Origin of the sequence: Vibrio injensis (assembly GCF_001895205.1) — a bacterium.
Taxonomy (GTDB): domain Bacteria; phylum Pseudomonadota; class Gammaproteobacteria; order Enterobacterales; family Vibrionaceae; genus Vibrio; species Vibrio injensis.
This window is the reverse complement of sequence record NZ_BDJF01000025.1, coordinates 202,031-259,701: the sequence shown is the minus strand read 5'-3', so window position 1 is coordinate 259,701 and position 57,671 is coordinate 202,031. Positions and strand designations below refer to the sequence as shown.

52 protein-coding genes and 1 pseudogene (2 of these 53 running past the window's edge) are annotated in these 57,671 nt (G+C 48.6%); 14 read left to right on the top strand and 39 right to left on the bottom strand.

The genetic code is table 11. The features are described 5' to 3' along the window. The 4 genes in view from gspK to BSR11_RS12000 are tightly spaced (at most 1 nt apart) and all read left to right on the top strand, a layout consistent with a single transcriptional unit that may run on beyond the window. A protein-coding gene (gene gspK / locus BSR11_RS12015; RefSeq protein WP_072670591.1) for a type II secretion system minor pseudopilin GspK crosses the window boundary here: on the top strand, window positions 1-279 show its end. Its footprint begins 735 nt before the window's first position; only the last 279 of its 1,014 coding nucleotides appear in the window; its start codon lies beyond the left edge, outside the window; the stop codon is at window positions 277-279. Beyond that, entirely contained in the window at window positions 248-1,477 is a 1,230-nt protein-coding gene (gene gspL / locus BSR11_RS12010) for a type II secretion system protein GspL (RefSeq protein WP_072670590.1), read from the top strand. Before gspK ends, gspL begins: the two co-directional genes overlap by 32 nt. After that, the gene (locus tag BSR11_RS12005; RefSeq protein WP_072670589.1) at window positions 1,474-1,968 is read left to right on the top strand and encodes a type II secretion system protein M; all 495 of its coding nucleotides are present in this window, start codon (window positions 1,474-1,476) and stop codon (window positions 1,966-1,968) included. Before gspL ends, BSR11_RS12005 begins: the two co-directional genes overlap by 4 nt. Window position 1,969: 1 nt before the next feature. Further along, window positions 1,970-2,728 carry a type II secretion system protein N gene (locus tag BSR11_RS12000; protein WP_072670588.1) on the top strand — a complete coding sequence of 253 codons (759 nt, stop codon included), beginning with the start codon at window positions 1,970-1,972 and terminating at the stop codon, window positions 2,726-2,728. Window positions 2,729-2,778: 50 nt separating this feature from the next. Here the strand turns inward: BSR11_RS12000 and cysQ are convergent, their stop codons facing one another. The 4 genes from cysQ to BSR11_RS11980 form a co-directional block, all read right to left on the bottom strand. Then, on the bottom strand, window positions 2,779-3,606 hold the full coding sequence (gene cysQ, locus BSR11_RS11995) for a 3'(2'),5'-bisphosphate nucleotidase CysQ (protein WP_004394385.1): 828 nt from the start codon (window positions 3,604-3,606) through the stop codon (window positions 2,779-2,781). A gap of 9 nt (window positions 3,607-3,615) precedes the next feature. After that, window positions 3,616-4,176: an ADP compounds hydrolase NudE gene (gene nudE, locus BSR11_RS11990; RefSeq protein ID WP_072670587.1), complete on the bottom strand. Its 561-nt coding sequence runs from the start codon at window positions 4,174-4,176 to the stop codon at window positions 3,616-3,618. A gap of 190 nt (window positions 4,177-4,366) precedes the next feature. Beyond that, window positions 4,367-4,957, bottom strand: coding sequence for a Fe-S biogenesis protein NfuA (nfuA, locus tag BSR11_RS11985; RefSeq protein WP_072670586.1), 591 nt, complete (start codon window positions 4,955-4,957; stop codon window positions 4,367-4,369). Window positions 4,958-5,040: 83 nt separating this feature from the next. Continuing rightward, complete coding sequence (locus tag BSR11_RS11980) at window positions 5,041-5,760, bottom strand: ComF family protein (RefSeq protein WP_072670585.1); 720 nt, start codon at window positions 5,758-5,760, stop codon at window positions 5,041-5,043. A gap of 93 nt (window positions 5,761-5,853) precedes the next feature. Between BSR11_RS11980 and bioH the strand changes: the two genes are divergently transcribed. Both bioH and BSR11_RS11970 read left to right on the top strand, forming a co-directional pair. Then, on the top strand, window positions 5,854-6,630 hold the full coding sequence (gene bioH, locus BSR11_RS11975) for a pimeloyl-ACP methyl ester esterase BioH (RefSeq protein WP_072670584.1): 777 nt from the start codon (window positions 5,854-5,856) through the stop codon (window positions 6,628-6,630). Between the two features lie 121 nt (window positions 6,631-6,751). Continuing rightward, the gene (locus BSR11_RS11970; protein ID WP_072670583.1) at window positions 6,752-7,222 is read left to right on the top strand and encodes an ATP-dependent Lon protease; all 471 of its coding nucleotides are present in this window, start codon (window positions 6,752-6,754) and stop codon (window positions 7,220-7,222) included. Window positions 7,223-7,446: 224 nt separating this feature from the next. Here the strand turns inward: BSR11_RS11970 and BSR11_RS11965 are convergent, their stop codons facing one another. Then, the gene (locus BSR11_RS11965; RefSeq protein WP_072670582.1) at window positions 7,447-9,774 is read right to left on the bottom strand and encodes a Tex family protein; all 2,328 of its coding nucleotides are present in this window, start codon (window positions 9,772-9,774) and stop codon (window positions 7,447-7,449) included. A 229-nt stretch (window positions 9,775-10,003) separates the two neighbouring features. Between BSR11_RS11965 and greB the strand changes: the two genes are divergently transcribed. After that, entirely contained in the window at window positions 10,004-10,480 is a 477-nt protein-coding gene (greB, locus tag BSR11_RS11960; RefSeq protein ID WP_072670581.1) for a transcription elongation factor GreB, read from the top strand. 32 nt (window positions 10,481-10,512) lie between these two features. Then, window positions 10,513-11,511 carry a LacI family DNA-binding transcriptional regulator gene (locus BSR11_RS11955; protein WP_072670580.1) on the top strand — a complete coding sequence of 333 codons (999 nt, stop codon included), beginning with the start codon at window positions 10,513-10,515 and terminating at the stop codon, window positions 11,509-11,511. 20 nt (window positions 11,512-11,531) lie between these two features. On the opposite strand, the gene edd is transcribed toward BSR11_RS11955, so the two are convergent. Further along, the gene (gene edd / locus BSR11_RS11950; RefSeq protein ID WP_072670579.1) at window positions 11,532-13,334 is read right to left on the bottom strand and encodes a phosphogluconate dehydratase; all 1,803 of its coding nucleotides are present in this window, start codon (window positions 13,332-13,334) and stop codon (window positions 11,532-11,534) included. Between the two features lie 2 nt (window positions 13,335-13,336). Beyond that, a complete protein-coding gene (locus tag BSR11_RS11945) occupies window positions 13,337-13,852 on the bottom strand; it encodes a gluconokinase (protein WP_072670578.1) in 516 nt (171 codons plus the stop codon). A gap of 158 nt (window positions 13,853-14,010) precedes the next feature. Here BSR11_RS11945 and BSR11_RS11940 point away from each other — a divergent pair, with 158 nt between their 5' ends. From BSR11_RS11940 to envZ, 4 genes are all read left to right on the top strand, one after another. Continuing rightward, the gene (locus BSR11_RS11940; protein ID WP_072670577.1) at window positions 14,011-15,384 is read left to right on the top strand and encodes a GntP family permease; all 1,374 of its coding nucleotides are present in this window, start codon (window positions 14,011-14,013) and stop codon (window positions 15,382-15,384) included. A 12-nt stretch (window positions 15,385-15,396) separates the two neighbouring features. Further along, window positions 15,397-16,002, top strand: a complete 606-nt coding sequence (locus BSR11_RS11935; RefSeq protein WP_187026955.1) for a bifunctional 4-hydroxy-2-oxoglutarate aldolase/2-dehydro-3-deoxy-phosphogluconate aldolase — start codon at window positions 15,397-15,399, stop codon at window positions 16,000-16,002. A 263-nt stretch (window positions 16,003-16,265) separates the two neighbouring features. Then, entirely contained in the window at window positions 16,266-16,988 is a 723-nt protein-coding gene (gene ompR / locus BSR11_RS11930) for an osmolarity response regulator transcription factor OmpR (protein ID WP_072670575.1), read from the top strand. Between the two features lie 84 nt (window positions 16,989-17,072). Next, complete coding sequence (gene envZ, locus BSR11_RS11925; RefSeq protein WP_072670574.1) at window positions 17,073-18,374, top strand: two-component system sensor histidine kinase EnvZ; 1,302 nt, start codon at window positions 17,073-17,075, stop codon at window positions 18,372-18,374. Window positions 18,375-18,444: 70 nt separating this feature from the next. Here envZ and BSR11_RS11920 read toward each other — a convergent pair whose 3' ends face one another. From BSR11_RS11920 to gmk, 6 genes are all read right to left on the bottom strand, one after another. After that, window positions 18,445-19,839, bottom strand: a complete 1,395-nt coding sequence (locus BSR11_RS11920) for a uracil-xanthine permease family protein (RefSeq protein WP_072670573.1) — start codon at window positions 19,837-19,839, stop codon at window positions 18,445-18,447. 288 nt (window positions 19,840-20,127) lie between these two features. Continuing rightward, window positions 20,128-22,209 carry an ATP-dependent DNA helicase RecG gene (recG, locus tag BSR11_RS11915; protein WP_072670572.1) on the bottom strand — a complete coding sequence of 694 codons (2,082 nt, stop codon included), beginning with the start codon at window positions 22,207-22,209 and terminating at the stop codon, window positions 20,128-20,130. Between the two features lie 69 nt (window positions 22,210-22,278). Then, window positions 22,279-22,965: a tRNA (guanosine(18)-2'-O)-methyltransferase TrmH gene (trmH, locus tag BSR11_RS11910; protein ID WP_072670571.1), complete on the bottom strand. Its 687-nt coding sequence runs from the start codon at window positions 22,963-22,965 to the stop codon at window positions 22,279-22,281. Window positions 22,966-23,065: 100 nt separating this feature from the next. Next, complete coding sequence (gene spoT / locus BSR11_RS11905; RefSeq protein WP_072670570.1) at window positions 23,066-25,186, bottom strand: bifunctional GTP diphosphokinase/guanosine-3',5'-bis pyrophosphate 3'-pyrophosphohydrolase; 2,121 nt, start codon at window positions 25,184-25,186, stop codon at window positions 23,066-23,068. A gap of 38 nt (window positions 25,187-25,224) precedes the next feature. Next, a complete protein-coding gene (gene rpoZ, locus BSR11_RS11900) occupies window positions 25,225-25,497 on the bottom strand; it encodes a DNA-directed RNA polymerase subunit omega (protein WP_004394406.1) in 273 nt (90 codons plus the stop codon). Window positions 25,498-25,654: 157 nt separating this feature from the next. Further along, a complete protein-coding gene (gene gmk, locus BSR11_RS11895) occupies window positions 25,655-26,278 on the bottom strand; it encodes a guanylate kinase (protein WP_072670569.1) in 624 nt (207 codons plus the stop codon). A gap of 395 nt (window positions 26,279-26,673) precedes the next feature. Between gmk and BSR11_RS11890 the strand changes: the two genes are divergently transcribed. Beyond that, window positions 26,674-27,345 (top strand): 7-cyano-7-deazaguanine/7-aminomethyl-7-deazaguanine transporter, encoded by a 672-nt coding sequence (locus BSR11_RS11890; protein WP_072670568.1) that lies wholly within the window; start codon window positions 26,674-26,676, stop codon window positions 27,343-27,345. Window positions 27,346-27,472: 127 nt separating this feature from the next. Here BSR11_RS11890 and BSR11_RS11885 read toward each other — a convergent pair whose 3' ends face one another. The 3 genes from BSR11_RS11885 to BSR11_RS11875 all read right to left on the bottom strand — a co-directional run bounded on the left by BSR11_RS11885 (window position 27,473) and on the right by BSR11_RS11875 (window position 30,153). Further along, window positions 27,473-27,994: a hypothetical protein gene (locus BSR11_RS11885; RefSeq protein ID WP_072670567.1), complete on the bottom strand. Its 522-nt coding sequence runs from the start codon at window positions 27,992-27,994 to the stop codon at window positions 27,473-27,475. Window positions 27,995-28,105: 111 nt separating this feature from the next. After that, on the bottom strand, window positions 28,106-29,887 hold the full coding sequence (locus BSR11_RS11880; protein WP_072670566.1) for a sodium:solute symporter family protein: 1,782 nt from the start codon (window positions 29,885-29,887) through the stop codon (window positions 28,106-28,108). A gap of 5 nt (window positions 29,888-29,892) precedes the next feature. Next, a complete protein-coding gene (locus tag BSR11_RS11875) occupies window positions 29,893-30,153 on the bottom strand; it encodes a DUF4212 domain-containing protein (protein ID WP_072670565.1) in 261 nt (86 codons plus the stop codon). A 567-nt stretch (window positions 30,154-30,720) separates the two neighbouring features. On the opposite strand from BSR11_RS11875, the gene BSR11_RS11870 reads away from it, so the two are divergent. Continuing rightward, window positions 30,721-32,460, top strand: coding sequence for a potassium/proton antiporter (locus tag BSR11_RS11870; protein ID WP_072670564.1), 1,740 nt, complete (start codon window positions 30,721-30,723; stop codon window positions 32,458-32,460). A gap of 62 nt (window positions 32,461-32,522) precedes the next feature. On the opposite strand, the gene BSR11_RS11865 is transcribed toward BSR11_RS11870, so the two are convergent. The 23 genes and pseudogenes from BSR11_RS11865 to BSR11_RS11755 all read right to left on the bottom strand — a co-directional run. Continuing rightward, a complete protein-coding gene (locus BSR11_RS11865) occupies window positions 32,523-33,152 on the bottom strand; it encodes a response regulator transcription factor (RefSeq protein ID WP_072670563.1) in 630 nt (209 codons plus the stop codon). A 185-nt stretch (window positions 33,153-33,337) separates the two neighbouring features. After that, complete coding sequence (pulA, locus tag BSR11_RS11860) at window positions 33,338-36,898, bottom strand: pullulanase-type alpha-1,6-glucosidase (RefSeq protein ID WP_208604788.1); 3,561 nt, start codon at window positions 36,896-36,898, stop codon at window positions 33,338-33,340. 415 nt (window positions 36,899-37,313) lie between these two features. Further along, window positions 37,314-39,119: a protein-disulfide reductase DsbD gene (locus BSR11_RS11855; RefSeq protein ID WP_422636406.1), complete on the bottom strand. Its 1,806-nt coding sequence runs from the start codon at window positions 39,117-39,119 to the stop codon at window positions 37,314-37,316. 76 nt (window positions 39,120-39,195) lie between these two features. Next, window positions 39,196-39,675 carry an arginine repressor gene (locus tag BSR11_RS11850; protein WP_072670561.1) on the bottom strand — a complete coding sequence of 160 codons (480 nt, stop codon included), beginning with the start codon at window positions 39,673-39,675 and terminating at the stop codon, window positions 39,196-39,198. A gap of 202 nt (window positions 39,676-39,877) precedes the next feature. After that, on the bottom strand, window positions 39,878-40,888 hold the full coding sequence (locus BSR11_RS11845) for an ornithine carbamoyltransferase (protein WP_072670560.1): 1,011 nt from the start codon (window positions 40,886-40,888) through the stop codon (window positions 39,878-39,880). Window positions 40,889-41,019: 131 nt separating this feature from the next. Beyond that, window positions 41,020-41,934 carry a carbamate kinase gene (gene arcC / locus BSR11_RS11840; protein WP_072670559.1) on the bottom strand — a complete coding sequence of 305 codons (915 nt, stop codon included), beginning with the start codon at window positions 41,932-41,934 and terminating at the stop codon, window positions 41,020-41,022. A gap of 60 nt (window positions 41,935-41,994) precedes the next feature. Next, the gene (arcA, locus tag BSR11_RS11835) at window positions 41,995-43,215 is read right to left on the bottom strand and encodes an arginine deiminase (RefSeq protein ID WP_072670558.1); all 1,221 of its coding nucleotides are present in this window, start codon (window positions 43,213-43,215) and stop codon (window positions 41,995-41,997) included. 705 nt (window positions 43,216-43,920) lie between these two features. Further along, complete coding sequence (locus BSR11_RS11830; protein ID WP_072670557.1) at window positions 43,921-45,366, bottom strand: YfcC family protein; 1,446 nt, start codon at window positions 45,364-45,366, stop codon at window positions 43,921-43,923. 517 nt (window positions 45,367-45,883) lie between these two features. Next, window positions 45,884-47,197: an anaerobic C4-dicarboxylate transporter family protein gene (locus tag BSR11_RS11825; protein ID WP_072670556.1), complete on the bottom strand. Its 1,314-nt coding sequence runs from the start codon at window positions 47,195-47,197 to the stop codon at window positions 45,884-45,886. A gap of 219 nt (window positions 47,198-47,416) precedes the next feature. Then, a pseudogene (locus BSR11_RS11820) lies at window positions 47,417-48,271 on the bottom strand (lyase family protein); the annotation flags it as partial. Window positions 48,272-48,305: 34 nt separating this feature from the next. Further along, on the bottom strand, window positions 48,306-49,358 hold the full coding sequence (locus tag BSR11_RS11815; RefSeq protein ID WP_072670555.1) for a reverse transcriptase domain-containing protein: 1,053 nt from the start codon (window positions 49,356-49,358) through the stop codon (window positions 48,306-48,308). Between the two features lie 295 nt (window positions 49,359-49,653). Further along, window positions 49,654-49,986, bottom strand: a complete 333-nt coding sequence (gene avd / locus BSR11_RS11810; RefSeq protein WP_072670554.1) for a diversity-generating retroelement protein Avd — start codon at window positions 49,984-49,986, stop codon at window positions 49,654-49,656. A 54-nt stretch (window positions 49,987-50,040) separates the two neighbouring features. Next, window positions 50,041-51,042, bottom strand: coding sequence for a hypothetical protein (locus BSR11_RS11805; protein ID WP_072670553.1), 1,002 nt, complete (start codon window positions 51,040-51,042; stop codon window positions 50,041-50,043). Window positions 51,043-51,054: 12 nt separating this feature from the next. Beyond that, entirely contained in the window at window positions 51,055-51,375 is a 321-nt protein-coding gene (locus BSR11_RS11800; RefSeq protein WP_072670552.1) for a hypothetical protein, read from the bottom strand. 10 nt (window positions 51,376-51,385) lie between these two features. Next, window positions 51,386-52,264: a hypothetical protein gene (locus BSR11_RS11795; protein WP_072670551.1), complete on the bottom strand. Its 879-nt coding sequence runs from the start codon at window positions 52,262-52,264 to the stop codon at window positions 51,386-51,388. A 12-nt stretch (window positions 52,265-52,276) separates the two neighbouring features. Next, on the bottom strand, window positions 52,277-52,717 hold the full coding sequence (locus tag BSR11_RS11790) for a hypothetical protein (RefSeq protein ID WP_072670550.1): 441 nt from the start codon (window positions 52,715-52,717) through the stop codon (window positions 52,277-52,279). Window positions 52,718-52,727: 10 nt separating this feature from the next. After that, window positions 52,728-53,711 carry a phage tail protein I gene (locus BSR11_RS11785; RefSeq protein WP_072670549.1) on the bottom strand — a complete coding sequence of 328 codons (984 nt, stop codon included), beginning with the start codon at window positions 53,709-53,711 and terminating at the stop codon, window positions 52,728-52,730. Beyond that, window positions 53,711-54,571, bottom strand: a complete 861-nt coding sequence (locus BSR11_RS11780) for a baseplate assembly protein (protein ID WP_072670548.1) — start codon at window positions 54,569-54,571, stop codon at window positions 53,711-53,713. Before BSR11_RS11780 ends, BSR11_RS11785 begins: the two co-directional genes overlap by 1 nt. After that, on the bottom strand, window positions 54,568-54,903 hold the full coding sequence (locus tag BSR11_RS11775) for a GPW/gp25 family protein (RefSeq protein WP_072670547.1): 336 nt from the start codon (window positions 54,901-54,903) through the stop codon (window positions 54,568-54,570). The genes BSR11_RS11780 and BSR11_RS11775 overlap by 4 nt, the downstream gene beginning before the upstream one ends. Continuing rightward, window positions 54,887-55,891 (bottom strand): contractile injection system protein, VgrG/Pvc8 family, encoded by a 1,005-nt coding sequence (locus tag BSR11_RS11770; RefSeq protein ID WP_072670546.1) that lies wholly within the window; start codon window positions 55,889-55,891, stop codon window positions 54,887-54,889. The genes BSR11_RS11775 and BSR11_RS11770 overlap by 17 nt, the downstream gene beginning before the upstream one ends. Next, complete coding sequence (locus BSR11_RS11765; protein ID WP_072670545.1) at window positions 55,891-56,094, bottom strand: tail protein X; 204 nt, start codon at window positions 56,092-56,094, stop codon at window positions 55,891-55,893. Before BSR11_RS11765 ends, BSR11_RS11770 begins: the two co-directional genes overlap by 1 nt. Then, window positions 56,094-56,477: a phage tail protein gene (locus BSR11_RS11760; RefSeq protein WP_072670544.1), complete on the bottom strand. Its 384-nt coding sequence runs from the start codon at window positions 56,475-56,477 to the stop codon at window positions 56,094-56,096. Before BSR11_RS11760 ends, BSR11_RS11765 begins: the two co-directional genes overlap by 1 nt. A gap of 1 nt (window position 56,478) precedes the next feature. After that, a protein-coding gene (locus tag BSR11_RS11755; RefSeq protein ID WP_439951151.1) for a phage tail tape measure protein crosses the window boundary here: on the bottom strand, window positions 56,479-57,671 show its end. Its footprint extends 1,948 nt past the window's final position; 1,193 of the gene's 3,141 nt are visible here — the last part of the coding sequence; the start codon falls outside the window, past its right edge; it ends in the stop codon at window positions 56,479-56,481.

Sequence of the window (57,671 nt, the reverse complement as noted above, 5' to 3'; positions counted from 1 at the left end):
TCTGTGCTAGAATCTCGCCCTTTTGATGGCTGGGATAGCGTGGCGAGTTTTCTCGCCGAGCCAGCGATTGCCGCTGTCGATAATGCACGTCGTGAAGAAGCAAGAGCGTATTTAAGTGTCGATAGTCACTATTTTGAATTGGATGCACAGGTGATGGTAGATACGTCTCGAGTGCGTGTTCGTAGTCTGTTTTATAGCAGTAATAAAAAGGATGCGACGGTGGTGAGCCGGCGCTATGGAGGAGTCAGTGAGCGAAAGCTTGATCGTTCGGCTGAGTAGTCAACAAAATACAGTTATCCCTTGGTTAGTCTGGTCATCGACTCAGCAACAAGTGCTTGCCTGTGGGGAGTTAAGTGATTGGCAACAACTTGAACAACTGGCTCCGCACGCAGTTCAGCGTTCAACGGTTGTTTTGTTATCAACCAGTGACTTACTGTTAACTCAAGTAACGATTCCAGCAGGTGGCAGTCGGCAGTTTAACGCCATGCTTCCGTATCTCTTGGAAGAGGAGATCGCACAAGATGTTGATGAACTGCATTTTAGTGTATTAGACAAACAAGGTGATCAAGCCTTTGTCGCTGGCGTTGATCGTACTTGGTTACAAGCCATGTTGGAGCAGTTACATACGCTAGGACTCGATGTTAAGCGCGTGGTCCCCGATGTGTTAGCTTTGCCAGTGCATGATGAGGGATTAAGCGCCGGTCAAATGGGTGATCAATGGCTGGTACGTAAAGGCGAATACAGCGGATTATCGATTGATAAGGATTGGTTAACTTGGTTTTGTACTACCGACTGGGTTAAAAATCAGACCGATTATTTACCACTCACGGCTTATACTCCGTTACCCGATCTCCCTTTGGATGAGCAGCAATCCTGGCAGTCGATGGCTTGTCCATCGTTATTAGTACTGCTTACTGAGCAAGTACTTACTCATAAAATAAATCTACTGACTGGACCTTTTAAACCCAAATCCTCTTGGAATAAATATTGGTTGATTTGGCGTAAGGCCGTTATCGCCAGTTTGTTTTTGCTGGTGGTCTTGATGACCAGTTATGGTTTACAAGTTCATAAAGATACACAGCTTGCACAAAGCTATCGTGATGAAAGTGAACGTATTTTTAGAATCATTTTTCCTGATAAGCAGCGTATTCCGACCGTCAGCTATTTGAGACGACAGATGACGGATGAATTAAATGCGCTTTCTGGTTCAGCGCAAGGTGAAGATGTCCTAACTTGGTTCAGTCGATTACCAGAGACGATTGGTAGCGTGACTGATATGCAAGTGCAAAGTTTGCGTTTTGACGGTAATCGCAGTGAAGTGCGTCTTGATGTTACTAGCAGCGATTTTCAATCGTTTGAACAAGCGAGAGTGAAGTTAGCGGAGTACTTTTCTGTTGAGCAAGGTCAACTCAGCCGTAATGAGCAACGGGTATCGGGATCGTTTGTTTTGAGACCTAAGGAAGGGGGTGGGCAATGAAAGACAAATTAACGCCGCTTTATCTTTGGTGGCAAAGCATTAGTCAGCGTGAGCAACGCTTATTATTGGTCGCTGTGCTTTGTTTGGTGCTTGGGTTAGTCTATTGGGGAGGAATTGCACCGCTCAATCAACGCAGTCAGGATGCCAAAACTCGCATTCAAAGTGAACGCCAATTATTACAATGGGTTGAAAATACAGCTGATCAAATTAGCGCTCTACGTCAGCAAGGCGGTGTGGTTCGTTCATCTCAGCCGCTAAACCAAGTGATTGCGGCATCGACCGGTCAATTTAATATTGAGTTGGTTCGAGTGCAGCCGCGTGCTGATCGCATGCAAGTATGGATTCAACCTGTGCCATTCACTCAGCTGGTTGCTTGGCTAGCGCACTTAAAAGAGCGACAAGGGATTGAAGTTGAGTTTATGGATCTCGAACGCGGTAAAGTCTCAGGCATGGTAGAAGTCAGACGTCTACAGTTTAAGCGAGTCGGATAACATGAAGCGTATTATTGGGTATTTGAGTCTATTTCTCTCGGTTGCTTTTGTGAGTGCGTTACTTCACCTGCCAGCTCATTTCGTCATCAAGCACCTTCCATTACCCTCAGGGTTAGTATTGCAAGGTATTCAAGGAACGATTTGGAACGGTAGTGCGAGTCAAGTTCGTTGGCAACAACAGAATGCGGGGGCGATTCAATGGCAGTGGCAATGGTCGGCGCTGTTAAAAGCCCAAGCACGGCTAGCGGTGCGTTTTGGACGGGGTAGTGATGTACAGTGGCAAGGACGCGGCGTGGTCGGTTATGGTTGGTCCGGTCCATTTGCCGAGCGTCTGGTGATCTCCTTACCAGCTAAGCAGCTCCAGCCTTATTTAACTTTACCTATTCCTCTGACCCTTGAAGGACAAGTGGAGCTGACTTTACGTGATTATCGCTACCGTGCTCCTTGGTGTGATACAGCGCAAGGTGCGGTAACTTGGGATCAAGGTCAAGTTGGCTCGCCACTTGGTGAGCTAGCGTTAGGATCGATAGTTGCGGATTTTACTTGTCAGCAGAGTGTGTTTGAAATAACCGGTGGGCAACAGACGGAGCAAGTAAGCAGTGCGTTTTCGCTACAGTTACAAGCGGATCGACGTTTTGCAGCTCAAGCTTGGTTTAAGCCGGGCGCACAATTTCCAGCATCACTGGCTCAGCAGCTAGATTATTTACCCAGTCCAGATAGCCAAGGTCGTTACTCATTTAATCAACAGGGACGTCTGTAGAGTGGTTATGAAGGGGTAAGATGGACGTGCAGGGGATGCCCTGCACGTTGCTAATCTTTTATCTTTAATATTTCATCCCAAGGCAAATCGGCATCGCCTAATACGATGAAATTGGGATTCTCTAAAGTATCTCGCTCATTATAAGACAAGGGGTCGAGTTGAGTATTTAAGATCCGACCTCCCGCTTCTTCGACAATGCATTGTGTCGCGGCGGTATCCCACTCTCCGGTTGGCCCTAAACGTAGATAGCAATCAACCGCCCCTTCGGCGACTAAACATGCTTTGAGCGCCGCGGAACCCAGTGGGATTAAATCGTAATTCCATTGATGGCTTAAACGCTGAGTGATGCGATTAATATCCTGTCGGCGACTGATAGCAATAGCTATGGATTGACCAGCTAACTCATGTTTATGGCTATAAATACGTAGACTTTCTGACATATCGGGAATTTTCCAAGCCCCTTTACCTTGATAGGCATAATAGGTGACGCCAGAAACCGGCCCATACACTACGCCCATTACTGGTCGGTTATGTTCAACTAAGGCAATCACCGTCGCGAAATCTCCACTGCGCGCAATAAACTCTTGGGTACCATCGAGAGGGTCAACCAGCCAGTAGCGTTGCCACGTTTCGCGAGTTTCTAAACCAATATTCGCCGCTTCTTCGGAAAGAACCGGAATGTCTGGAGTGAGTTCCATTAACCGTTCAGTGACTAATTTGTGGGCGGCGAGATCGGCGCTGGTGACCGGGGTTTCATCACTTTTTACAAACGATTCGTAAGATTTATTCTCGTAAATATCAAGAATCAGTTGGCCTGCAGAGCGGGCAATGCTGATCACATCAGGTAAAAGATGAGAGAGATCTTTGGCTGTAGGCATGAATACTTCCTATTCGTTCGCGGCAATAGACAAGTGACGAAGAGCCAGCAATAAAGCGGTAATACTGCGAGCTTCACTAAAATCAAGATGGGTTAATAACTCTTCGGCTTGTGCTAAAGGCCAGCGTATGACTTCGAGTGGCTCCGGTTCATCTCCGATTAACTGATCTGAGTATAGATCTTGTGCGATAAAAAGTGTCATTCGACTGGAAAAGTAAGAGGGGGCAAGTACGACTTCTTTAAGTGCTATTAAACGATCAGCCCCCATACCAATCTCTTCTTTTAATTCGCGAACGGCAGCTTGCTCTGCTGATTCTCCAGCATCGATCAAACCTTTGGGAAAGCCGAGTTCATAGCGTTCAGTGCCTGCCGCGTATTCCCGAACCAGCAATAAATCCCCTTGTGAGGTGATCGGCACCATCATAACCGCATTGCGTCCACTCGGTTTCATTCGCTCATAAGTACGCTGTTCGCCATTCGAGAAACGGAGGTCGAGAGCTTCAATCGTAAACAGTTTTGATTGGGCGACGGCGCGTTGCGCTAAAATTTCTGGTGCTGTTTTCGAGGGCATCCGCTAACTCCTTGGCAGGAAAACTATTCTTACTATATAAGAAAATGAGAGGTGGGGAAATATCTCCCTTTGGACTTCACTACTCAGCGCATAGGCTAACCTCACACCATCCATCACCGCTGAATGTTTTAACTGCAGAATGGGAATACAACAAACAGCGCAAGCTGAGCTCTCGCTGTTTGTTTTTGGTTTAGTAGTAAGAGTGATCGCCGCGATCATGTTCGGTGGCATCACGTACAGCGGTCAGTTCGCCTGCAAACTGGGCCAATAACTCTTTTTCAATGCCTTCTTTTAGGGTGACGTCGACCATTGAACAGCCATTACAGCCACCACCGAATTGCAATAAAGCGACGCCCTCATCAGTAATGTTAACTAAACTGACATGGCCGCCATGGCCAGCAAGTTGAGGGTTGACTTGGGTTTGAATCGCATACTCGACGCGTGCCATTAATGGTGCATCATCGTCGACTTTGCGCATTTTGGCGTTTGGTGCTTTAAGGGTAAGTTGCGAGCCCATTTTATCGGTCACAAAATCAATTTCTGCGCTCTCGAGAAATGGCAAGCTGAGTTCATCGATATAAGCAGAGAAGCCAGTGAAAGGGATCACGGTATCGGTGCTCTCTACGGCTTCTGGTGGACAATAAGAGACGCCACACTCGGCATTTTGTGTTCCTGGATTAACCACAAACACCCGAATGTTCGTTCCTTCTGGTTGCTGAGCCAAGAGTTTGGCAAAATGAGACTGAGCGGATTCAGTAATAACAATAGTAGTAGTTGACACGACGAATACCTGAGTAATTTTGTAGGTTATTTGCTGACCATTCTACTCCAGTCACGCCGATGATCCAGCCCTTTTTGCTCTGATTATGTCGGGCATGCATCACTCGGCTCAGGAGTACGGCATAAGCAATAAATATCAATCCTTTCGATGCCAACTTCAAGCAGTAAATCACATAATTGTCGAATAGTGCTACCGGTTGTTACGACATCGTCGACGATAGCCACATGATTGACTAGAGGAATAGATTGCCGTTGAAAGGCCCCGGCTAAGTTTTTCTCACGTTGTGATTTGGTTAATTGTTGCTGAGCTGGAGTGGATCTTTTGCGAGTAAACAGATGCGGATCAAATTGACGACCCAGATGCTTAGCAAGGGGACGAGCAATGCATTCGCTTTGATTAAACCCTCGTTGCCACTGTCTGCGCCAGTGTAATGGAACACAAGTGAGCAGCGGGGCTGGCTCAGCAATGCATTCTGCTAGTCGAGCGGCTAAGTGGCGTGCTTGCCAAAATTGGCGTTGATATTTAAGTTGATGAATGGCGTGACTCAATGGAAAGTGATAGTCACCAATACAAAACAGTCGTTGCCAAGGGGGAGGGCTACGTAAGCATTGTCCACATTGTGGGGTAATAGTGAGACAAGGTAAACCACAGCGTTGGCAGCGAGGTGTTGGCGCATACCAAGCTTGGCAGGCATGACAAGTACCATGTTGTGCTTGCTGCTCTAAAGGTAGGTGACATAAGGTGCAGCTTGGCGTAAGCCAAGCATGGGTGACAGCCGATACCTGCTCACGCCACATTGACATAATAAACCTCGGATGATTTTGGTGTGAATTGAGGTAAAGTATGGCGAGGATATTCGTCTGAAGAGGCGGATTTTAGTAGGAGAAAATGTGAATATGACCGAAAAACTGTACTGGCAAGTCATCGGCGATGGGCCTGATCTGGTACTGATTCACGGATGGGGAATGAATGGCGCAGTATGGCAGCAAACCTGTCAACGATTACAAACCCAGTTTCGTATTCATATTCTTGATCTGCCCGGTTATGGTTATAGCGGTCAATCGTCAGCAGCGAGTTTAGCTGAGATTGCTCAAGTCATATTGAACCAAGCACCGTCGCAGGCGGTGTGGGTCGGCTGGTCTTTAGGGGGGTTAATTGCTACCCATATCGCGCTGCATTACCCGCAACGAGTTAGCCAGTTAGTCACGGTTGCTTCGTCACCTAAATTTACCGCCAGTGAGCAAGAGACGCCAGTATGGCGAGGAATCAAACCACAGGTATTGGATACCTTTACCGACCAATTATTAACGGATTTGCCTTTGATGATTGAGCGGTTTATCGCCTTACAAGCGATGGGGAGCACAAGTGCGCGCCAAGAAATTAAAGCACTCAAGCAAGCGGTATTAGCACGACCAATGCCCACTCACCAAGCATTATTAACCGGGTTAAACCTGCTTTCAAAAACCGATATGCGTCAGCAACTGACTCAGTTAACCATGCCAGTGCTGCGAATGTATGGTCGATTGGATGGATTAGTCCCACTGCGTGTAGCTGAGGCTGTGCGTCAACTGCAAACCAATAGCCAGACGTCTATTTTTCAAGCCTCTTCGCATGCCCCATTTATGACTGAGCAAGATGCCTTTTGTCAGCAATTGCTCAACTTTGCAAAATAACGGTAAATTTTGTTGCCGATTAGTGAATAAGCGCTAAAAAACCGCCACGATTGGTCGATACATAAGTTATCCCTAACGGTAGCTTAATCGAAGGGGGTGCGACACTGAGGAGGACTCGGTTATGATCGTGTCACCGACTAATGTTAGCGTGCCACTTATCGCCCCGTCAGTGAACGTGCAAACAGAGCAAGCGTCACGAGATAATCGGATACGTGCGCCTGTTACGGCACCGGTAGAGCTCACCAAAAGCCAAGCTGAGCGTAAAACCAAAGCAGAGGATAAGCGGCGTAAACAATCCGCTTGGGATCCTGCCGAGCACCCTAACTATGAGCAAGAGAGTGATCAAGAGTCTAAACAACGACAGCGTGCCGCACTACGCAGTGAGCTGGACAGGTTGTTTGATTTATTAGCACTGTCTTCTTACAGTGAGGAGCAAGGTAAAGGCTATACAATGCGTTTTCGGTTGCCAAAGCGGATCATTGATGCGGCAATAACTGAAGGCAAAATGGCGAAACGACGGACAGTGATTCAATTTCATTATGGCCATGCGATTGCGCCGAATACGCCATCAGAAGTGATAGCGATCCTGTAGTTATCATTGAGCATAAGCTACAATGATAAGGTGAATAAAAAAATCCCCACAGCCGAGGCTGCGGGGATTTGTTTTTTATCAAGTAGAGCATCACGATGTGCTCATCCCTCTTTCCTTACTTGAAGTACCTTCGAGCCCCCAATCGTATCGTTTGTCTATGCTCATGGGGACTTACTTATTGGTCGCCTCGCTGCCAAGCTAAGTGGGTTGGGGATGCCTTGGCGTTATTTTTTCGCTTTCGCAAACGCCGCGGCAAACGCTCCGCCCATCGCACCATGAGAGGGGGCTTCTTCCCGCTCGCGGCGACGAGCATGTGGTGGATTGTGTTGGCGTCCTTGGCTGTGAGAGGCTGTCTTTTGTCCGCGATTCTCTTGTCCTGGCTCGTCGTTTAAACGCATCGAAAGGGCAATGCGTTTGCGCTGTGCGTCCACTTCCATCACTTTCACTTTAACAATATCACCCGCTTTTACCACGTCTCTTGGGTCAGCAATGAAACGGTCAGTGAGCGCCGAGATATGCACTAAACCATCTTGATGAACACCAATATCGACAAAAGCGCCAAAATTCGCCACGTTAGACACCACACCCTCTAAAATCATCCCAAGCTCGAGATCTTTGATGTCATTCACGCCATCAGCAAAGGTCGCGGTTTTGAACTCAGGGCGAGGATCGCGTCCCGGTTTATCCAGCTCTTTAATGATGTCGGTAATGGTGGGGAGACCAAAATTTTCATCGGTATAGTCAACCGCGCGCAGCGAACGCAGAAACTCACTATTACCAATCAATGATTTAATATCTTGTTGGTTTTTCTCAGCAATGGCTTTTACCACTGGATAGGCTTCAGGGTGAACTGCAGACGCATCGAGTGGGTTCTTGCCATCCATGATCCGTAAGAAACCAGCGCACTGCTCAAAAGCTTTAGGCCCAAGGCGTGGTACTTTTTTCAATGTTGCGCGACCGGTAAAGCGGCCATGCTCATCACGATACTGAACAATATTTTGTGCCAAGGCGGCCGATAAGCCAGCAACGCGAGTTAACAGCGCCGCTGAGGCGGTGTTAACATCCACTCCGACGGCGTTTACGCAGTCTTCGACCACCGCATCAAGACGTTTGGCGAGTAAGGTTTGGCTAACATCGTGTTGGTATTGACCGACGCCAATCGATTTAGGATCAATTTTTACCAGCTCTGCCAAAGGGTCTTGCAAGCGGCGAGCAATGGACACCGCACCACGCAGTGATACGTCCATGTTCGGGAACTCTTTGGCTGCTAACTCAGATGCGGAATAAACCGATGCGCCCGCTTCACTGACAATAATTTTTTGCACCTTAAGATTGCCACGCTTAATTAACTCGGCGACAAAATTGTCCGTTTCACGTGAGGCGGTACCGTTGCCGATGGCAATCAGATCGACATTATGTTTACTGACCAGCGCCGCGACGGTTTGCATGGCTCGCTCATATTGATTTTGTGGTACATGAGGATAAATGGTGTCGGTTGCCAGTACCTTGCCGGTGGCATCAACCACCGCGACTTTACAGCCGGTTCTTAGCCCAGGATCGAGGCCTAATGTCGCCCGTGGTCCGGCCGGTGCCGCCATGAGCAAGTCTTTTAAGTTACTCGCGAAGACGTCAATCGCTTCAATTTCCGCGCGCTCTTTCATTGCCGACATCAGTTCAGTTTCCATATGCATGGACACTTTGATGCGCCAGGCCCAACTGATCACTTGCTGACGCCATTGATCCGCGGGGGCTTGACTGAGATGCAATTGATAATGTTGTGCGATTAAGGTTTCACAATACGAATGGCGTAGGGTTTCTTCTTGCTGAGGGTCGGCATTTAAGCTTAGGGTTAAAAAACCTTCGTTACGGCCACGTAGCATGGCGAGAGCGCGGTGGGAAGGGGCTTTAGCAATCAATTCGCGATGATCAAAATAGTCTTTGAATTTTTCTCCCGCTTGCTCTTTACCGGCAATCACTTGAGAGACAATTTCAGCGTGGCGAGTCAAATAGTCGCGCAGCTTAGCCAGTAGGTCGGCATCTTCTGCAATCCGCTCCATGATGATCGCTCGAGCGCCATCGAGCGCCGCTTTACTATCGGCAATGCCTTTATCGGCGTCGATGTAGGCGAGGGCCGCTTGCTCTGGATCGAGGTCAGCGTGTTGCCATAAACGATCGGCTAACGGTTCAAGTCCAGCTTCAATCGCAATTTGCCCTTTGGTGCGCCGTTTCGGTTTATAGGGGAGATAGAGATCTTCTAAGCGAGTTTTGCTGTCGGCAGCGAGAATCGCTTGTTCCAGTTCTGGGGTGAGTTTACCTTGTTCTTGAATCGATTTAAGAATCGTCTGGCGGCGATCCTCCATCTCTCGTAAGTAGCTCAGGCGGGTATCTAAATGACGCAGTTGCGAGTCATCTAATCCTCCGGTCACCTCTTTGCGGTAGCGTGCAATAAAGGGGACAGTGTTACCTTCATCAATCAGGGTGACTGCAGCGTTGACTTGATTCGGGTTGACATTCAATTCATTGGCAATCTGTAGGCAGATAGCGTGGCTCATCCGTGGTCTCTCTATTAAACAATCATGCAGGGATTGTACGTAGTCCAGAGTGAGCTGCAATGGCTTTGTGTTGACGTCGCATGATTCACGATGATTTTTGACTTTCCTCACACTGAAAACTGACGCGCTCAGCGTAGCGAATGTGGAGAGAAGAGGATGAGCGCTATGCCCAGTGTGGTGGATTAGGTAAGATAACCAATAGGTTCTGTAATGATGATTGAGGTAGTAGGTGAAAACCAAACTGATTACACGGGCAGGGTATGACAAGCTTAAGCAAGAGCATGATCATCTATGGCATGAAAAACGCCCGGAAATTACCAAGATTGTCACTTGGGCTGCCAGCTTAGGTGACCGCTCTGAAAACGCCGATTACACCTTTAACAAACGCTTGTTGCGCCAAATCGATCGTCGCGTGCGCTACTTACGCAAGTTGTTGCCTGAGTTGAAAATCGTCGACTACTCGCCACAGCAAGAGGGCAAAGTGTTTTTTGGCGCTTGGGTCGAAATTGAAAATGAAGCGGGCGAGACAAAAACTTTACGTATTGTCGGTCCAGAAGAGATTTATGGTGATGCCAAAGATTACATTTCCATTGACTCTCCGATGGCGCGCGCCTTGCTGAAAAAGCAAGTGGATGAAGAAGTGACAGTAAAAACGCCAACCGGTGATAAACTCTGGTTTATTAATGCCATTCGTTACCAAAAATAGTGCCTTCACAGGCTCAGTTGAGCTAGAACCATATGCAAAAAAAAAACAGACCGACTCTGCAAGATATTGCTGATCAAGTCGGCATTACTAAAATGACCGTTTCTCGCTACATGCGTGATCCTAATTCTGTGGCGCAAGTTACCCAACAAAAAATCGCCGCGGTGGTTGAGCAGCTTGGTTATATTCATAACCGTGTGCCAGCGATCATGTCTAAATCCTCTAGTCGGGCCATTGGCATCATTTTGCCTTCGCTCTCTAACCAAGTATTTGCTAACTTGGTTCAAGGCATCGAAGAAGTGACTCAAGCGGCTGGCTATGACACGTTAATTGCTCATACCGGTTATAACCCTCAAGTTGAAGAAGATAAAATCGCCGCGTTTCTTTCTTATCGAGTTGATGGCCTAATTTTAACCGAAACTAACCATAGCGAGCGCAGTCGGCAAATGCTCAAATCTGCCGGAATTCCGGTGGTTGAAACGATGGAAATCCCCACCCAACCGATTGATATGGCTGTTGGGTTAGATCACGAACAGATCTCGTATCAAGTGGTGCAGCAGATGATTGCCCGTGGCCGGCAGCAGATTGTTTATCTTGGCGCACGACTCGACACACGAACTCAATTGCGTCGGCAAGGTTATGAGCGAGCCATGCACGAAGCGGGCTTAGCGCCGATACAAGTCTCCACCGGTGAGCATTCTAGTTTTACCTTGGGCGGTATCTTGCTACAACAGGCATTACAACAGTATCCGCAACTCGATGGTATTTTCTGTACCAATGATGATTTAGCAGTCGGGGCGATGATGTATTGTCATCACCACAATATTGCGGTGCCACAGCAGATTGCCGTGGTGGGGTATAATGCGTTAGATATTGGGCAGGCGATTATCCCTCGTCTAACCAGCGTGGAAACCCCTCGTTTGGCGATTGGTAAAAAAAGTGCCGAGTTATTACTAGCGGCACTTTCTGGTCAAGTTGTTGAGCCTAAAGTTTATGATTTGGGCTATCGATTAACTCATGGCGAAAGCTGGTAATCCACTGGCGTGAATTATGTTTAGCTGGTGAATAAAAAGCTCGCACCCTGATCGGCCGAAGTCACGTGTTGGCGGGCGAGGGTGAACAGCTCTCGTCCCCAGCTTTGTTGATCTTGCTCGCTTGGCGTTGGTTGCGCTACGCGTTGGGTTAAATCGGTTAAACAGGTTAGCTCACCTTTGGTGGCATCCAATCTCAGTAAATCACCATCGCGCAGTAAGCCTATCGCGCCACCGCGCAGTGCTTCAGGAGAGACGTGGATCGCGGCGGGGATTTTGCCTGAAGCGCCAGATAAGCGACCATCGGTCACCAATGCGATTTTAAAGCCAGCCTTTTGTACGTTACCGAGTATTGGCATCAATTTATGCAGTTCAGGCATACCATTGGCTGCCGGGCCGCTGTAACGAACCACCACAATGCAATCTTGGTTGAGCTGACCATCTTGATAAGCTTTTTCTACATCGTGTTGTGAATTAAAGACCTTCGCAGGAGCTTCAATCACATGATGAGCGGCTTTAACCGCTGAAATTTTAATCACCGCTTGACCAAGATTACCCTTGAGTACTTTGATTCCGCCGGTTGGTTGAAATTGCTGATGCCGCGCGGCGATCACGCTGGCATCGAGCGTGTCATGACAATCTTGCCAACTCAGTTGCCCTTGTTTCAGTATCGGGCGAGTTAATTGATCGGCAAACTGACCGAAAGCCGGGGTTACGTCGCTATGCAGCAGGTGGCGTTCATGGAGTCGGCTAAGCAGCATAGGCACTCCGCCCGCCGCCTCGAATGCATTGATATCTGCACTGCCATTGGGATAAATATTGGTTAATAACGGCACGATTTGCGACAAGTCGCTGATATCCTGCCAAGTTAAGAGCAGCCCAGCGGCTCGTGCCACCGTGATCATGTGAATGGTGTGATTGGTACTGCCGCCAGAAGCCAATAACGCAACAATACCGTTCACTAAACTTTTCTCGTTAATGACGCTACTCAGTGGCCGATAACTCGGCGTACCGGGTGCCATCGCGGCAATGGCGTTGGCCGCATAGTCGGTTAAGGCATGGCGTAATGGGCTATTCGGTGCCACAAAAGCAGCCCCAGGTAACATCAACCCCATGGCTTCAAACACCAATTGATTGGTATTGGCGGTGCCGTAAAAGGTGCATGTGCCGGGGGAGTGATAAGAATTGCACTCCATATCGAGCAGTGCCTCGCGCCCGACTTGCCCCGCGCTGTATTGCTGGCGAATCTCGACTTTTTGTTCATTGCTGATCCCTGTGGCCATTGGGCCGGCGGGAATAAAAGCGGTCGGTAGGTGAGCATAACTGAGCGCGCCCATCAATTGTCCCGGAGCAATTTTATCGCAGATACCAAGCAGTAAAGTGCCATCAAACATATTGTGGCTCAGCGACATCGCGGTGGCTTGGGCTATCATGTCTCGGGAGAACAGCGACATATCCATTCCTGGCTGCCCTTGAGTAACCCCATCGCACATCGCCGGCACGCCACCCGCCACTTGCGCTGTGTGTCCACTGGACTGTAATGCGGCTTTAATGCGCGCTGGGTAATCAAGATACACTTGATGGGCACTGAGCATGTCATTGTAAGCGGTGATGATCGCAAGGTTAGATTTGGTTAAGTCAAGAATGTGCGATTTCTCGCTTTGGCAGGAGGCGGCAATGGCATGGGCCAAATTACCACAAGAGAGACTGGCTTTGCCTTTTCCTGCGGCGAGCTGCTGAGCGGTTCTGGTTAAGAATGCGTGACGAAGTTCACGGCTACGCTGTGCAATTCGTTCGGTGACTTGCAAGATGAGTGGCTGAATCATGGTTACTGCTCCCGAGCTTGTAGAGCGAGGATCGCTTGATTGACCACCTCATCAATGTCACCGTCAATACTGATGCTGAGGACATCCTGCTCCGCGGCGGTGGGGCGCTCTAACGTCGCGAATTGGCTATCGAGCATACCGGTTTTCATAAAGTGCCCCTGCCGGGCTTGCATGCGTTTTAAGATCAGAGCTTTATCGCCATCAAGAAACAAAAAGGTGACGTGCTGATTACCATCTCGGATTTGATCACGATAGATTTTTTTCAGAGCCGAACAGACAATGATGCCTTGTTCATTTTTGTTTTCTAAGCTAAAAGCAGCGTCACGAATTCGCTCTAACCAAGGAGCGCGATCGTGGTCATCAAGCGGTTGGCCTTGGCGCATCTTTTCAATATTGGCGCGAGGATGTAAATCATCACCATCGATAAATTTTGCCTGCAGACGTTCAGCTATGCGTGCTCCTATGGTGCTTTTTCCACAGCCACTGACACCCATCACAATAATGCTTTTACCGGTCATATCGACTCCTTAATCCGAGATCTGAGCGAGATCTCAATTTTGAACTTTGCCTAACGAATTGGCTTTATCTTAATCGTGTTATCGGTAACATGTTACCCGTAACTTATAGATTTGTGAACCGAAACACAAACATCCCATTCTTGATAAAGGTGAACAAAATGGACCAAATAGCACATAGCCCTACCTATCTGTTGTTGCTCGCCCTTGCGGCGATCGTTGCTTTACTGTTTTTGATCATGAAGTTAAAAGTTCACGCTTTTGCTTCATTAACGTTAGTCAGTTTCGGCACCGCACTGGCGGCTGGTATTCCAGCAGGTCAAGTGGTGCCGAGCATGATGTCGGGATTCGGCGGCACGCTCGCTTCCGTTGCTTTACTGGTTGGTTTAGGAGCCATGATCGGTAAAATTTTAGAAGTGACGGGCGGGGCGAAAGTGCTCGCGGATACCTTGATTGGCCGCTTTGGTGAACAGCGGGCGCCCTTAGCCCTCGGTGTTGCTTCATTACTGTTTGGCTTTCCGATCTTTTTTGATGCGGGCTTAATTGTGATGATGCCGATTTTGTTCAGTGTCGCGAAACGCTTTGGCGGTTCAACACTCAAATACGCTTTGCCTGCGGCCGGTGCGTTTGCGGTGATGCATGCGTTTGTTCCTCCGCATCCTGGTCCGGTGGCCGCTGCTGAGCTACTGGGTGCTGATATTGGTCTGCTGTTAGTAGTGGGTTTGCTGGTGGCGATCCCGACTTGGTATCTTGGCTCGTATCTGTTTGGTCTCTATTGTGGTGAAAAATTTAACTTGCCGCTCTCTAAAGCCTTTTTAAATGCTGAAGTGATGTTTAAAGACAAAGCGGATTTACCGAAATTTTCTACCGTACTGTTTATCTTGGTTCTGCCCGTATTGTTGATCTTTTTGGATACTGGATTAAATACGTTAGCCGTGGCTGGGATGCTGGATGGTCAGCAACCTTGGGTTGAGTTTTTACGCATGCTAGGGAAAACACCGATTGCGTTACTGATCACCTTATTAGTATGTTTGGCGACCTTTGCTGGTAAATATGGCATGAGCAAGCTAGAAAAACTGTGTACTGATGCGTTAGCTCCGATCTGTGCCGTGATTCTTGTGACGGGTGCTGGCGGTATGTTTGGTGGCGTATTACGCTCTAGTGGTATCGGTCAGGCGCTGGCGGATGTCTTGGCTCATACTGGCATGCCAGTGATTGTTGCTGCTTTTGTGATTTCAACCTGTTTGCGGGTTGCGCAAGGTTCTGCCACGGTGGCCTTGACCACTACCGCCGCGTTAATGGCTCCGATTGTTGCGCAAACCACAGGTTTGTCAGAGTTAGACTTATGCTTTATCGTAATTGCTATTGCTGGTGGAGCGACGGTGCTGTCTCACTTTAATGATTCTGGTTTTTGGCTCGTCTCTCGCTTGCTGGAAATGGATGAAAAAACCACGCTAAAAACGTGGACGGTAATGGAAACGCTACTGGGTAGTATTGCGTTTATTATTGTCGCCACTCTTAGCTATCTTCTATAAGGTTTAGGTATGATGACTCTTGAACAGCGCTTGGCGCAGATAAAAATTGTCCCCGTGATTGCGATTAACCATGCTCAGCAGGCGCTGCCGCTGGCTAAGGTATTGATGGACAATGGACTTCCGTGTGCGGAAATTACTTTTCGAACTGAGGCGGCGCAAGAGGCTATTCGTCTAATGCGCGAAGCGTATCCTGAGATGTTGATTGGCGCTGGGACGGTACTGACCACAGCGCAAGTGGATCAAGCTCAGCAAGCGGGAGCGGATTTCATTGTGAGCCCAGGACTTAATCCCACCACAGTGAAATATTGTCAGCAACGTGGTATCGCCATTGTGCCAGGGGTGAATAACCCAAGCTTAGTCGAGCAAGCGATGGAACTGGGGTTACGCACCTTAAAATTCTTCCCTGCTGAACCTTCTGGTGGCGTTGCTATGCTCAAAGCGCTCAGCGCGGTCTATCCGGTTAAATTTATGCCCACGGGCGGTATCAGTGCTGCTAATGTACAGCACTATTTGGATTTACCATCGGTAGTGGCTTGTGGTGGCACTTGGATGGTACCAACTGATTTGATGGATAAAGGCGATTGGCCAGCGATAGCCAAATTGGTTCGTGAGCTGTAACTTTTCTCTCTTTATTGAGAGATGTCTAAGCCAACCGTGATGGTTGGCTTTTTTGATCAATCGATATCTCCTTTTATGCATATAAACGTTAAAGATTGAAATAAGAGGCTTTTTTGGTCGCGATTATCCGTTATGATGAGTTGTAGGCTGAAAATAGGTAATAAATGCTAACAATTCTTTAAATTGCTCACCGTGCAACAGTGTTACATTTTGTTTGCCCTCATCTGTGCGGGTGTCATCTCTTTTTAGTGGGATCAGTGGACATGCAAGAAAACTATAAAATTTTAGTGGTTGATGATGATGCGCGTTTGCGTGCATTGCTCGAGCGTTACTTATCTGAACAAGGTTTCCAAGTCCGTAGCGTAGCCAATAGCGAGCAAATGGATCGGCTGTTAACCCGTGAAACTTTCCATTTGATGGTGCTCGATCTGATGCTACCGGGCGAAGATGGCTTATCGATTTGTCGCCGTTTAAGAAATGCCAATAATCTTATTCCAATTTTAATGCTAACAGCAAAAGGCGATGAGATTGATCGCATCGTGGGTTTAGAAGTGGGGGCCGATGATTATTTGCCAAAACCTTTTAATCCCCGCGAACTACTGGCGCGGATTAAAGCCGTATTACGTCGCCAAGTGATCGAAGCGCCCGGCGCGCCTAGTGCTGAAGATACGATTGTCGAATTTGGTGAGTTTCGTTTAAATCTGGGCACGCGAGAAATGTTTCGTGGTGATGAAGCGATGCCACTCACCTCTGGTGAGTTTGCGGTATTAAAAGCTTTAGTGACCAATGCTCGTGAACCTTTATCTCGTGACAAATTAATGAATATGGCCCGTGGTCGAGAATACTCAGCGATGGAACGTTCTATCGATGTGCAAATTTCTCGTTTGCGCCGTATGTTGGAAGTTGACCCAAGCAAACCGCGTTATATTCAAACGGTGTGGGGCTTAGGTTATGTCTTTGTACCAGATGGTAAAGCCGCCAGTTAAGATTATTGTCTGCAGCCAGTGTTCAAGATGTTCACTGGCTGTTATCGTTTTATCCCTCCATTATTCTCACACCTTAGGTGCACTATGCGAATCCGTAGTTCATTTACCCAAACGATTCTGCTGTTTTTTACCCTCTTGGTTGCCAGCCAAGCGTACTCCTATTTTGCGCTGATTAATTATGCGCTGATCCCAAGCTTGCAGCAGTTCAATAAAATTCTCAGCCATGAAATCAGTTTGATGTTGGATGATAGCTTTACCGATGCGGAGCCTAATTTAGATCGATCGCTACGTTTGCGGGTGTTGGAAAAGCTTGGGGTTGAGATCTTTAGTGATGATGGTCCGGCGGCGGATGAGTTTCAACGCGCGATCAGTATCGATTTGATGAGTGATAAAATGAGCGAAGAACTGGGCTCTCCGACAGAAGTTCGCATGGGCGTGGGAGCCGAAAGCTATATTCTATGGATGAAAATCGAACAGTTACCTGAGCAAATCTTACGTATTCCGCTGACTGAATTACGGGAAGATGATTTTGCTCCCCTGTTTCGTAACAGTATTTTTGTCGCCGTACTGATCTTGGTCGGAGGATGGTTATTCATTCGTTTGCAAAATCGTCCTTTGATTGCGTTAGAAAGAGCCGCGTTGGCGGTCGGACGAGGGGAGATCCCGCCGCCAATTGTCGAGAGTGGGGCCAGTGAAATTCGCGCGGTAACTCGCGCATTTAATCAAATGTCACAAGGCATTCAAGCGCTGGAAGAAGACCGAGCCTTATTGATGGCGGGAATCAGTCATGATTTGCGAACGCCATTGACGCGAATCCGCTTAGCAACCGAAATGATGTCCCCTCAAGACAGCTATCTCGCTGAAGGGATCATTAGCGATACCGAGGAGTGTAACGAGATCATCAGCCAGTTTATGGACTATTTAAAGCCGGTTGATAAACAAACTTTTCAAGCGGTCGACCTCAATGAGATTGCTGGAGACATTGCCAGCTCTGAAGGCGGTTATGAGCTGCACATTGAAACGGATTTTCAAGCTTCGATTGAACCGGTATTTGGTAATCCGATTGCCATTAAACGTGCGGTGAGCAACTTAGTGGTGAACGCGTTACGTTATGGCAATGGTTGGGTGAAAATCAGTACTGGGGTAACCGCGGATAAACGCATGGCTTGGGTCTGTGTCGAAGATAACGGCCCAGGGATTGACCCAAGCCAAGTACAAAAAGTCTTTGAGCCCTTCATTCGAGGCGATACTGCGCGAGGCAGTGAAGGCACTGGCCTTGGATTGGCGATCGTAAAACGTATCGTTGGTCAGCATCATGGCGCGGTTGTTTTAAATAATCGTAGCGAAGGTGGTTTGAAAATTCAGCTCAGTTTTCCAACCAAGTAAGCGTGGTAGTCGTCAGTCAGGGATTAAGCCGGTTAGCGCATCGCCAACCGGCTTAATTATTTGAACTCGCTTATGCTTGCTCTGTGACTGTGGTTTCTGACTCTTGGCGAGTCGAGTGCTCCGGCAATAAGAGATTGAGTAGAATCGCGGTAATGCCACCTGCGGCAACACCAGAAGAGAAAATACTTTTGATGATTTCTGGCATAAATTGCAGAATTTCAGGTTTTTGCGCAATGCCTAATCCCATCGAGAAAGACAGTGCCATGATTAAAATCGCTCGGCGATCAAGCTCGACTCGAGAAATGATTCGTACCCCAGCGGCGGCAATCGTGCCAAACATGACAATCGTTGCGCCACCCAGTACCGGCTCTGGAATTAACTGCACAAAGCTTGCTACACCGGGAAATAGCCCAAGTAACATCAGCATCGCCGCGATGAAATAACCGACATAACGGCTAGCAACGCCAGTTAATAATATCACCCCATTATTTTGGCTAAAGGTTGAGTTAGGGAAACTATTCAGCAGTGCTGCAAGAGCGGAGTTAATGCCATCAGCCAGTACGCCTCCTTTGATACGCTTCATATAGACGGGGCCTTTGACCGGTTCTCCTGAGACTTCCGAGGTCGCAGTGATGTCACCAATCGCTTCTAACGCCGTGATCAAAAAAATCAACACTAATGGAATGAATAAAGACCAATCAAAGCTTAGTCCATATTGCATTGGGATAGGCAGGGCGATGAGACTGCTTTGAGGGCGCTGTGTGGTATCGACCATGCCGAGTAAGTAAGCCATGATATAACCGACCAGCATGGCGATGACGATAGAGGCAACGCGAATATACGGATTGCGAGCTCGGTTAAGGATCACGATAAGCGCTAATACGGTGCCCGCTAAGGCGAGTTTATCAAGGCTACCAAAGCTACCATCACTCAGTGCGCTGTAGCCGCCTCCGATAGAGACTAAACCCACTTGGACTAAGGTCAAACCGATTAACGTGACCACGATACCAGAAACTAAAGGGGTAATGATCCGCTGGGCAAATTGCAGCACACGTGATAGTAAAATTTCAGCAAAAGAGGCGACTAAAATGGTACCAAAAATCGCCGCCATCATAGTGGCGATATCCGCTCCGCCCGCTTTCAGCGCGAGGCCCGCGCCAATGATTGGCCCAAGAAAGTTAAAGCTGGTGCCTTGAATCGAGAGCAGTCCCGAGCCAATCGGCCCGAAGGTTCGGATCTGAATAAAAGATGAAAGACCAGAGGCAAACAGCGACATGCTAATAATGGTATTGGTCTGATCGGCCGGAACCCCTAACGCTTGGCAAATGATCAGCGACGGTGTGATGACGGCAACGAACATCGCCAGTAAATGCTGGATTGCGGCGAATAAAGTTTGGGGCAAAGGCGGGCGCTCATTTAATTGATAGATCAATTCAGAGGGACGCGTATCGTGTTGGTGACTCATGATGGTATCCTAAAATGACAGTCGATGACGTGCGCTGAATGGGCCGTCACCGTTGAGTTTTTATCGCCTGTGATTGCTGTTAATCAGGCTCAACTCTGAGTTGACCAAGCCGGATTCTCTGCTTGCTATAGTCCAGTGCTAGTAGAGAAATCGTCATCTTGGTGATTTTGGGCGAGGATTATAGATCCTTAATCAGAAAAAGCAAACGTTTGCTTTTTAATGTATCAATAAGAGGTAACAGACATTATTGTACGTTCAAGTAACACGAAAACGAGAATGTGGTGAATATTAGGCTTTGGCGTAGACTTCGCGCTCACCGAGCCAGCGTTCAATAATCGCATCAGCATGAGTGGGGTAGTGATCATGAATGTGCCGCGCTATTCTTTGTACTTCTGGAATTAAGCGTTGATCACGAACCAGATCGGCAATTTTGAAATCAGCTAATCCGGTTTGTTTCGTGCCCAATAATTCACCCGGACCACGAATTTCTAGATCGCGCTGAGCAATCACAAAACCATCGTTGCTCTCTCGTAATACCGCTAAACGTTTTTGTGCGGTTTTCGATAAGGGTGAACGGTACAGCAGCACACAGTGACTGGCGACAGAGCCTCGACCGACTCGGCCACGCAATTGATGCAATTGTGCTAAACCTAATCGCTCTGGATTTTCAATGATCATCAAGCTAGCGTTCGGTACATCGACGCCGACTTCAATGACGGTGGTTGCTACGAGAAGATGCAATTGATTGTCTTTAAAGGCTTGCATCACCTGCTGTTTTTCTGCGGGTTTCATGCGTCCATGGACCAAGCCAATCTTAAGTTCAGTCAACTGGCGCTGTAGTTCTTCAGCGGTATCGGCCGCAGCTTGCGCCTCCAGCACTTCAGATTCATCAATTAAAGTACAGACCCAATAAGCTTGTTTATGCTCATGTAGGCAAGCATGACGAACCCGTTCGATGATATCACTGCGCTTGGTATCCGGGATCGCCACGGTTTGGATTGGCGTGCGTCCGGGAGGCAGTTCATCAATAATTGAAGTTTCTAAATCCGCATAGGCGGTCATGGCAAGAGTGCGTGGGATCGGGGTTGCCGTCATGATTAACTGGTGTGGATAAGCGCCTTGTTTTGCGCCTTTTTCACGCAGCTCTAAGCGTTGATGGACCCCGAAACGGTGCTGCTCATCGATAATGACTAACGCAAGGTGATCAAACTCAACCTGCTCTTGAAAAAGTGCATGGGTACCGACGATCATTTTTGCGGTGCCACTGGCAATCTGCGTTAATTCAGTTTGTCGAGCTTTGCCTTTTAGTTTGCCAGCAAGCCAAGCAACTTGAATACCTAACGGAGCAAACCAGTTGGCGAAGTTCGCCGCATGTTGTTCGGCCAGCAATTCGGTTGGCGCCATCAGCGCCACTTGATAACCGTGTTCAATGGCTCTGAGTGCGGCTAAAGCGGCGACCAACGTTTTTCCGGAGCCGACATCCCCTTGCACTAGGCGCATCATTGGATGGGCTTGGCTGAGATCGGTTTCAATCTCTTCTACGACTCGCGTTTGCGCTTGAGTCGGTTGAAAAGGCAGCTGGGCAAGAAATTGTTTTTTGAGTTGGCCTTGAGTGACGAGAGGCAGCGCCGCGTCTTGTTGACCTTTGCTACGCACCGCGAGCATAGAGAGGTTTTGCGCTAATAACTCCTCGATGATCAGGCGAACTTGAGCGGGATGACGCCCTTCATCAAATTGGCTCAGATCGATATCAGTAGGCGGGCGATGCAAAATATGCAGCGCTTGAGCAAGGCTGATCTGTTTATCGTACAATCCATCAGGCATCAGTTCTTGTACTGCGGCTTTGTCGAGTAGCGCAAGAGCTTGTTCGGTTAAACTGCGCAGTGTACTTTGCCTTAGGCCTTCCGTGGTTGGATAAACGGGGGTCAGCGTTGCTTCTTCGGGTTGTGCATCTTGTGGCTGAGTATAAAGCTGATAATCGGGATGGATGATCTCCAGTCCGTGATTTCCGGGTTTGATCTCGCCAAACGCATAAATCACCTTACCAATCGCGAAGCTATTTTTCATCGCTGCAGTAAAATTGAAAAAACGCAGCGTGAGAGAGCCATTACCATCACTGATCTTTACGGTGAGCATTTTCCGTCGGCCGAAATGGGTATCTGTGGCGGTGATTTTACCTTGGACTGCTGCCCACAAGCCTGGGTGTAGCTTGACCATCGGATAGATACGTGAGCGGTCTTCATAACGCAGTGGAAGATGAAATAGCAGATCCTGTACATTGCTTAAGCCAACTTTAGCGAGCTTTTCAGCGACTTTAGCGCCGACACCCGATAGGGATGTTAATGGTATTGCGGACAGAAGCTGCGACATAATATCAACCAGTTAATCAGAAATGGTACGTGTTATTCAATCATTGAGCTGTGTATTTGTACAGTCAAATTATGCGCGCTGCATCGCGTCCCACCATTTTTCATCAGCGATAATCTGCCCTTGATTGTCCAATAATGGGTATGCCAGTCCTTTACGTTTGGCGACTTTAGCCAGAACCGGATGACCGCGCTCAAACAAAATACGCTGAATCGTTGTTTGGGATAGGGCACTTTGTTCGCGGTCATACATCCCAGCTTGCTGACGCTGGCGCTGCGCTTCATATAAGATCAGCGCACTAGCCACCGAAACATTCAAGGATTGGACCATGCCCACCATAGGAATAACAATATCATGATCGGCCAATGCTAAAGCCTGTGGCGAGATACCTGATTTTTCACTGCCGAAAATGATGGCGGTGGGTTTAGTGTAGTCAATGGCGCGAAAGTCTATGGCATGCTCAGATAAATTTGTTACCAGAACTTGCATGCCGCTGTTCTTAAGGTGATGTACCGCATCTAGCGTGCTGTTGTGAGTCTGGACTTCAACCCAGTTACGTGCTCCTGCCGATGTGTGGCTTAAGGTACGCATTTGTTCGTTTGGCCATACAGCATGAATCTGGTGTAACCCAACCGCATCGGCGGTGCGGATCACTGCAGAAACATTATTCGGTTTGTGGACTTCTTCCAAACAGACGGTTAAGTCGGTTTGACGGGCTTTAAGCACATTTTGAATGCGTTGATAACGTTCTAAATTCATAAATCTATTTATGTGCTCACGCTAATGCGGCACACCTTTTCTTCGTCAGTTTATTGCTAATAAAAAAGCCCTGATTCAGGGCTTTCTGTGCGTTGATGGGTTAGTACTTTCTGCGCCGCACTTTTAAGGCGTTTGGCATCACACGAATTTTTCGCATGATCCCTGCTAAGTGGACTCGGTCTTTGGTGCTTAACAGAACCGTTACTGTATACAAACGGCCATCACGTTCTTCGGTAGAAAGACCGTGGATATTAGAGCCAGTATTGGAAATAACATTGGTTAAATCGGCCAGTGCACCTTGGCGATTATGCATATCCACCGTCAGTTCAGCGATAAAGTCTTGATCGTAATCTTTGGTCCATTCCACCGCCATGTATTTATCCGGCTCTCGTTGATAGCCGCGTACATTTGGACAGGTTTCACGGTGTACAACCAAGCCGCGTCCTGGAGAAACATGAGCAATGATCGAATCATCAGGGATCGGATGGCAGCAATTAGCGAAGGTTAATAAAATGCCTTCTGCGCCACGGATAGGCAATTTTTTCTTCGCCGAACCGTCAGGGTTTTCTGTTTCGTTGAGTTCATCGGCATTACCCAGTAAGCGGCGTGCGATGACGATACTCATTAGTTCACCCAAACCAATCGCGGCGAGTAAATCTTGCTCATTAGCGATTTTGAGTTCGCTTAGGACATGGTTCAGATTTTCTGGACTAATATCGGTCAGTGAGCGCTCACCGAGAGCGTGATTGAGCAGTCGGCGACCTAAGGTGATGGACTCTTCGCGGCGCATGGTTTTCAGTACCTGACGAATTTTAGTCCGCGCACGAGAGGTCACCACATAGTTGAGCCAAGCGGCGTTTGGTCTTGCGCCGGGCGCACTGATGATCTCGACGGTTTGACCATTTTTAAGCGGTTTACTCAGTGGGTAAGGGTTGCGATCGACTCGTGAGCCAACGCAAGTATTACCCACATCGGTATGAACCGCGTAAGCAAAATCGACCGCGGTAGCGCCCATCGGCAGTTCTACGATGCGCCCTTTGGGAGTAAAGACGTAGATTTCATCGGGGAAGAGATCCGATTTTACGTTTTCAATAAATTCAAACGAGTTACCCGCACTTTGTTGTAACTCAAGTAAACTTTGCATCCAACGCTGGGCTTTGACTTGCGCAGTGGTGCCTCCTCGTTCGCCATTGGCCTTATAAGACCAATGAGCAGCAACCCCTTTGTCGGCCATTTGATCCATATCTTCGGTGCGAATTTGCACTTCAACAGGGACGCCATGTGGGCCGACCATCGAGGTATGTAACGATTGATAGCCGTTGGCTTTAGGGACCGCGATGTAATCTTTCACTCGCCCCGGACGAGGCTTGTAAAGGCTATGGAGTTGGCCCAATACGCGATAACAGGTATCGGCCGAATCGACAATCACTCGAAAAGCATAGATATCCATAATGGTGTGAAAACGCTGTTCTTTAGTCTTCATCTTGTTATAGATGGAATAAAGATTTTTCTCTCGGCCAACCACTCGCGCTGAGAGGTTGACTTCTCGTAAGCGATCTTCAATTTCACTATGGATGCGTTGAATCATCTCTTTACGATTACCACGAGCCGCTTTGACCACTTCTTTGAGGACCCGAAAGCGATTCGGATATAAGGCTTCAAAACCCAGCTCTTCCAGCTCAGTTTTAATATTATGGATACCTAAGCGGTGAGCGAGAGGGGCGTAGATCTCTAACGTTTCACGGGCAATACGACGCTTTTTATCGGGACGCAACGCGCCGAGCGTACGCATATTGTGAGTGCGGTCAGAGAGTTTGATCAAGATAACTCGAATATCTTGCACCATCGCTAGCACCATTTTGCGAAAATTTTCCGCTTGGGCTTCTTTACGATCGCGAAACTTGAGTTTATCCAGTTTAGACACACCATCAACCAGTTCGGCGACAGCGCTCCCAAACTGGGCTTCTAGCTCAGCTTTAGTGGCGGAGGTATCTTCAATAACGTCGTGCAGCAAGGCCGCTTGCAGCGTTTCTAAATCCAAGCGCATTTCCGCTAGGATTCGAGCCACAGCAACAGGGTGGATAATATACGGTTCCCCGCTGGAGCGGGTTTGCCCTTCATGAGCATCTCTTGCCACTAGGTAAGATTGGCGCAGAGCCTCTATTTGAGGCTCTGTGAGATATTCTTGGACAACACTTTTGAGGCTATCGAATAGATACAAATTTCAGGCCCGTCGGTTGAATCCTTGCTGATACAGAATTAGCGGTTATGAACGATGCTACTTACCGCGGCTAACTCTGCTGCTTCTTGCTCTTGTTGCTCTTGACGCTCACGATTATCAAGTACATCTTTCGTGATCAGACCTTCTTCGATTTCGCGTAGAGCGATAACCGTGGTCTTATCGTTCTCTTCCGGCACTAGAGCGTCTTTACCGCCAGTTTGAATTTGACGAGCGCGGCGAGCCGCAATCAGAACTAAGTCGAAACGGTTGCCAACTTTTTCAACAGCGTCTTGAACAGTTACGCGTGCCATGAGAACTCCAAATAGTTAACTAAAATAAGGTTGATTGTAAAGTATACAACCTAACGCTAGCAGATACTAGCGACAGGCGATGCCCAAATTACATCGTCATCCAACGTAAGTCAGCACTGTTAGTGATGGCAACTTTCGTTGGATGACAAGGCGGAGGTTATTCCGCCAATAAAGCCGCGATCATCGATTGATATTTGGCGGCTTGTTTATCTTGCTTTAATCTTTCTGCGCGTAAGATGGCTTTAAAGTCCATTAGGGCTACATCGAAGTCGTCGTTGACGATCAAATAGTCGTATTCACAATAATGAGAAATCTCAGAACGAGCCTCGCTCATGCGTTTGGCAATCACCGCTGCGCTATCTTGTCCACGTGTATTCAACCGACGCTCCAACTCTTCCTTGGATGGCGGTAGAATAAACACGCTTTTGGCGTGAGGCATTTGCTGGCGAATTTGCTGCGCGCCTTGCCAATCAATGTCTAAGAAAACATCAATGCCTTTTTCTAACGTATCTTCTATCCAGACTCGTGATGTGCCGTAGTAATTCCCGAACACTTCGGCGTATTCAAGGAATTCACCTTGCTCAATCAGTGCTTCAAATTGTTCTTTTTGCACAAAGTGATAATGCACGCCATCTTGCTCTCCAGGCCGCATTCCGCGCGTGGTATGCGAGATGGAAACCTTCATCGCATAGGTTGGGTTTCGTTCCAATAGTCCTGCAATTAGGCTAGATTTTCCTGCGCCACTAGGTGCAGAGACAATATACAGAGTACCTTTGCCCATTTATTCGGTTCCACGTTTGAGTTGGAAGATGAGAGAAACGCTATTTTATCATGCTAAATTAACGCTAGTTTTATCTTAAGACTAGCACTGACTGAGTGTAATGCCGTTTAGATCGTGGCAATTTCGGTCAGAAAAATGGACGCGAAGAGTAGCATGATCCAGCGGATCGGCTCAAGTAAAAGCTGTGGCTATCTCGATAGGCTAATCTGTGTACAGAAAAATTTCCTATTGAAGAGAACGATTGCTTAATAAGTAACCCTTGCGAGCTTATCCTGTTTGCGTATAATCGCCGCCCTTAATCCAGCAATTGTTGTTCGATTAAGTAACATTATTAACTAAAGCTGCGGCTTACATTTGGGTTCCCTCGCCCCCAAACCAAACTAAAAAGGTTCAATATGAGTCGGTTTACTCCTGACCAGTTGCGTAAAGCGCTGGTGTATTTAGTGTTATTTCATTTGGTGATTATCGCGTCAAGTAATTACCTTGTTCAACTACCGTTCACACTCTTCGGTTTTCATACCACGTGGGGCGCGTTCACTTTTCCTTTTATTTTCCTTGCTACCGATTTAACAGTACGTATCTTTGGGGCTGGCTTAGCGCGTAGAATTATTTTCTGGGTGATGCTTCCTGCGCTTGCGGTTTCCTATTTGTTATCGGTAATTTTCTTTGAAGGCCAGTTCCAAGGTTTTACGCCACTCAGTGAATTTAACTTGTTTGTTGCGCGTATTGCGGTAGCGAGTTTTATGGCTTATCTACTAGGACAAATCTTAGATGTGCATGTCTTTAATCGTCTCAGACAGATGAAGCAGTGGTGGGTAGCGCCAACCGCGTCAACCCTATTCGGTAATGCACTGGATACAGTGGCCTTTTTTGCGATTGCTTTTTACCAAAGTCCAGATCCGTTCATGGCTGAACATTGGACTGAGATTGCTTTGGTCGATTATGGTTTAAAACTCTTGATCAGCTTAGGTTTATTTGTTCCGATGTATGGGGTGCTGCTGAATTATTTAATCCATAAATTGACCTTGGTTAAACCCGAAACATCAGGTAAACCCGTCAAGATATAAACCATGTAGCCCAGTCTTCTACTGGGCTAAATCTACGTAAAGTGACGGAGCAGGTTAACGTTACTGGTCATGCTTTTCTCAAGGGGGGAAAACGCTGACCTTCACCGATCTTATCTTTAATATTTGCTTAGTGTCGCTGGCACAATAAAAGCAATAATCGATCATCGGTTGCTAGCTTGTGCCAACCTGAAGTTATGTTTTCTGCTGTCGCTGGTATCAGTAAATCGTCGCTAAAATCAGCGCGAGCACCAGCCTCACAATCCACTACCTGAGGTACGCGCCTCGCACTCATGCGTCTTTCAAAAAAATACAAGTCAACCAAAACTAATGCGGGGTAGCGTTGATTAACGCTGGCATTGTTCACATCAGCAGCAACAAAGCGCAGCGTTTGCGGGTAAAGATAACTCCAAGGTCGCCAGCCTGAACTTTCTTGAGCCGTACGTATCACTTCAACGCCAGCGGGTAACAAACTACGCTGATGGCTAAACCAGTTGTACTCCGAATAAATTTGAAAACCCAACATGCCAGCTCCGGCAAATACCGGAATCATCCACTTGGGCAGTTTTTTTAGCGTTATCGCTCTCAGTAACAAAGCGATTCCAGCAGCGCCTAAACCGGCGGAAAACGTGGCAATTAATTCCCAAAACATACGGTCATCCTACCTAAACCTAATGGCTTGCTAAAAATTCGGGCTTTCCGTTGAAAGCCCGAGTGTACAGTCGTGAGTCAATGTTAATCTTGTCACCTTGGTTGTGATTGATTAGTGGTCAATCGCAACACCAGCGCCTTTTGGATAACGTACACTTTCTACCAAGTCTTGGATTTCTTTTGGCGGTGGTGCGGTCACCGCCGATACGGCAAAGGCAACAGCAAAGTTAATCATAGCCCCCACAGCACCGAACGACAGCGGCGAAATACCATAACCCAGTGAGCCAAATAGCCAGTTATCCGGTGTATTGGGCAGCATATTGGTACCTGGGATAAAGAACCAACCTAAATAAGTGAAGATATAGAGTAGAGTCACAATTAAACCGGTGAGCATGCCAGCAATGGCTCCAGCGCTGTTAATACGTTTAGAGAAGATCCCCATCATCAAGGCTGGGAATAGGGTTGCTGCAGCGATACCGAAGGCAAGCGCCACCACTTGAGCGGCAAAGCCGGGTGGATTTAACCCCAGATAGGTTGCCAGTAAGATAGCGCCGGCCATGGATAGCCTAGCGGCTAACATTTCCCCTTTTTCACTGATCCTTGGGTTAATAATATTTTTGATTAAGTCATGGCTGATGGCGGATGAAATCGCCAGTAACAAGCCAGCAGCGGTTGACAAGGCAGCAGCAATACCACCAGCAGCGATTAGGCCGATAACCCAACTGGGTAAATTGGCAATCTCAGGGTTGGCTAAGACCAGAATATCATTGTTAACGGTAAGTTCGTTACCCGCCCAACCACGCTCGGTGGCTTTTTCAGCAAAAGCAGGGCTGTCGTTGTACATTTGGATCCGGCCATCATTATTTTTATCGTCCCAGCGGATTAAGCCGGTTTGTTCCCACGTTTTAATCCAATCAGGACGCTCTGCGTAATTAAGCGCAGGCGCACTAGGACCATCAGGATAAAGGGTGGTTAACAGGTTTAAACGTGCCATAGAGGCAACCGCTGGGGCAGTTAAATACAGTAAGGCGATAAACACTAAGGTCCAGCCAGCCGACCAGCGTGCATCCGCGACTTTCGGTACGGTAAAGAAACGGATAATAACGTGTGGTAAGCCGGCCGTACCTATCATTAATGATAAGGTAAACAGCACCATATTCAGTTTATTGCTGACATCAGCGGTGTAATCTTGGAAACCCAGTTCACGCACGATTTCGTTTAATTTTACCAGCAGTGGTACGCCTGATTCCGTGTGGGTACTGAACATACCAAACATCGGAATCGGATTATTGGTTAGTTGTAATGAAATAAAGACCGCTGGAATGGTATAGGCGATGATTAGCACCACATATTGAGCAACCTGAGTATAAGTGATGCCTTTCATGCCACCGAATACGGCGTAAATAAACACGACAGCAGCAGCGATCCAGATCCCCGTAGAAGAGCTGACCTCTAGGAAGCGGGAAAAGGCGACGCCTGCACCGGTCATCTGACCGATAACATAGGTCACGGACATGATAATTAAACACACTACCGCCGTGATACGAGCGCCTTTGCTGTAAAAGCGGTCACCGATAAAATCAGGCACGGTAAATTTACCGAATTTACGTAAGTAGGGTGCTAACAGCATAGCTAAAAGGACATATCCTCCCGTCCAGCCCATTAGGAAAGAAGAGTTGGCATAACCACCGGCAGCCAGTAAGCCAGCCATCGAGATAAATGAAGCGGCTGACATCCAGTCGGCGGCGGTGGCCATACCATTAGTAATCGGGTTAACGCCGCCGCCAGCGACGTAAAACTCTTTGGTTGACCCGGCGCGAGCCCAAATGGCGATACCGATGTAGAGAGCAAAGGAGGCACCAACAAACAGTAAGTTAATGGCAAATTGACTCATGAAAATTACTCCTCTACGCCAAATTTTTTATCTAACTGGTTCATCTTCCAAGCGTAGATAAAGATGATCGCGATAAAGGTAATAATCGAACCTTGCTGCGCAAACCAAAAACCCAGATCGGTCCCACCAATATGAATGCCAGCGAGCATCGGCCGCAGCAAGATGGCAAATCCATAAGAGACTAAGGCCCAGATGATCAGGCTGATTGTGATGTAGCGTAGGTTAGCGCTCCAGTAAGCGGCGGCGTTCGTGTTATGATCGTCCATAGTTATGTCCCCTTCCATGTATTTATTATCGAGTAACTTTAAGTGAGTGGTAGTTAGGCAAGGTGCCAACTGACCTCAGTCGAAGGTCAAATATGACGGAATTGCTGCAAGCAACCAAAGTGAGGATAAACTCCCTGAGTTGCAGGGCACCGTAAATTGAGATGTCATATTCTGACAATTTTCTTTCCAGTGAGCTTGTGCGCGCTTGTTTGCATCGAACGCCATCGCGATCTTCCTTCTTGCATTGTTAAAATATTGTTACTTTGAAGGTTAGCAGGCTTTATGTGGGTGATCTGTGCAACTTTAGTCGTGATGGGGGTGGATTTAATGTGTTGATTTTTATTGTGTTATTTTTTTATTCTTAGATTTTATTGTTGAATAAAGGGAAGGAATTAGCCAAAGGTATAATGATCATCGCTGCATGAAGAGGTGATTAAATTGAATTTTTTTGTCCAAACAGTCATTTGTTTACATAAACTTTTCGTTACTGTGTCATAAAGTAGTGCACAATATAGGCCAAGAGACAATGGGTTAGGGCGATATCATTAATCGATGATAGGAGGATACGTGGACGCAGTTACCATTAATAGTTTTTTTCTGATTGGAGCATTACTGATTGCATTAAGCGTTTTGCTCAGCCCCGTATCATCAAAATTAGGCATTCCAATTTTATTGGTTTTTCTCGCGGTCGGAATGTTGGCTGGGGAAGATGGCTTAGGGGGGATTGTCTTTGATAATTATCCTCTAGCGTATTTAATTGGTAATTTGGCGTTGGCGATTATTTTGCTTGATGGTGGGATGCGCACTCGGGTAGCGAGTTTCCGCGTTGCTTTGTGGCCTTCTATTTCTCTCGCCACTTTTGGGGTGGCGATTACCACTACGCTGACAGGATTGATGGCCATGTGGCTATTTGATCTGACGTTATTGCAAGGTATTTTGGTCGGCGCGATTGTTGGCTCGACGGATGCGGCGGCGGTATTCTCATTACTGAAAGGCCGTAGTCTAAATGAGCGGGTGGGAGCAACACTCGAAATTGAATCGGGTACCAACGATCCGATGGCGATATTTCTTACTGTGACTCTGATTGCTGTTTTGGGTAATCAAGGTTTGGATTTAAGTGCTGGATTTTTAGCATTGAGTTTTGTTCAGCAATTTGGTGTTGGTGCATTGATGGGATTGAGTGGTGGCTGGCTACTGTGGAAGTTGATCAATCATACTCAGCTTCCTGAAGGACTTTACTCAATCCTAACCGTCAGTGGCGGCTTAATCATCTTCGCTTTGTCCAATGCGCTTGGTGGTAGTGGCATCTTGTCGATTTACTTAGTCGGTTTACTGCTCGGTAACCGCCCAACTCGTGGCCGCCAGTCAATTTTAAACGTATTGGATGGTATGACTTGGTTGGCACAAATCGGTATGTTCTTGGTGCTCGGGCTATTAGTCACTCCTTCTAATTTGCTGGATATCGTTTTGCCAGGACTGGCCTTGGCTTTTGGGATGATTGTCTTTGCGCGGCCTCTGTCGGTGTGGATCAGTTTGCTGCCGTTTAAAAGTTTTACTGCTCGTGAAAAATGGTTTGTCTCGTGGGTAGGGTTGCGCGGCGCGGTGCCGATTATTTTGGCCGTGTTTCCGATGATGGCCGGATTACCAGACGCTCAGTTGTATTTTAACCTCGCCTTTTTCGTGGTTATGGTGTCGCTTATCGTGCAGGGTGGCTCATTAACTCAAGCGATGAGCTTGGCTAAAGTTGAGTTGCCGCCCAAACCTGAGCCAATTTATCGTACTGGTGTAGAGGCCTTTCCCGCTAGCCAGTGGGAGTTGTTTGTCTATCGCCTCAAAGAAGATAAATGGTGTATCGGTGAACCACTGCGCAACTTGTTTATGCCGGAAGGGACTCGAATTGTCGCAGTGTTTCGCGATCAACAATTGCTTTACCCATCCGGTAGCACTCAGTTGCAAGAGGCGGATATTCTCTGTGTTTTAGGTCAAGAAAATGATCTTCCAGCCTTAAGTCAACTGTTCAGCGAAGCGCCAGAAAAAGCCTCGTTGGCTCGCTTCTTCGGTGATTTTTTCTTGGACATTAATACTAAGTTGGTCGATGTTGCGCTGTTATATGGTTTAGATTTAGGGGAGCAATCGGCAAGTCTGACGTTGAAAGAGCTGGTTGCTGAGCAGTTAGGTAACAGCCCTGTGTTGGGGGACTATTTTGAATGGTACGGTTTGCAGTGGGTAGTCGCGGATGTGGTCGATTGGCAAGTGACTAAGGTCGGTTTACGCTTACCTGCCGAAGAAGAAGAGTCCACGGAATAAGGCCTATAGCTAATATCGAGAGCCGGCAGTGGGCGCTGATAGCGACGCGCACTGCGGGTCAACTACCATTCGATTTGTTTGAGCAGAATGACGGCTTGAGTTCGGTTGGTGACGTTTAACTTACGGAAAATTGCCGTCATATGGGCCTTAATCGTTGCCTCGGAGACGTTGAGTTCATAGGCGATTTGTTTATTCAATAAACCGTCGGAGAGCATCCCTAACACTTTATATTGTTGGGGAGTGAGCGTGGCGATTTTCTCGGCTAAGTCATTACCTTGATTGGGGATGTCGACCAATCCTGCCGGGAAATAAGGTTCGCCATTGAGCACCTGATTAAGTGCGCTGATCAAGCTGCGCATATCGCTGGATTTAGGAATAAAACCAAACGCACCATGATGTTTGACTTGAGAGACTATCGCTGATTCTTCACTGGCAGAAATAACCACGATGGGCAGCTCAGGGTAAAGAGCGCGCAATTGAATCAAGCCCGACATGCCATTGGCTCCGGGCATTTTCAGGTCGAGCAGCAGTAGATCAACATCCGCTTGCTGGCTTAATAGGTTCAATAGGGCGTCTAATGAGTCTGCTTCAAGCAAATGAGCGCCGCTGATCGCCATATGCACCGATTGAAATAGCGCATTACGAAACAGTGGATGATCATCAGCGATAATAATGGTGTAGGTCGAATCCATGACGTTAATTACTTTTGAACATTTAGTTACAGAAATTATTGTCTTGTTTGTTGATAGTCACAATGGCGATGAACTAAAAGTCTGAACTGTATCGCCTTTTTATTGTGCTCAATGAAAAAAGCGTCAAATGGGTAAGCACTTGACGCTGAATGATAGGCTTCGTTTACGAGCTACTTTTTAACTTATTAGCTGGCCGGTTTCTCAAACACCGCGACTGACCAAGCCGGAACCGATAACTTACCGTTATTGACACTGGCTCCTGCACCAATCGAGTTCGCGCCAGCGTGTTGCTGAATGCTGTGCTGCTGATAGCCAGTAGCGTCAAAGTTGGCAAAGTGTGCTAAAGGTTCTGGTGAGGCGTTAATCACTACCAGCAGACCTTGGCGCTCGGCATCAATCGCACCATCAAAACGCTCACCGCTATTATCCATGCTCATGACCATCACGCCTGCAATTTGCTCACTACCCGTGTTGTGGAATTTGACTCTTTCGATAATGGTTTCTCCTTTACCCAGAGTGAACAGGCCGGATGAAGCGCGTAATTGAACAAGCTCATGGAAATAACCTTGCATGGTTTCCATATCGGTTTTATCTGGTTGAGCGTTAGTACCTGCTCCGGTTATCACATCTTCAATTATCTTCCAGTTTTCGCCATCTTTATCTTCACGAGGTAAACCGATATTCCAGTTGTGAGTGTCCATGGTGAAGTCGACGCGGTTATACCAATCTCCAGAGTCGTAAGAGTCACGCTGCATCGATTTAGAGCGTAAGATCTCGCTACCCATATGAATAAACGGTACCCCTTGACCTAATATCGCTGTGGATAAGCTCACTGCTTGCATGCGCACGCGCTCATCGGTGGTAACACCATAGGCAATCTTGAATTGGTTATTGTCCCATAAAGTTTGATTATCATGTTTGGAAACGTAGTTCTGTATTTCCCAAGCATCTTGCGCATAGCCTGTGGGCTGGCCGTTGTATTTGAGGTCAAAACCCTTGATTAGTTTGTCTTCGCTATCGGTAAATGTAAAATCTTTTAAGTTACCAGCCATACCAACTCGCACAATATCCGCCAAATGTAGCGCGGTGGCACGGTTATTGTCTGTAGCTAGATCATTAGGCAGAACATGGATACCATTACCAAAGCCTTGGTTACTACGTAGGAATTCTTGGCTATCAAAGGGGCCGCCGCCACGTACAGCATCCCGTAGGCGATCGGAGAATGAACCGATCCCCGTACCGGCTAAGTTGAGCTGTGTCGCTTGCTTGAATTGACGATCATTGGCCACTTCACCAAAGTTCCAACCTTCACCATAGAAGTAGACCTCAGGATTGGCCTGTTGCGCTACTTTGAAAGTGCCTAGAATTTGCTCAAGTGGGTGATGGCCCATTAAATCCCAACGGAAGGCATCAATTTTGTATGCTTTGGTCCAGGTATAAATCGAATCATCAATCAATTTCGCAAACATCCGATTTTCTGGTGCGGTATTCGAGCAGCAGGTAGAGGTTTCTACTTGACCAGAAAACTCGTTCAAGCGTTGGTAATACCAAGGGACAATTTTATCGAGTACCGATTTATCTGAGACGCCAGCTTCATTGGTGTGGTTATAGGCAACATCCATAACCATGTTCATACCAATCTCTTGTTTTACCGCCATCACCATCTCACGGAACTCTTTAATGCGCGTTGTACCATCAGGGTTGGTTGAGTAAGAGCCTTCGGGAACGGTAAAGTGGAAAGGATCATACCCCCAGTTAAAGCTATCGACATCGCGCACAAAGCCATTTAGGCGTTGCACCACAGGGTTTTGTTTATGGTCATCGCCTTTTAGCTGATGGAATACGGCCGAAATGGTTATCTCAGTCGCACAGTAAGTACCAAAAGCGGGATCGTTTTGCACCGCGGGCTGTAATTGACACAGTTTACTGAATGGCTGATCAATATCGGCTACTTTGCTTGGATCTTCATTAATGGTAGCAATATCAAACACCGGCAGTAGATGTAGGTGGGTGACTCCTGATTCTGCCAATTTTTGCAGATGTTTAACGGGTACGGTATCTGATTGAGCAAAAGCAGTAAATTTACCACGGTGGGCTTTAGGTGTGCTGTCATCTAAAGCGGAGAAATCGCGCACATGGGCTTCATAAAGCACAAACTGAGCAGGGTTGGTTTGCGAATGAGGCGCTTTTAAGTCCTCCCAACCAGCAGGTGTAAGATCAGGATGGTTGAGATCCACCACTTGGCTATATTCTGAGTTCATCGCCAAGCTAAGTGAATACGGGTCCGTAACTTCATAGCGTTCCACTCTATCCGTGGCTGGATGATAAACCGTTACTTGATAGCGATAAAAATCGCCATGTTTTAGCGCTGTCTCTTCTACTGACCAACTGCCTGATTTAGCATCAAATTCCATATTTATAGGAGTTTGGGCTTTTTTATCAGCACCATAAGGGATCAGCTTGACGGATTGAGCGGTTGGCGCCCAAAGACGGAAAGTGGTTGTATTACCATTCGTTAGTGCGCCGTATGGCAACTTGACAGCTTCATCGGCATAGAGAGCATCCAAGGCACTGGCGGGTTGCACTTCTGTCGCTTGAATTACCCCTTGATGATCACTGGCGACTAACCAGAGCTGACCTTTGAGTAATTGTTTCAATTGCTCTTCGCTATAGTCAAAACTAAAACCAACAAAGTCATCTTTGAGATGGGGTTTTTCTGATGTCCAATCATTGGCGGCTTTAAGCTTAGAGGTGAACTGGCTATCAAAACCAGTCACCGATTTGCTGGCGGAATCAAAACTAAGCTCACCTTGCGCTGAGTGATAGAGTGTCACTGAGGTCGCTTCTTTATTGCCGACTAATACCGTCTTAGCGTCAGCAAATATAGCACTGGCACCGATGACATCCACTTGGCCTTGTGGCAAGCGTGCTAATGGTTGATAAAAGACTTTATTGGTGCCTTTAAATAGCATCCCAATCGCTCCAATGACCCCTTGTTGAGCAAACTCAAATTTCAAGTTATCGGTTTGGTAATCGCCATTGCCGTTAGTGTTGGCGATAAGGTTTATACAATCACCATTGCTATTTATGGGTAAGTCCCAATAAGCACCATAGGTTTTACTCAATCCAGTCGGGCGGAGTCCCGGCCAGCTTGTGTCTCCGGCATCGTAACTGCTGCATTCGCCTTCGTTCCAAACATGCAGTCTAAAATCGCTTTCGTCACCATCTTGACTATTAAAGTAAATACGTAATGTATCTTGTCTTAACTCACTTCTAGCAATTAACTCAGGGTAAACGGCGGCTACTCCTTGTTGAGTATAGACGCTGGCATTTTTCCCTAGTTGGGTTAAGTCAATTTTCGTATCAAGTTCACCCAGTGGTTTATCGTTACCAAAGTGAGGGATCATATTGATGCACTGCGAAGCATCTTGCCTGTAGGGGAGGTGCCAGTAAGCTCCGAAGGTGGCATCAATCCCATTTGGAGCGAGACCATTATTCCACTCGGTATTACTTCCTGCATAGGAACGACAATGGTTATCGTTCCATACGTGGAGAGTGAGCCCCTGATAAAGATCGTTATCGCTAGTTTGACTACGTAATGTGGGGTCAGCTTTATAAAAAACGGTGACGGTTTGTGTTTCTGCGGCGATATCATCATCCGATGACGAGTTACAACCGACCAGTAAACTGCCTGCTAAAATGGGCAGCATAGCTTTACTTAATGCCGAAAAATTAGGTTTGTTCACGTTCTAAGTCCCTAGTTTTCTATCTAATCTATAAAATATTTAATTAACAACGTTATAGAATTAGTCAGGTTATGAGTTCACTGGACATGCTAGGGATAAGCAACCTATACAAAATGTGAGCCATCGCGATAAAGATTTTTTAGAGCGATAAAAATTACAATCTACGAACCATTATCACGCTTGGTAGGGTGATTGACTTTCGAAAAGCGCACACTTTGCAGGATGAGTAGGGGGGATGAGTGGCGGACGTTTGTCGTCATTGTCCTACTTATTGCGATTCTGTGGGTAATAAGTCAATGTTATTGATTTTTATATTTACCGTAAACGGCGTGTAGTATCACAAAAAAGGGAGAGATATTTAATCAGGGAAATAAAGATGGCAGATAAATCGATGGGGATTTATCTGCCAAACTGATTAGAGTTGGAATTTTTCTAAATGAGCAAGAAAAGGATGCTCGGCCATAAAGCCAGTGATACGCGCTTGAGGTAGTCGATTTCCTTGTCCATCCCAGAAATCGATGGTCGGCAAACCAAGTACTTGCAGATGTTGTAAGAGTTCAAAATCTTCTGGCTCACTACGGGTAACATCTACTTGCAGTAACACAAAGTTTTCTAACTGTTCTTCAACGGCGGGCTGATGAAAGGTATAGCGCTCAAACTCTTTACAGGCCACACACCAGTCAGCGTAAAAATCGAGCATTACCGGTTTTCCGGCTGCTTTAGCGTTGAGCAAAGCTTGGTTAAGCTGCTCGACAGTTTTAATTGGTTGAAACTGAATGCTGGCTTGTTGAGTACTGTAATGATTGGTATTCAGCCAATAATTTAGCAGTGGTTGAGCGGAGAATAACAGGCCGAGGATGGCAATAATACCAATTAGGCTTTGTTTCCAACCCGCAAAAGGTAAGCTATTTTTTGCATGGTATAGCCAACCGAATGCGCTTAATCCTAACGCCGACCATAATATCGTGCTCCATAAGCTAGGGATAATTCTCTCCAGTAGGAAAATCGGCGCCGCGAGAAGCACAAAACCAAACAACACCTTAATGCGATTCATCCAGTCGCCGGCTTTCGGCAGTAACTGATTACCGAACACGGCGACAACAATTAAGGGGATTCCCATACCTAATGCTAATGCATAAAGCGCTACGCCTCCGGTAACTAAATCGCCACTTTGTGCCACATAAAGCAAAGCTCCGGACAGTGGCGCGGTGGTACAAGGTGAGCAGACTAAGCCTGAAATCGCGCCCATCATAAACACGCCGCCAAGGCGTCCACCTTGCTGGCGCTGACTTAAACTACTTAGCCAAGTTTGTAGGCTACTCGGCAGTTGCAAACTGTATAAACCAAACATTGATAACGCTAAGGCAACAAACAAGACGCTGAGTGTGATTAACACATAAGGGTGTTGTAACGCGGCTTGAAATTGCAATCCAGCCGAGGCCACCACTAAACCTAACAATGTGTAGGTTAGCGCCATCCCTTGCACATAGATCACGCTCAATAACAACGCGCGACGTTGTGAGATAGCTCCGCCACCAAGTACGATGCTGGTTAAAATCGGATACATCGGCAGTACACAGGGAGTGAACGCCAAGCCAATACCGAGTAATAAAAACAGCAGTGGAGTCCAAGCGCTGTGCGCTAATCGATTCGCTAAAGAATCTTGTTGTGAAGCTGGATGGTTAGCTTCGTTAACGGCCGCACTGTTCTGCACCGCTGACGACGTTGCGGATATAACGGTTGAGCTAGAGATAGGTTCGCTGGATGTTTGGCCGATTATGGGTTCAAGATCAATAACCCGAGTTTCAGGTGGATAACAAAAGCCTGCCGCTGCGCAGCCTTGGTAGCGCACGGTCAATGTAGCACCAGATTGGGCATTTTTCAGTGATACGTTTATCGACAGTGGGGTGTCATAAATCATCACATCGCCAAAAAATTCATCGTGATATGGCTGCGCTTGCGGTAACACGTAATCGCCCAATTGGGCGTTGTGAGCTTCAATCGTTAGGCTACTTTGATATAAGTAGTACCCCGGCTTGACTTGCCAATCTAAAAATAGCTGATCAGCTTGTTGGAAAAAAGACAGCGGAAAGGCTTGTTCGACCGAAGCGAAGCGCGAGGACCCGTTTAAATCAAACGAAGGATTTACGGTCAATGTGGCCAATGCTGGCGTACTGATTGCTGTACTAAGCAGCAGTAAAAGAGAAATAAATAGACGCATCATCACTACAACATCCAAAACACGATTGGCTTTACTATATAGACAATGGGTTGGAAGATACAGTGCAGCGCTGGGGTTAGGCCACCCCTAACCGACTTTTGACAATTCGCTCACAGGCTTCGACACGATTGGCGTCGCGCGGAATCACGAGTACGGTATCATTACCGCCCACGGTACCAATGATTTCGCTGTGCGGATCGATATCAACCAAACGAGCCACTAACTGAGCGCTACCTGGATGAGTTTTGACCACTACCACTGATTGGTTATGAGTAATAAATTCAATTTGGGATGCAATAGAGGATTCAACATGCACTGGTGCGGTTTCTACCGTGATGCAATAGACTTTTTTACCACATGCATTACGGACTTTAACCACACCAAGTTGAGAGAGTAAACGTGACACAGTGGACTGGCTGACGCCTTCAAATCCCAGTTGGACTAAGCGCTCGCGTAGCTCATGTTGATTAGCGAAACTCTGTTGTTGTAGCAGTCGTTTGCAAGCCGCAGTTAATGAGCGTTCATCAGCATCAATGTCTGGTATGGTTCGGTTCACGGTCGAGCCCTCGTTCAATTGTTAAGCAAATATCATTCTGTAACTGAGCATATCACTTATTGATTAACGGCTTATTGCGGAAGATCACCAAATAAAAGACTGTATTATGATGATAAGCTAGTCATTTAGATTAATGAGTGAGGCAAGTGATGATACTCACGAGCCGGACTCCGACCCGTGAGTAAATTAGCAGAAATATCAATCAATCGCCCAGTGTCGCTACCATGACTGCTTTAATGGTGTGCATCCGGTTCTCCGCTTCATCGAATACGATCGAATGTTCTGATTCGATGACTTCATTAGTGACTTCAACCCCTTGTTTTAGTTCTGGGTAAGCTTGGGCCAACTCTTTGCCGACGGTGGTATCTTCACCATGGAATGCGGGCAAGCAGTGCATGAATTTCACATGTGGATTGCCCGTGGCTTTAATCATATCCATATTCACTTGATACGGCAGCATTAATTGGATGCGCTCAGCCCATGCTTCTTTGGCTTCGCCCATCGAAACCCAAACATCGGTATAAAGGAAATCACAACCCATGACGCCTTCTTGCACATCTTCAGTTAGGGTGATTTTTGCTCCCGTTTCTTCAGCAATTGCGCGGCAAGTGGCAACCAGTGATTCTGTTGGCCAGAATGCTTTTGGTGCTACGAGGCGAATATCCATGCCCATTTTTGCTGCGCCGACCATTAATGAGTTGCCCATGTTGTTGCGTGCATCACCTAAATAAGCAAACTTGATTTGATGCAGTGCTTTACCTCGGCCGTGTTCGAGCATGGTCATAAAGTCAGCGAGAATTTGTGTTGGGTGGAATTCATCGGTCAGTCCATTCCATACAGGCACACCGGCATACTGGCCGAGTTCTTCGACAATCTCTTGGCCAAAACCACGGTACTCAATCCCATCGTACATCCGCCCTAAAACGCGAGCGGTATCTTTCATTGACTCTTTGTGGCCGATTTGCGAGCCAGAAGGACCAAGGTAAGAAACTTGAGCCCCTTGATCAAAAGCCGCGACTTCAAACGCGCAGCGAGTGCGAGTGGAGGTTTTTTCGAAAATTAAGGCAATATTTTTACCTTTTAGGCGAGGTTGTTCATAGCCATTGTATTTGGCTTTCTTTAGCTCAATCGATAAATCTAATAAATGCTGGATCTCTCTTGGCGTAAAATCGAGTAATTTTAGGAAGTTACGGTTACGTAAGTTAAAAGCCATGATCTTATCCTCGTTAAAGAGCGCTGCTATTGTTCGGGCTAGCGCCGAATAGTCTGCTGATGTGACGTACGCGTTCAATGCGAATTCTGGATGGCATAAACACGTTGAAAATTATCTCAGGGTTAGTCTCGTTATTGGTCGCGAGTAATGTTAGTACCTGCTTTGCCTTCTAAAATGGCTAAAGCATCATCCAAGGCTCCAATACCGACCACGCTGCCCCCTTGTTTAATAAACTCACAAGATGCTTGAATCTTTGGTGCCATTGAGCCTTCATCAAATTGATAGTTCGCCAGTTCACTAGGCGTAGTGCTGCGTAAAGCGTGTTGGGTCGGCGTGCCCCAGTCGAGATAAACCGCATCGGCATCGGTCAAAATAAGCAGCGCATCGGCGCCAATTTGTTTGGCGAGAAAGGCGGCTGACATGTCTTTATCGATCACGGCTTCCACACCAACCAGCTTGCCATGCTGATATTTCACCGGAATACCACCACCGCCAGTACAAATCACTAAATGACCATCCGCAATTAGGGTATTGATGGCTTGATGTTCGACAATGCCAGTAGGTAGCGGGCTGGGTACTACGCGACGGAAATACTGGCCATCAGGTTTTACTGTCCAATGGTATTTCTCAGCTAAAGCTCGCGCTTCTTCGGCTTGATAAACCGGGCCAATCGGTTTGGTTGGATTAGCAAACGCAGGGTCATTGGCATCAACGGTCATTTGAGTCAACATACAAGTGACGTTGCGCTCAGGAAGTAGATTTTTGAACTCTTGCATCAGCATATAACCAATCATGCCTTGGGTTTCGCTACCTAATACATCGAGTGGGTATGGGTTAACTTTTTTGTATTCCAGCCCTTGTAGTGCTAATAATCCGACTTGTGGACCATTACCGTGCACCAGTACCACATTGTAATGCTCAGCAACTTTCGCGATGGCTTGTGCGGCAATCTGAATGTTGTGGCGTTGAACATCCGCTTCTAATGGCTCGCCGCGACGAAGTAAGGCATTGCCTCCTAAGGCGACGACAACAGTTTGTTTTGTCATAGTCATTTCTCTCGTTGGTCAATGGGAGAAGTGTTGTTCTCCCATTTCACTCGCCCTAATTTAGATATCATCACGTTCAATGGGGCAGCTCATGCAGCGAGCACCACCACGGCCACGGCCGAGTTCATCACCTGGGATAGGCAGTACGGTAATGCCAGCTTTGTCGTATTTTTCATTGGTATAAGTATTGCGTTCATAGCCAATGACCACCCCTGGACGAACCGTGAGTACGTTGTTAGCGTCGTTCCATTGCTCCCGTTCTGCTTCAAAGCTATCGCCACCTGTGGTGATCATCTGTAGCTTGTCGACACCGAGTGCACGTTCGATAGTATGAATATAAGAGGCTTGTTGCGTAGCCTTAACTTTGCCAGAAGCATCGCCGGTTAAGCTCCAACATTTCACATCATCAGGAATCACATTCGGGTAAACAGAGAAGGTATCTTCGCGCATGTGAGTCATTACTGTGTCGAGATGCATACAAGAGCGTTCTTGAGGCAACTCAAGGGCAATCACTTGTTTGGCTTGACCATGTTTAAATAGCGCTGAAGCCAGTTGCTCTACCCCTTGTGGCGTGGTGCGCTCAGACATGCCGATTAACACCGCACCGCGTCCGATGACTAAAACATCACCGCCTTCGATGGTCGATTTGTCATAATTGCGTTCTTCATCACCGAAGTATTTGATGAAGTCTTGACCAGCGAAGGTTGGGTGCCAGCGATAAATCGCTCTTAGATGGTTGGTTTCGCGTTGACGAGCCACTTTAGCCATTGGGTTAATGGAGACGCCACCGTATACCCAGCAGGAGGTATCACGAGTAAACAGATGGTTTGGCAATGGTTTGATAATAAAGTCATCCACTTTATGCATCGATTGCAAAAGAGACGATGATTGCATCGGGAATTGGCCATAAGACAAGCCACCGGTTAGGATTTTGGCTAATTCAAGATGTGGTAAATCATTAAGGAAGCAGCGAACATCGTTGGCAAACGTTGGTCCAAAACGATTATCTGAGATTTGTGTATGTAACAACCACTCTTTGGCTTCACTCACATCGAGGGTTTCGGCGAGCAAATTTGTTAACAGCAAAACCTCCACACCTTGATCACGGAGGGTTTGGGCAAAAATATCGTGCTCTTTACCTGCGCGTTCAATATCTAACACATCATCAAATAATAAGTCGTGACAGTTAGAGGGGGTTAAATGAGTTAATGCACGTCGTGGACGATGAATTAAAACACGGCGTAATTGACCTACTTCAGAACCTACGTATAACTTACTCATAATCGTATCTCTCTTATTTTGTATACCTTAATTAACTAAAGGTATAATTATTCTGTAGGGTGTTTGAGGGAGATTGAAATTTATATTTAAATTCATCTCTTTGTTCTGTATTTAATATTACCCTGTACTTGTGTTCTTTCTTGGATATGGCTCACAGTTTACTTTTTATATTAATTTGCTATTTGGAATGACTTATTAACAAATATTATTCATTTGATAAGGTTTAAATCGGCGGTTTTTTAATGGTTTTTTATGGAATAAAATGCTTTTGATTATTGCTCATTGGCCGATTTTCAGCCTGATAGCATTTGATTTGGAAATATTATGCAAATAGTGAAAGTATCAGATAGGCTTAAGGTGGCGAATTTATTCATTATTCGAGATTAGATAACGGTTTTTCTGGTTTGATTTGTTCTAATGTTAACAAAATAAGCGAGGAAAGATTGATCTAGAACAATTATAAAATGCTGGTGATTTACTGGTATTTGAATTAACAGGTGAATTTAATTCATGGTTTGATAAATAAAACTAATTAATCGCAATGCAGATCGTTTTTGGCAACGTTACGATAGTGGATAATAGAAAAGCAAAAAGCCGCACCCGATAGCGTGCGGCTTTGTAGAATAAGAATATTATCAAGTAATGTGATTTTATGGTTTTGTTATGGCTCAGATGGCGTTGATTACGCTGCGTTCATATGAAGCTTTAAAGTAACACACCAATACTGAGCATAATCATAATAAACACACACAAAATACCCAGTAATGGCGCGACCCACTTAATCCAGCGGACATAAGGGACACGAGCAATGGCTAAGCCGCCCATGACTACCGCTGACGTTGGCGTGACTAGGTTGACTATTCCAGATGCAGATTGGTATGCCGTGACCACCAGATCGCGACTAACGCCAGCAAAGTCTGCCAGTGGTGCCATAATCGGCATGGTTAATACAGCCAGACCAGAAGACGATGGAACCAAGAATGATAATAAAATCTCTAGCCAGTACATGACGTTAATAAACATCACTGACGATAATCCAGTAACGATATGTTCAGCTGAATTAAGAATCGTATCAGTGATCATGCCTCGGTCCATGACCACGACAATACCCCGCGCAATACCGATGATTAACGCGACGCCAAGTAAATCACGTGCACCATCAATAAAGCTACTGGTAAATTCTTCTTCACTCATTCTGGCCACAAGACCAATCAGAATCGTTGAACCCAAGAACATCGCTGAGATCTCAGCCATCCACCAGCCGGCAACGGATACGCCATAAATCATCACGGCAAATGAGAGTGCAAAGATGGCTAAAATAATTTTACGAGTGGTGGTGAAAACTAAGTTTTCTCCGCTACGGTTACCTAAAAAATGCGCTTGGTTTTCTTCATACTTATCATAAACAATCGACTTACTTTGATCAGCGCGAACCATTTTCGCATAACGCATGACGTACATGACACAGATGATCCAGCCCACTAATAAAATCGCAAGACGCAGGAAAATACCATCAGTAAAGGGGATCCCTGCCGCATTGGCAGCAATCACGGTCGCGAAAGGGTTAATGGTAGAGCCCAACGTTCCTATACCAGCGCCCAATAGAACAGTAGCCGCTGCGACGACGGGGTCAAAACGAGCTGCCATCATCACTGGCACTAATAGGGTATAGAAGGGGAGTGACTCTTCTGCCATGCCATAAATAGTGCCACCTGCGGCAAAGAGGGCCATCAAGATGGGGATCATTAATTCTTCTCGCCCTTGTAAACGCGAGGTGACTCGTTCAATACCCGCATCTATGGCTCCCGTTTTGGTCACCAAACCAAGAAAGCCGCCAATAATCAAAATAAATAGCGATACATCAATGGCTGCCGCTTCATAGGTATTATGGTCATAAAATCCGTCAATGGGAGCAAGGAGGACATCAAGAATACCTTGTGGGTTACCTTCTGTGGGAGCATAGGTGCCAGCAATGGGGACTTCTTTACCGAGTTCTTCGTTGATGGTTCGTTCGTACTGACCCGCGGGGACTATCCAGGTTAATAAGGCTACAAAGGCAATTAATAAAAATAAAATCGTATAGGCAGAGGGAAACTTTAAGTTGGCAAAAAAGCCTTTCTTATGATCGGTGGGTAAAGTTTGGCTTGTCATAGCGTTCTCCTTACATTTAGATGATCTGGACTAAATGTGCTTGGTGGCTAATATTTGGATTCATGGTCAATTTTTAATTCAAGAGTATTTCTCTTATTAATCAGCAATAAGATGAATGTAATGATATTAACAATGTCGAGTGAAGGTTTATTCATAGACCTTAATGGATTTTATTTTAAAGATAGTAAGCTTAATTATCTTAGCCTTGCTTCACAGAATATTCTCAGATGTAAATTCTGAGAAAGTTGTGACTATTTATTTCAGGGTATTTTTTTATTAATAATGAAATAATATGCTTTACGTGTAACGTCGCTCTTGGAACGTCTGGGTTAGTTATACCTAAACAGTAGGCTGGTGATAACAAGGTAGGGCAGTATTTATTTTTTAGTAAAATAAAAAGAAATATTATGCAGTTTTGATAGTCAGCACGAAAGGTTGAATTAATCGCTGCTTGTTTGATTTATATCAAAAATAAAAAGGGAGCTATTGCTCCCTTTGACACTCGTTGATCTGATGATCAGAGGAAAATATTCGCTAAGACTAAACCAAAGCCGATACTGAAGATCATGCTCAATAAACCAGGTAGCATAAAGCTATGGTTAAAGATGTACTTACCGATCCGAGTTGTCCCCGTGCGGTCAAAATCAATCGACGCAATGATTGGGCCGTAGTTCGGAATAAAGAAATATCCGTTAACCGCGACGAATACGGCAATGATCACTGCTGGTGGTAAGCCTAAGGTAATCGCAACGGGTACCAATACTGCTGTGGTGGCTCCTTGGCTATTGACCATCACTGATAGTCCAAATAGGGCAAAAGCAAAGGTCCATGGCGCAACTTCTACTAATCCCGATACGGCTTCTTTCACCATATCACCGTGACCTGCGATGAAAGTGTCACCCAGCCAAGCGATACCGAAAATGGCTACGATTGCGCGCATCCCAGCGTGGAACACCGAGCCTTGCGTAATAGTATTACCGTCTGGTTTACAAATTAGGATGATCAGAGCTGCGATCGATAACATCACGATTTCAATCGTATGCGCCATACCCATCGGTGAGCCATCAAAGTGCGGACGCAAGCTAGGAATCGCGCCCATAAAGACCACGATAATCGCACCAAATAGGAATAGAGAAACCGATGTTTTTGCTTGCGGAGTAATTTGAATCTCGTCGACTTTAACCTCTTGCTCCATTTCTGCACGGAATTCTGGGTCTTGCAGACGGCGCTGATATTCCGGGTCGTCTTTCAGCTCTTTACCGATTTTATTGACAAAAATACAAGCGCAGGCAAGACCGAGGAAAGTACTTGGGATGGTGACGATCAGTACGTTACCTAAAGTAATGCCTTGTGGTTCCAAGAAAGCAACTAATGCAACCACGGCGGCCGCAATGGGGCTAGCCACAATCGCAAATTGTGACGCGATAACTGCCATACCAAGCGGACGCTCTGGGCGAATACCGCTGCGGCGACTGACTTCTGCGATCACAGGTAAGACTGAATAAGCGACGTGTCCGGTTCCAGCCATCATGGTAAAAAAGTAGGTGACTAATGGGGCGATGAAAGTGATATGGCGAGGATTTTTACGCAAGATGTTACTGGCGATTTTGATTAAGTAATCCAAACCTCCAGCGGCTTGCATCGAGGCAGCGGCCGCTACCACTGCCATGATCATCAACATGACATCAATCGGGGGACTGGTTGGACGCATACCAAACACAAAACTGAGAATGGCAAGACCAATCCCCCCCATGACACCTAGTCCGATACCACCAATCCTTGCACCGATTAGGATACATCCTAATACGATAAGGAACTCAATTATGAACATCTTATACTCCTAAAAGATTATGGGAAAATCCGCTTTATCGCCCAGTGTTATCTTAACGCGAGGCTATGAATTCATAGGTTTATCTTATTTTTTAGTCGCAATGGAAGGTAGCCAATACTTTTGATGAATTACCATGATTTAGAATAAGTTTTAGCGACTTTCCATTTGGCAAAAACCAAGAAGGCTCTGAATCAGAGCCTTCTTGTGGAGTAAATTTAATTACTCGTAACGTTTTGCCTTGTATTTAGGGTACATCAAGTTGTCGACTGAGAAAATATCATCCAACTCTTCTTCGGTGAGCAAGCCACGCTCCAGCACGACCTCACGGACACTTTTGCCCGTTTCGGCACAGATTTTACCCACGATGTCACCTTCATGGTGGCCGATGTAAGGGTTAAGGTAAGTGACGATACCGATCGAGTTAAATACATAACCTTCACAGATCTCTTTGTTTACCGTAATGCCATCGACACACTTATCACGCAAGTTAACACAAGCGTTAGAAAGTAAGGAGATAGACTCGAACATCGCTTGCGCAATCACAGGTTCCATAACGTTAAGCTGCAATTGTCCCGCTTCTGCGGCGTAAGTAATGGTGTTGTCATTACCGAAGACTTTAAAGCACACTTGGTTAACCACTTCAGGAATGACGGGGTTAACTTTGGCCGGCATGATCGATGAACCCGCTTGTAATTCAGGCAAGTTCAGTTCATTGAAACCTGCACGAGGGCCAGAAGAGAGCAAGCGCAAATCGTTACAGATTTTTGATAGCTTCATCGCTAAACGTTTCAGCGCACCATGAGTCATAACATAAGCGCCACAGTCGGACGTCGCTTCAATTAAATCTTCCGCGGGCACTACTTCTAGGCCAGTGACTTCACCTAAATATTTGATTGCCAACGCTTGATAACCTGGTGCAGTGTTCAAACCAGTACCAATGGCCGTCGCACCAAGGTTAACTTCTAATAATAACTTAGAGGTATATTGTAGAGCGCGGATCTCTTCATTCAGCGTCACAGCCCAAGCATGAAACTCCTGACCAACCGTCATAGGTACCGCGTCTTGGAGCTGAGTGTAGCGCGCCGAATAAAATGGGATGAGCTTACGCTTATTTTGAGACGGTATTTTCTAACTTTTCACCCCGCCTAAACACAGCGCTGCCAAGCAGCTTTCTTCTGATGCGATAGCTGTCCGCATGACTGGCATGGCCAAGCCAACTATTAACCCTCTGCTTGACGTCTGAAAAGTCGATTAAACCGTCCTTAAACTGCGTTTGAAGCTTCTTTAATTTCTTGTCCATGCGCTTCACTGAGTCATTGCGTAGGCGGCGGTGTGTCGTCCACATGCGGTAGCCGAGAAAGTCCAGGGCGCGACCGTGCTTTATGCCCACTGGAAATATCTGAGTTTTGTTGTTCAGCTTCAGGCGCAGGCGGTCCCATAGCCACTGCTCAATTACTTGGCGCAAGCCGTGAAGGTAGGCTTTGTCGTGGTGGACTATGAGAAAATCGTCCATGTAGCGGATGTACCTGCGTGCGCCAATGTGCTGCTTAACGAAGGTGTCCAGCTCATGCAGGTAGATGTTAGCCCAAAGCTGGCTTGTTAAGTTGCCAATGGGCAGTCCTGGGTACCAGCTCTCCATGATGTCATGGCACAGTTTTAGGGTGCGCTTGCAGCTTATGCGCTTGGCTAGCAACTCCATAAGCACCTCGTGGTCAATGCTGGGGAAGTATTTGGCCACGTCCGCCTTGAGACAGTAAGCACGGCCATGCGTCGCCTGGACCTCTCTGAGCCATTGCTGGGCTTGGTTGGCTCCCATGTGCATGCCTCGACCGGGTCGGCATGCGTAACTGTGGTGTATGAATCTGCGCTCCCAAATATCCTCTATAGTGCCGATTAAAGCATGTTGAACCACGCGGTCCCTAAATGGCAGCGCGGCCACAAGGCGCACTTTGGGTTCGAAGACGTGAAAGGTGCGGTATGCTCCTGTTTCGTACTGGTCCCAAATCAGCTCGTTCTGCAGCTGTATTAGCTCACCCTCCAGGTCGCGCTCGAAGCGAAGCACCTCAGCCCGGTCTCGTTTTCCGCGCCTGGCGCGCAGGTAGGCTTCATGCAGATTGTCAAACTGGTAGATTTTTTCGTATAGGTTATTGTAAGTCTTCAATTTGCTTTCCTTGGAGGCGGTATCGCAGGATGTTCGGAAACCCTACTAGCCCAGCGATACCTATTCATATTTCGGCACTTGGCCGAGGACTAAGCGCCCTTTTGAAGGTGCGCTGTCGGTACGGCCTTAACCAATACCGCTTCTGGCTTACCTCAAGAGCGGGGCGGAACCCAGTGTTCGTGTTCGTGTTCGAACGCGCGTTGTTCAGATTCAACGCGGCAAGCCCGGCATTCGAGCCATTGTTCCAGTTGCCGCCACGGCGCGGGAAGCGCTGTAGCACTTAGCCCTTTTGCTCTCACTTGACTTTCTTAATCCAGCTTCCGACGATGCGGCCAATTTCGTCTAGATGTCGCGCCCATACTTCGTATTTCTTGAATGGGAGCACCCCGAGGTCTTTGGCCAGTCGGATTTCGCGGCGCAGTAGCTCCAGCTCTGCGTCGACGTCCTGGAGCGTTGTTTTCTTGTGGTATCGCTTCGCTAGCACGATGACTAGCCGCAGCAGCCGCCACATTGAAAGGCGCAATTCCTGGCTAAGGACGTGGCGCTCGCTTTTGGGGAAGTGCTGCACGGCTTGGTACCCGTACTGAATCATTCCCTCGACTTTTTGGACGATTATCAGGTCTTGCATAATATTAATGGGGTGCGCTCTCGCGCACCCCAGCAGGCCTCATGTTGCAGGGTTTCAGGATACAAAAGCGGGGCGGAACCCAGTGTTCGTGTGCGTGCGCGAACGCGCGTAGCTCAGAGCCAACGCGGCAAGCCCGGCAGCCGAGCCATTGTTCCAGTCGCCGCCACGGCGCGGGAAGCGCTCGCCATTAGTGTTGATATAGAATCGACCCTGCATCTCTGTTTCAGTGTCAGGGCTAATTAGGAGGCGCTTCATAAGCTCGCTTTCCGTGTAGCCTGACTGCTTGCTTAGGGTGTTCCAGTCTTGACTGATCGATGCGTCAACAGCGTTACCAGCGCTGTTTTGAAGGCGCGGAGATCCACCCTCATTTGACACGTAATGGTCCTGCGAGATCCAATCACTTTCAGCCTTGTCAAAGGCGTTATCCAGTGTGGTGATAATGCGGCCATCCTTAGTTTTTAGCAGGTCCTGCCACTCCCATACGTTACCCACTAAGTCAGCAATACCAGACAGGCCGCCATCGTGCCGCCAGCTTGCTGGGCCGCCGCCAGTGGCCGTGCGTCCGGTTCCGCTGGAAACGCCAGGCGTTCCACCGTCAGGTCGTACCGCTGTTTCGTGGGTGGCGTCGTGGGCGCGCCCCCAGTTGGTGTTGCCTCGCGGCTCAAATCCGTTTGCCTTGCACCACAGCGCGACCGCCGCCCACTCATGGGCGTTCATCAAATGCCAGCCTGGGCCTTTGTCAACACAAGCGGCCTTGGCGGCATCAAAGTTGATAGAGGTGCGCGGGTCTTTGCCTGGTAACGCTACGGCGCGACCGTCGTACATTGACGCCTGGAACTGACCGATAAAGATTTCGCTTTTCTCTTGGCCGTCCTTCAGGAACGCAGTGGCCACGCCTGCACCTAGCACGCCATCCAGACCAAGGTCTTCATAGCGGAATTTAGGGATGACGTGCATATAAGACGGGTAGCCCTTGTCGTCATACAGGACCGTAACGCGCCCGCCGGTGGCTGCTTCTACCTGCGTGCGCAGGCTGTCGGGGTTGAAAATCATCATGTTGTTAGCTCCTTAGCTGTTATGAGTCCAAAGGGTGACCAGGACTGCGCGCGGGTCGAATGGCACCGCCTCGCGTTCCAGCACTGGCTGGTCTTCGTCGTCGGTTTCACCGGTATCGACTTCGCGGTACTGGCGGGGCGGAATGTGAATGCTCGCGACCTGGTGGCCATCGCCACCTTCGGCGGTCAGGCCGTCTTTGCTTCGCAGGTCGATAATCTGCGCGCTGTCGCCCTGTCGGGCTTCGCAGTCAATTTCCACGCCGTTCACGCTCACGACGCTGCCTGCCTTGCTGATGTCCGGGTGTGGCCCGGCTCCGATGGTTTTAACTCGCATGGTCTTCTCCTTACTGGTTCATCAGGTGCGCCACGAAGCGGACGCGCACGGCGTCAGCCGAGCCGCTGCCATAGACGCGAAATGTGTTGGCGGCGCGGTCTGCGTCGCGGTTAATGAGCACCGGCTTTTGGCCACCGATAAAGCCCACAATATCGAGGCTGAGCTGGTACCCGGCGTTATGCATCACCTTTTCAAAGTCGTGCTGTCGGTAGGCTGGGTCGGTTTGTACGTGTGGCCAGTCAGGCTCAACCCGCGCCACAGTGGTAATCGTCACATTGGTCAGATACTGGTCGGTTGCGCCGGTATTACCTGCCGGAATGTGTAAATCAGCCAGCACCAGAGTGTCTGCCGGTGCTTCTTCATTCGGACCGGTCACTGCCAGGCGTACCCGGTTATTAAGCACGTACAGATAGGCCTGTGCCGTGGCTGAGCTGCTGCCGCTGTTGCCTGGCACGCTGGCCGCATTCTCCTCTGAGTCCACGCCCATTTCTGCGCCGTGCATAAAACACACACCGGAGCTAATCGACAGGTTGCGGCTTGCACTGGTGCTCTTGCTGATGCTGCATCCCGACTTCACACCCCGATTGTAGAGAGTGAAGAAACCTTCTTGATGGCGCACCGTCTGATTGCGGTCTAGCTCGCGGGTTAGCAGGCCCACGTCGGCCAGTGCCAACTCGACAGCCGCCCAAAGTGCGTTCTGGCCCTCAACACCGACGGCATCAAGGCTTTGCTGTGCCTCTTCTAATTTTTGTTTGAGGTAGGCGGTACGATTGCCTAGCTGCTTGGCCTGGACGTTGCTAACGCCGTCCGGGCCGCCCACCACTGGGTCGGTGGTTTCAATTTGATAAACGCCACTTTCCCAGGTGGCCTGCTCTTGTAGGTTCGCCATGCGTCACCCCTCCTAAAACGTGATAGTCCAGACACCCTCTAAGCTGATGTCGTCGTTTTTTTCAATACCCCCGCGCACCTTGCGGCTGAACAGGCGGTTATCGGCGGTAATGAGACCGAACTCCCGAATGGTCAGGCCGTTGGCCTCACTGGTATTCAGTGCGAACTCAAAGCGCACCTTGCCCGCCTCCGGGTAGCTGTGGCCGGTCAGATTGCGCACATAAGCGCTGGACAAGCTGGTGTCATCTGGGTCCGCCGGGGTGCTGCCCACCCCAAAGCCGATTTTGGTAATTGCTGAGCCAGCCGAGTCACCGGCAACCAGTTGAGCCAGCATGGTGCGCGCTTCGTTAACAACCAGGTTCTGGTCCTTCCAGAAGTCGAACAGTTGGCCGTTTTTGAAAATCGCCACCTCCAGCGTGCCGGTGGGCAAGTTTTCTGTGTCCTCTAAGTGCATATAAAGCCCCTTAAAACGATTGTGATATTGGCGCGCTGCCTGCGTATTGCTGGCCGCCCGCATAGTTCAGCCGCCCGTTATGGCGACGCCGTAGCACGATATTCAGCAGCCCTGCATCAACAGCCGGGGGCTGGGTGTCGCCGTGGCTAAGAACGGCTTCATAGCTGGCTGCGCCGTCATAGTGCGCAGCCACCTGGTGCGACTCGTCCAGCTCTGAGCGTAGTCCGAACACCATCTCATCCCACTGGTTGTCGTAGCGCTCGCCAGTCACATCCCAGTCGTGGTAGGGCCTCAGGCCGTCGTGGCGCAGCTCGCCGGTGTGGCGGTATGCGCCATCAAAGTATTGCGGCGCACGCGGTAGTTGAGTGGCTTGGTTATGACTTATTACTCCGTCATAGCGGCGACCCCACGGGCGCACCTCTTCAACCGTTTGCAGCACATCCACGGTCTGGTCGTCCTGTGCCGCTATCACGTCGTCCACGCTGGCCCGATAGGCAACCTCTCGCAGCACGCTGCGCACGTTCTTGGCGCGGTCAATCAAGCGTAACAGGCGGTTTAACTCAGCGCCGCCGACGCCCTTGCCCTCGCCAATATCCGCTATCACCTTAAACAGCGCCCAGCGCGCGCCTCCGCCGTAGGTCTCTACCTGGTCATAAAGCTGGCTGCCGTCATGGGTTAGTACCGGCATGCCTTCTTGCAGCTCTGCGTCGGCATAGCCAGCAGCCCGCAGCGCCTCGCGGACAGCCCAGACGGTGCCCCGGTGCTTGCGAATCTCAGGCGTTGACGCGATCACTTGACGCTTAACTTGCTCTGGCCATTGCGAATCCCACTCATCAACACCCTCAGACCACGCCAACCAAGGCAGCAACTCAGTCGGGCAACTCCACGGGTCCCACATTTCGCGGATAGGTGGCAGCACCTGCTCCTGGCGAGCCAATACCTCGTCCAACTCCTTTTCCAGCTCTGTAGCGTTGGGTGGCAGCAGGCTACTCATCAAGCATTAACCTCCACCGAAACACAAAAGGGCGCTTCCGTGTCACCGCACAGCACATCGGCGACAGGCTCGGTCATGTCTACATGCTCCACACCCTCCACATACAGGGCCGCCTGCATCGCGTCGCGTATCATGTCCACGCCCAGGGAGTGCCGGGAATCGGCATATTCTTGCGCGGCTTTTTCTGCGGCCATCCGTACAACCTCGGTGTCCGGCCCAGGGCGAACGGTCAGTGTGGCCGCGACCTGGTAGGTCTTAACAGTTGCGCTGAACACCTGTACTAAGTCATTCAGTGGACGCACCTTTTGTGGCTGCAATGCACCATCCACGGTAGCGACCAGTGCTGCCGACGCCTCGCCAGTTCCCTCGCGCGAAAGGACAGGGACACGAACCCGGCCAGCCCCGCCATTCAGGGCCTTTACGTCCTTAACGTCGCCGCTGGCAGTTAGAGCATGGAAGACATAAGAGTCTTCAGAACCCGCCGTAGTAAAGCGGTCCGGTGCAATCAGAAGGCGGCGCAGGTAAGCCTCATCCGATTCATAAACAGGGGGCGGCCCTTGCTCCAGCATCAACCGCTCAACACCAAAGCGAGTAACGCCTATATGGTCCAAATCAGGCCCCTGGGCGAACGCCAGCAGGAGGTCGCGCACCTTGTCATTGGCGCGCTGCCGCATCAGATATTCTCTGTATGCGCCCACCTGCACCATTTTTGTCAGCGGCTCACTCTCCACCTCGAGAACAGCTTCAAGGGCCGGGTCCTTGCCGATAAGGTCCGCCTTCCATTCAGCCAAAATAGCCTCATAGCTCAGCTCTTCGATAACCTCCGGCGGCGGTAGGCGGCTTAAATCAATCGCACTCACAGCTCCAGCCCCTCCAGTCGTATGTACTCATTGTCAGGCAAATACAGCCCCTCAACAGTTATGGTTATGCGCCCCTCGGTAGGCTGTACAGCCTGAACGCGGCGCAACTCGAAGCGAGGCTCCCAGTCCTCCAGTGCCTCTGCCGTGGCCGCATACAGATCAATCAACAGCGCATCATCCACAGGCCGGTCTATCAGCTCCGGCAAGCGCGAACCATAGGTGGGGCGCATCACCCGCGTTCCGAGCGGAGTGCTCAGAATGTCCTGAATGCTTTGCCGCAAGTGCGCCACGCCAGCCAATCGCTTGCCTGTATCCTTATTCATTCCCTGCATTGTCACCCTCCGCCCGTATCCGGGTATGCAGCCCACGACCGTCCAGCACGTGCTCCGCCCGCTCGGTTCGGTAGCTGCGGTCTATACCCTGGCGAAAACCAGTAAGCTGCACCGGGGTGCCCGCCGCCACCATCGGATTGCCTGGCAGGTCTAGCGTCAACTCAACAGCCCCGCGCTCAAATGCCCTAAGCCTGGCCTCTGCAGCACTTCTTGCGCTGTCCGCGTCCGGGTACTCTCGCCGCACACGAAAGACCGGCTCGCCTTCTCCAGCCTGAATTTCTACCTCTTCACCCAGCTCTGCGTCATGGTAGTGAGCCACGACAGATGCATACCGGGAGCGCTCAGGCATTACCACAGAGCCGCCGCTAATATCTTCCGGCGTAATCGTCACCGGGTCCGGTTGACGCCCATCCGCTGTACGCATGTCAGAGCGAGGCAGCACCAATAGCCGACCACCGGCAGGTTTGGCCAATGCGTCATGGTTACGAGCCAGGCGCATCAGTAAATTCAGGTCGCTTTCGTCTATCTGGTCTACGTGCTCCAGCTCTATAGCCGCCAGCTCATCGCTAACCCGCGCCTCAAACCCATGCTCGCCAGCTATTTCCTCCACCATGTCGCCCAGAGTTACCTGGTGCCAGTCGCGCGACCGCGGCTCCCGCAGGCTTGCGCGCCTGTCTCTGGCTGTATCGGAGTTACTGAAGTTGGCCGCTCTCGCAGTAATCCTCATCTGGGCAGGCACAAACGTAACACCCACCTCATCGACCACATACAGGCCCATACCCACTGCATCCGCGTCAAATCCCAGCCAAACTTCCAGCTCCACGCCCTTGCGCGGCAGCTCCACTACACCATCCCGATCATCAATCACAATCTCCAGGGTGTCCGAATCCTCGCCCGCCTCATCAATCACACGCAGACTCACCAGCCGGTCCCGAATAGCGGCTGTTATATCTGAGCCATCGGCGGTAACGCGGAAAACAGGCTTCATCAGTCCCACAACCTCACAGTCTTACGCGCCTTGGGTGGCGAAAGCTGCGGCAGCTTAATGCGCACACCCGCAGCCAGTACCGGCCCCAAATCAGCCAGCCCCCGGTTTGCATCCAGCACCTCCTGGACCACATCCACACGGCCATAATGGCGGTGGCAAATCTGATCCAGTCGGTCTCCGTCCTTCGTTCGATACACAACCATCAGCGATCATCCCCATAAAAAGCGATTGTCAGGCGAAACTGCTGGCGGCGCGGACGGCCCTTCTCATCAATCACGCTTTTGGTTTCCTCTACGCGCTCAATCACCCAGCGGCCATGAATGCGGCCCTCGCCATCCACCAGCAACAGCGGGGTGCCTTGCGCTGCCTCTTCTCGCATAGCATCCAGTTGGCCGGGACCGCCCCGAAAGTGCGGATAAATAACACCCTCAAGGTCTTGGCGATCATCACCAGGGCCAACGAACTGCCGGGCAGGGGTTCGGCCAATCCGCTCCTGGCTAGGCCAGCGGTAATCAGTGACCCGCCGCAACTCTTGGTAAGCGGCGCGGTCAACGCTAAAACGGTAATCACCTAGCCCTAACATCATCTCAATTCATCCCGTCATATAACTGGCCACGACGTTGCCGAGCCTTGGCCTCTTCGGCCTCTTCAATTTTGCGCTGCACCAACGTAGCTACCTCTTCTGCATCCATACCAGGTGCAGCCTGTACGCTGATCTGGTAGTGATTGCTAATTTCTACCTTGGCGGGCGCTTGCGGCGCGTCGGCTGCTGCCGTAGCGGGGGCCATCACGGCACTGGCTGCAACCAAGCCTGCACTGGCAGCCTGCCGCGCCGGGGTCAACACCTCGCCAATCTTTGCCCCCACGTCCACGTTGCCGCTCAGCAGCTCACGCGCACCGGACCACACGCTTGAGAGAACGCCGCGCAAACTCTGCCCCAGCACTTCCTGCGCACTTTGCGCACCCTCAGCAAGCGTGCTGGGAATGGAAGCGCCCGAGGCGGTCAGGTCTGATAGCGGCCCTGTCTTTGCATCAGAAAACGGCAACAGCTCGCGAACCTTACCCAGGGTATTGCGGACAGCATTAACCGGAGCCATGGCCACACTTTTTATGCCATCAACCAATGTGCCCAAAATGGCCCGCCCGCTCTCGCTCCAGTCGATACCGGAAAGCCAGTCAGTGACAGCACCAAATCCACGAATGAGAAGCCCAAGCGGCGACCACTGAAATACCGTCTTTAAACCCTCCCAGGCAGTGGAGGCTGCGCCATTCCAGTCCACGCCCGTCAGCCACTCACGCGCAGCACCAAAGCCGCGCGAGACCAGGCCAAGGGGCGACCAACGGAAAACCGTCTTAACCCCATCCCAGGCAGTGGAGGCTGCGCCACTCCAGTCCACACCCGTCAGCCACTCACGCGCAGCACCAAAGCCGCGCGACACCAAGCCAAGGGGCGACCAGCGGAAAACCGTCTTAACCCCATCCCAGGCTGTGGAGGCTGCGCCAGTCCAGTCCACACCCGCCAGCCACTCACGTGCAGCGCCAAAGCCGCGAATCAGAAGCCCAAGCGGCGACCACTGAAATACCGTCTTTAAACCCTCCCAGGCAGTGGAGGCTGCGCCACTCCAGTCCACACCCGTCAGCCACTCACGCGCAGCACCAAAGCCGCGCGACACCAAGCCAAGGGGCGACCAACGGAAAACCGTCTTAACCCCATCCCAGGCTGTGGAGGCTGCGCCACTCCAGTCCACACCCGCCAGCCACTCACGTGCAGCGCCAAAGC

Excerpts from the sequence above, each read along its gene's own strand:
- BSR11_RS12005 (WP_072670589.1), top strand. The coding sequence starts at position 1,474 with ATGAAAGACAAATTAACGCCGCTTTATCTTTGGTGGCAAAGCATTAGT.
- BSR11_RS12000 (WP_072670588.1), top strand. The coding sequence starts at position 1,970 with ATGAAGCGTATTATTGGGTATTTGAGTCTATTTCTCTCGGTTGCTTTT.
- cysQ (WP_004394385.1), bottom strand. The coding sequence starts at position 3,606 with ATGCCTACAGCCAAAGATCTCTCTCATCTTTTACCTGATGTGATCAGC.
- nudE (WP_072670587.1), bottom strand. The coding sequence starts at position 4,176 with ATGCCCTCGAAAACAGCACCAGAAATTTTAGCGCAACGCGCCGTCGCC.
- BSR11_RS11980 (WP_072670585.1), bottom strand. The coding sequence starts at position 5,760 with ATGTCAATGTGGCGTGAGCAGGTATCGGCTGTCACCCATGCTTGGCTT.
- bioH (WP_072670584.1), top strand. The coding sequence starts at position 5,854 with ATGACCGAAAAACTGTACTGGCAAGTCATCGGCGATGGGCCTGATCTG.
- BSR11_RS11970 (WP_072670583.1), top strand. The coding sequence starts at position 6,752 with ATGATCGTGTCACCGACTAATGTTAGCGTGCCACTTATCGCCCCGTCA.
- BSR11_RS11965 (WP_072670582.1), bottom strand. The coding sequence starts at position 9,774 with ATGAGCCACGCTATCTGCCTACAGATTGCCAATGAATTGAATGTCAAC.
- BSR11_RS11955 (WP_072670580.1), top strand. The coding sequence starts at position 10,513 with ATGCAAAAAAAAAACAGACCGACTCTGCAAGATATTGCTGATCAAGTC.
- edd (WP_072670579.1), bottom strand. The coding sequence starts at position 13,334 with ATGATTCAGCCACTCATCTTGCAAGTCACCGAACGAATTGCACAGCGT.
- BSR11_RS11945 (WP_072670578.1), bottom strand. The coding sequence starts at position 13,852 with ATGACCGGTAAAAGCATTATTGTGATGGGTGTCAGTGGCTGTGGAAAA.
- BSR11_RS11940 (WP_072670577.1), top strand. The coding sequence starts at position 14,011 with ATGGACCAAATAGCACATAGCCCTACCTATCTGTTGTTGCTCGCCCTT.
- BSR11_RS11935 (WP_187026955.1), top strand. The coding sequence starts at position 15,397 with ATGACTCTTGAACAGCGCTTGGCGCAGATAAAAATTGTCCCCGTGATT.
- ompR (WP_072670575.1), top strand. The coding sequence starts at position 16,266 with ATGCAAGAAAACTATAAAATTTTAGTGGTTGATGATGATGCGCGTTTG.
- envZ (WP_072670574.1), top strand. The coding sequence starts at position 17,073 with ATGCGAATCCGTAGTTCATTTACCCAAACGATTCTGCTGTTTTTTACC.
- BSR11_RS11920 (WP_072670573.1), bottom strand. The coding sequence starts at position 19,839 with ATGAGTCACCAACACGATACGCGTCCCTCTGAATTGATCTATCAATTA.
- recG (WP_072670572.1), bottom strand. The coding sequence starts at position 22,209 with ATGTCGCAGCTTCTGTCCGCAATACCATTAACATCCCTATCGGGTGTC.
- trmH (WP_072670571.1), bottom strand. The coding sequence starts at position 22,965 with ATGAATTTAGAACGTTATCAACGCATTCAAAATGTGCTTAAAGCCCGT.
- rpoZ (WP_004394406.1), bottom strand. The coding sequence starts at position 25,497 with ATGGCACGCGTAACTGTTCAAGACGCTGTTGAAAAAGTTGGCAACCGT.
- gmk (WP_072670569.1), bottom strand. The coding sequence starts at position 26,278 with ATGGGCAAAGGTACTCTGTATATTGTCTCTGCACCTAGTGGCGCAGGA.
- BSR11_RS11890 (WP_072670568.1), top strand. The coding sequence starts at position 26,674 with ATGAGTCGGTTTACTCCTGACCAGTTGCGTAAAGCGCTGGTGTATTTA.
- BSR11_RS11885 (WP_072670567.1), bottom strand. The coding sequence starts at position 27,994 with ATGTTTTGGGAATTAATTGCCACGTTTTCCGCCGGTTTAGGCGCTGCT.
- BSR11_RS11880 (WP_072670566.1), bottom strand. The coding sequence starts at position 29,887 with ATGAGTCAATTTGCCATTAACTTACTGTTTGTTGGTGCCTCCTTTGCT.
- BSR11_RS11875 (WP_072670565.1), bottom strand. The coding sequence starts at position 30,153 with ATGGACGATCATAACACGAACGCCGCCGCTTACTGGAGCGCTAACCTA.
- BSR11_RS11865 (WP_072670563.1), bottom strand. The coding sequence starts at position 33,152 with ATGGATTCGACCTACACCATTATTATCGCTGATGATCATCCACTGTTT.
- BSR11_RS11855 (WP_422636406.1), bottom strand. The coding sequence starts at position 39,119 with ATGCGTCTATTTATTTCTCTTTTACTGCTGCTTAGTACAGCAATCAGT.
- BSR11_RS11845 (WP_072670560.1), bottom strand. The coding sequence starts at position 40,888 with ATGGCTTTTAACTTACGTAACCGTAACTTCCTAAAATTACTCGATTTT.
- arcC (WP_072670559.1), bottom strand. The coding sequence starts at position 41,934 with ATGACAAAACAAACTGTTGTCGTCGCCTTAGGAGGCAATGCCTTACTT.
- arcA (WP_072670558.1), bottom strand. The coding sequence starts at position 43,215 with ATGAGTAAGTTATACGTAGGTTCTGAAGTAGGTCAATTACGCCGTGTT.
- BSR11_RS11830 (WP_072670557.1), bottom strand. The coding sequence starts at position 45,366 with ATGACAAGCCAAACTTTACCCACCGATCATAAGAAAGGCTTTTTTGCC.
- BSR11_RS11825 (WP_072670556.1), bottom strand. The coding sequence starts at position 47,197 with ATGTTCATAATTGAGTTCCTTATCGTATTAGGATGTATCCTAATCGGT.
- avd (WP_072670554.1), bottom strand. The coding sequence starts at position 49,986 with ATGCAAGACCTGATAATCGTCCAAAAAGTCGAGGGAATGATTCAGTAC.
- BSR11_RS11805 (WP_072670553.1), bottom strand. The coding sequence starts at position 51,042 with ATGATGATTTTCAACCCCGACAGCCTGCGCACGCAGGTAGAAGCAGCC.
- BSR11_RS11800 (WP_072670552.1), bottom strand. The coding sequence starts at position 51,375 with ATGCGAGTTAAAACCATCGGAGCCGGGCCACACCCGGACATCAGCAAG.
- BSR11_RS11795 (WP_072670551.1), bottom strand. The coding sequence starts at position 52,264 with ATGGCGAACCTACAAGAGCAGGCCACCTGGGAAAGTGGCGTTTATCAA.
- BSR11_RS11790 (WP_072670550.1), bottom strand. The coding sequence starts at position 52,717 with ATGCACTTAGAGGACACAGAAAACTTGCCCACCGGCACGCTGGAGGTG.
- BSR11_RS11785 (WP_072670549.1), bottom strand. The coding sequence starts at position 53,711 with ATGAGTAGCCTGCTGCCACCCAACGCTACAGAGCTGGAAAAGGAGTTG.
- BSR11_RS11775 (WP_072670547.1), bottom strand. The coding sequence starts at position 54,903 with ATGCAGGGAATGAATAAGGATACAGGCAAGCGATTGGCTGGCGTGGCG.
- BSR11_RS11770 (WP_072670546.1), bottom strand. The coding sequence starts at position 55,891 with ATGAAGCCTGTTTTCCGCGTTACCGCCGATGGCTCAGATATAACAGCC.
- BSR11_RS11765 (WP_072670545.1), bottom strand. The coding sequence starts at position 56,094 with ATGGTTGTGTATCGAACGAAGGACGGAGACCGACTGGATCAGATTTGC.
- BSR11_RS11760 (WP_072670544.1), bottom strand. The coding sequence starts at position 56,477 with ATGATGTTAGGGCTAGGTGATTACCGTTTTAGCGTTGACCGCGCCGCT.